Source organism: Streptomyces sp. NBC_00207 (genome assembly GCF_045160965.1).
Classification (GTDB): domain Bacteria; phylum Actinomycetota; class Actinomycetes; order Streptomycetales; family Streptomycetaceae; genus Streptomyces.
Genome location: NZ_CP130715.1, coordinates 9385912 through 9442846 on the forward strand (window position 1 = coordinate 9385912; position 56935 = coordinate 9442846).

The 56935-nt window shown below is 68.3% G+C and carries 53 protein-coding genes and 3 pseudogenes (1 of these 56 cut by a window edge); 30 read left to right on the forward strand and 26 right to left on the reverse strand.

Going from position 1 to position 56935, the window contains the following annotated elements; genetic code table 11:
- Window positions 1-59: 59 nt before the first annotated feature.
- On the reverse strand, window positions 60-488 hold the full coding sequence (locus OG472_RS43470; RefSeq protein ID WP_405826963.1) for a RacP protein: 429 nt from the start codon (window positions 486-488) through the stop codon (window positions 60-62).
- A gap of 4 nt (window positions 489-492) precedes the next feature.
- The gene (locus OG472_RS43475) at window positions 493-1611 is read right to left on the reverse strand and encodes a DUF6192 family protein (RefSeq protein ID WP_405940605.1); all 1119 of its coding nucleotides are present in this window, start codon (window positions 1609-1611) and stop codon (window positions 493-495) included.
- An 801-nt stretch (window positions 1612-2412) separates the two neighbouring features.
- Between OG472_RS43475 and OG472_RS43480 the strand changes: the two genes are divergently transcribed.
- Window positions 2413-3225, forward strand: a complete 813-nt coding sequence (locus OG472_RS43480; protein ID WP_405940604.1) for a helix-turn-helix domain-containing protein — start codon at window positions 2413-2415, stop codon at window positions 3223-3225.
- A gap of 37 nt (window positions 3226-3262) precedes the next feature.
- Complete coding sequence (locus OG472_RS43485; protein ID WP_405826960.1) at window positions 3263-3886, forward strand: LysE family transporter; 624 nt, start codon at window positions 3263-3265, stop codon at window positions 3884-3886.
- A 428-nt stretch (window positions 3887-4314) separates the two neighbouring features.
- On the opposite strand, the gene OG472_RS43490 is transcribed toward OG472_RS43485, so the two are convergent.
- Complete coding sequence (locus OG472_RS43490; protein WP_405826959.1) at window positions 4315-5205, reverse strand: hypothetical protein; 891 nt, start codon at window positions 5203-5205, stop codon at window positions 4315-4317.
- A gap of 148 nt (window positions 5206-5353) precedes the next feature.
- Entirely contained in the window at window positions 5354-6097 is a 744-nt protein-coding gene (locus OG472_RS43495; RefSeq protein WP_405834719.1) for a 2OG-Fe(II) oxygenase, read from the reverse strand.
- A 218-nt stretch (window positions 6098-6315) separates the two neighbouring features.
- Between OG472_RS43495 and OG472_RS43500 the strand changes: the two genes are divergently transcribed.
- The 9 genes from OG472_RS43500 to OG472_RS43540 all read left to right on the forward strand — a co-directional run bounded on the left by OG472_RS43500 (window position 6316) and on the right by OG472_RS43540 (window position 16400).
- Window positions 6316-6534, forward strand: coding sequence for a hypothetical protein (locus OG472_RS43500; RefSeq protein WP_405826958.1), 219 nt, complete (start codon window positions 6316-6318; stop codon window positions 6532-6534).
- Between the two features lie 170 nt (window positions 6535-6704).
- Window positions 6705-8081, forward strand: a complete 1377-nt coding sequence (locus OG472_RS43505) for a hypothetical protein (protein ID WP_405940603.1) — start codon at window positions 6705-6707, stop codon at window positions 8079-8081.
- Between the two features lie 944 nt (window positions 8082-9025).
- The gene (locus OG472_RS43510; RefSeq protein WP_405834718.1) at window positions 9026-9640 is read left to right on the forward strand and encodes a DUF402 domain-containing protein; all 615 of its coding nucleotides are present in this window, start codon (window positions 9026-9028) and stop codon (window positions 9638-9640) included.
- 253 nt (window positions 9641-9893) lie between these two features.
- Complete coding sequence (locus OG472_RS43515) at window positions 9894-10706, forward strand: pentapeptide repeat-containing protein (RefSeq protein ID WP_405940602.1); 813 nt, start codon at window positions 9894-9896, stop codon at window positions 10704-10706.
- A 231-nt stretch (window positions 10707-10937) separates the two neighbouring features.
- On the forward strand, window positions 10938-11507 hold the full coding sequence (locus tag OG472_RS43520; RefSeq protein WP_405940601.1) for a restriction endonuclease: 570 nt from the start codon (window positions 10938-10940) through the stop codon (window positions 11505-11507).
- Between the two features lie 148 nt (window positions 11508-11655).
- The gene (locus OG472_RS43525; RefSeq protein WP_405826954.1) at window positions 11656-12111 is read left to right on the forward strand and encodes a cysteine hydrolase family protein; all 456 of its coding nucleotides are present in this window, start codon (window positions 11656-11658) and stop codon (window positions 12109-12111) included.
- 237 nt (window positions 12112-12348) lie between these two features.
- Window positions 12349-14565, forward strand: coding sequence for a pentapeptide repeat-containing protein (locus OG472_RS43530; protein ID WP_405826953.1), 2217 nt, complete (start codon window positions 12349-12351; stop codon window positions 14563-14565).
- A 346-nt stretch (window positions 14566-14911) separates the two neighbouring features.
- On the forward strand, window positions 14912-15649 hold the full coding sequence (locus OG472_RS43535; RefSeq protein WP_405826952.1) for a dienelactone hydrolase family protein: 738 nt from the start codon (window positions 14912-14914) through the stop codon (window positions 15647-15649).
- Window positions 15650-16154: 505 nt separating this feature from the next.
- On the forward strand, window positions 16155-16400 hold the full coding sequence (locus OG472_RS43540) for a hypothetical protein (RefSeq protein WP_405826951.1): 246 nt from the start codon (window positions 16155-16157) through the stop codon (window positions 16398-16400).
- A gap of 80 nt (window positions 16401-16480) precedes the next feature.
- Here the strand turns inward: OG472_RS43540 and OG472_RS43545 are convergent, their stop codons facing one another.
- Together OG472_RS43545 and OG472_RS43550 are read right to left on the reverse strand one after the other, a co-directional pair.
- Window positions 16481-16870 (reverse strand): hypothetical protein, encoded by a 390-nt coding sequence (locus OG472_RS43545; protein WP_405940600.1) that lies wholly within the window; start codon window positions 16868-16870, stop codon window positions 16481-16483.
- A gap of 176 nt (window positions 16871-17046) precedes the next feature.
- Entirely contained in the window at window positions 17047-17649 is a 603-nt protein-coding gene (locus tag OG472_RS43550) for a hypothetical protein (RefSeq protein WP_405826949.1), read from the reverse strand.
- Window positions 17650-18129: 480 nt separating this feature from the next.
- Between OG472_RS43550 and OG472_RS43555 the strand changes: the two genes are divergently transcribed.
- Entirely contained in the window at window positions 18130-18558 is a 429-nt protein-coding gene (locus OG472_RS43555; RefSeq protein WP_331723264.1) for a hypothetical protein, read from the forward strand.
- Here OG472_RS43555 and OG472_RS43560 read toward each other — a convergent pair.
- Window positions 18555-19572 (reverse strand): annotated as a pseudogene (locus OG472_RS43560) (IS110 family transposase); the annotation flags it as partial. The gene OG472_RS43555 and the pseudogene OG472_RS43560 overlap by 4 nt on opposite strands.
- 615 nt (window positions 19573-20187) lie before the next feature.
- On the opposite strand from OG472_RS43560, the gene OG472_RS43565 reads away from it, so the two are divergent.
- The 3 genes from OG472_RS43565 to OG472_RS43575 all read left to right on the forward strand — a co-directional run bounded on the left by OG472_RS43565 (window position 20188) and on the right by OG472_RS43575 (window position 22410).
- On the forward strand, window positions 20188-20460 hold the full coding sequence (locus OG472_RS43565) for a hypothetical protein (protein WP_405826948.1): 273 nt from the start codon (window positions 20188-20190) through the stop codon (window positions 20458-20460).
- A 3-nt stretch (window positions 20461-20463) separates the two neighbouring features.
- Window positions 20464-21945, forward strand: coding sequence for a helix-turn-helix domain-containing protein (locus tag OG472_RS43570; protein WP_331723262.1), 1482 nt, complete (start codon window positions 20464-20466; stop codon window positions 21943-21945).
- 165 nt (window positions 21946-22110) lie between these two features.
- Window positions 22111-22410 carry a DUF6506 family protein gene (locus OG472_RS43575; RefSeq protein WP_033220913.1) on the forward strand — a complete coding sequence of 100 codons (300 nt, stop codon included), beginning with the start codon at window positions 22111-22113 and terminating at the stop codon, window positions 22408-22410.
- A 3-nt stretch (window positions 22411-22413) separates the two neighbouring features.
- On the opposite strand, the pseudogene OG472_RS43580 reads toward OG472_RS43575, so the two are convergent.
- Window positions 22414-22521 (reverse strand): annotated as a pseudogene (locus OG472_RS43580) (IS5/IS1182 family transposase); the annotation flags it as partial.
- A 386-nt stretch (window positions 22522-22907) separates the two neighbouring features.
- Between OG472_RS43580 and OG472_RS43585 the strand changes: the two are divergent.
- The 4 genes from OG472_RS43585 to OG472_RS43600 all read left to right on the forward strand — a co-directional run bounded on the left by OG472_RS43585 (window position 22908) and on the right by OG472_RS43600 (window position 28449).
- On the forward strand, window positions 22908-23342 hold the full coding sequence (locus tag OG472_RS43585) for a hypothetical protein (RefSeq protein ID WP_331723261.1): 435 nt from the start codon (window positions 22908-22910) through the stop codon (window positions 23340-23342).
- Between the two features lie 7 nt (window positions 23343-23349).
- A complete protein-coding gene (locus OG472_RS43590; RefSeq protein ID WP_405940599.1) occupies window positions 23350-26868 on the forward strand; it encodes a tetratricopeptide repeat protein in 3519 nt (1172 codons plus the stop codon).
- On the forward strand, window positions 26780-27622 hold the full coding sequence (locus OG472_RS43595) for a replication-relaxation family protein (RefSeq protein WP_405943126.1): 843 nt from the start codon (window positions 26780-26782) through the stop codon (window positions 27620-27622). Before OG472_RS43590 ends, OG472_RS43595 begins: the two co-directional genes overlap by 89 nt.
- A gap of 269 nt (window positions 27623-27891) precedes the next feature.
- Entirely contained in the window at window positions 27892-28449 is a 558-nt protein-coding gene (locus tag OG472_RS43600) for a hypothetical protein (RefSeq protein ID WP_331723259.1), read from the forward strand.
- On the opposite strand, the gene OG472_RS43605 is transcribed toward OG472_RS43600, so the two are convergent.
- The 3 genes and pseudogenes from OG472_RS43605 to OG472_RS43615 form a co-directional block, all read right to left on the reverse strand.
- Window positions 28446-28661 (reverse strand): DUF6207 family protein, encoded by a 216-nt coding sequence (locus OG472_RS43605; RefSeq protein WP_331723258.1) that lies wholly within the window; start codon window positions 28659-28661, stop codon window positions 28446-28448. The two genes, OG472_RS43600 and OG472_RS43605, sit on opposite strands and share 4 nt — an antisense overlap.
- 353 nt (window positions 28662-29014) lie before the next feature.
- A complete protein-coding gene (locus OG472_RS43610) occupies window positions 29015-29233 on the reverse strand; it encodes a DUF6368 family protein (RefSeq protein WP_405834716.1) in 219 nt (72 codons plus the stop codon).
- 61 nt (window positions 29234-29294) lie between these two features.
- Window positions 29295-30686, reverse strand: a pseudogene (locus OG472_RS43615) (PHP domain-containing protein); the annotation flags it as partial.
- Between the two features lie 647 nt (window positions 30687-31333).
- On the opposite strand from OG472_RS43615, the gene OG472_RS43620 reads away from it, so the two are divergent.
- The 5 genes from OG472_RS43620 (at window position 31334) to OG472_RS43640 (ending at window position 38046) form a co-directional block, all read left to right on the forward strand.
- Window positions 31334-31747 (forward strand): double zinc ribbon domain-containing protein, encoded by a 414-nt coding sequence (locus OG472_RS43620; RefSeq protein WP_405943123.1) that lies wholly within the window; start codon window positions 31334-31336, stop codon window positions 31745-31747.
- Complete coding sequence (locus OG472_RS43625; RefSeq protein ID WP_405835037.1) at window positions 31744-32136, forward strand: hypothetical protein; 393 nt, start codon at window positions 31744-31746, stop codon at window positions 32134-32136. The genes OG472_RS43620 and OG472_RS43625 overlap by 4 nt, the downstream gene beginning before the upstream one ends.
- A 36-nt stretch (window positions 32137-32172) precedes the next feature.
- Window positions 32173-35268 carry an ATP-binding protein gene (locus OG472_RS43630; protein WP_405940598.1) on the forward strand — a complete coding sequence of 1032 codons (3096 nt, stop codon included), beginning with the start codon at window positions 32173-32175 and terminating at the stop codon, window positions 35266-35268.
- 642 nt (window positions 35269-35910) lie between these two features.
- The gene (locus tag OG472_RS43635) at window positions 35911-37119 is read left to right on the forward strand and encodes a hypothetical protein (protein WP_331723255.1); all 1209 of its coding nucleotides are present in this window, start codon (window positions 35911-35913) and stop codon (window positions 37117-37119) included.
- Between the two features lie 204 nt (window positions 37120-37323).
- Entirely contained in the window at window positions 37324-38046 is a 723-nt protein-coding gene (locus OG472_RS43640) for a Ku protein (RefSeq protein ID WP_331723254.1), read from the forward strand.
- 155 nt (window positions 38047-38201) lie between these two features.
- Here OG472_RS43640 and OG472_RS43645 read toward each other — a convergent pair whose 3' ends face one another.
- From OG472_RS43645 to OG472_RS43675, 7 genes are read right to left on the reverse strand one after another with little or no spacing between them, the layout of a single operon-like run.
- Window positions 38202-38780 carry an ATP-binding protein gene (locus tag OG472_RS43645; protein ID WP_266608999.1) on the reverse strand — a complete coding sequence of 193 codons (579 nt, stop codon included), beginning with the start codon at window positions 38778-38780 and terminating at the stop codon, window positions 38202-38204.
- A gap of 23 nt (window positions 38781-38803) precedes the next feature.
- Window positions 38804-39529: a class I SAM-dependent methyltransferase gene (locus tag OG472_RS43650; RefSeq protein ID WP_331723253.1), complete on the reverse strand. Its 726-nt coding sequence runs from the start codon at window positions 39527-39529 to the stop codon at window positions 38804-38806.
- On the reverse strand, window positions 39516-40478 hold the full coding sequence (locus OG472_RS43655) for a glycosyltransferase family 2 protein (protein ID WP_405940597.1): 963 nt from the start codon (window positions 40476-40478) through the stop codon (window positions 39516-39518). Before OG472_RS43655 ends, OG472_RS43650 begins: the two co-directional genes overlap by 14 nt.
- Window positions 40475-41677, reverse strand: a complete 1203-nt coding sequence (locus tag OG472_RS43660; RefSeq protein WP_331723251.1) for an arylsulfotransferase family protein — start codon at window positions 41675-41677, stop codon at window positions 40475-40477. Before OG472_RS43660 ends, OG472_RS43655 begins: the two co-directional genes overlap by 4 nt.
- Window positions 41678-41733: 56 nt before the next feature.
- A complete protein-coding gene (locus tag OG472_RS43665) occupies window positions 41734-42495 on the reverse strand; it encodes a creatininase family protein (RefSeq protein ID WP_331723250.1) in 762 nt (253 codons plus the stop codon).
- Between the two features lie 34 nt (window positions 42496-42529).
- Window positions 42530-43483, reverse strand: coding sequence for a radical SAM protein (locus tag OG472_RS43670; RefSeq protein ID WP_331723249.1), 954 nt, complete (start codon window positions 43481-43483; stop codon window positions 42530-42532).
- A 16-nt stretch (window positions 43484-43499) separates the two neighbouring features.
- Entirely contained in the window at window positions 43500-44678 is a 1179-nt protein-coding gene (locus tag OG472_RS43675; RefSeq protein ID WP_331723248.1) for a radical SAM protein, read from the reverse strand.
- Window positions 44679-44937: 259 nt separating this feature from the next.
- Here OG472_RS43675 and OG472_RS43680 point away from each other — a divergent pair, with 259 nt between their 5' ends.
- Window positions 44938-46272 (forward strand): XRE family transcriptional regulator, encoded by a 1335-nt coding sequence (locus OG472_RS43680; RefSeq protein ID WP_327167127.1) that lies wholly within the window; start codon window positions 44938-44940, stop codon window positions 46270-46272.
- Window positions 46273-46525: 253 nt separating this feature from the next.
- Here OG472_RS43680 and OG472_RS43685 read toward each other — a convergent pair whose 3' ends face one another.
- Window positions 46526-47404: a hypothetical protein gene (locus OG472_RS43685; protein WP_405940596.1), complete on the reverse strand. Its 879-nt coding sequence runs from the start codon at window positions 47402-47404 to the stop codon at window positions 46526-46528.
- Window positions 47405-47424: 20 nt separating this feature from the next.
- Between OG472_RS43685 and OG472_RS43690 the strand changes: the two genes are divergently transcribed.
- Window positions 47425-47967 (forward strand): hypothetical protein, encoded by a 543-nt coding sequence (locus OG472_RS43690; RefSeq protein WP_266608984.1) that lies wholly within the window; start codon window positions 47425-47427, stop codon window positions 47965-47967.
- A 172-nt stretch (window positions 47968-48139) separates the two neighbouring features.
- On the opposite strand, the gene tpg is transcribed toward OG472_RS43690, so the two are convergent.
- Both tpg and tap read right to left on the reverse strand, forming a co-directional pair.
- Entirely contained in the window at window positions 48140-48694 is a 555-nt protein-coding gene (gene tpg, locus OG472_RS43695; protein WP_405940595.1) for a telomere-protecting terminal protein Tpg, read from the reverse strand.
- A gap of 7 nt (window positions 48695-48701) precedes the next feature.
- The gene (tap, locus tag OG472_RS43700; protein ID WP_405940594.1) at window positions 48702-50828 is read right to left on the reverse strand and encodes a telomere-associated protein Tap; all 2127 of its coding nucleotides are present in this window, start codon (window positions 50826-50828) and stop codon (window positions 48702-48704) included.
- Between the two features lie 238 nt (window positions 50829-51066).
- Between tap and OG472_RS43705 the strand changes: the two genes are divergently transcribed.
- Window positions 51067-51630, forward strand: a complete 564-nt coding sequence (locus tag OG472_RS43705; protein ID WP_405940593.1) for a hypothetical protein — start codon at window positions 51067-51069, stop codon at window positions 51628-51630.
- Between the two features lie 109 nt (window positions 51631-51739).
- On the opposite strand, the gene OG472_RS43710 is transcribed toward OG472_RS43705, so the two are convergent.
- Window positions 51740-52141, reverse strand: a complete 402-nt coding sequence (locus OG472_RS43710) for a hypothetical protein (protein WP_405940592.1) — start codon at window positions 52139-52141, stop codon at window positions 51740-51742.
- A gap of 49 nt (window positions 52142-52190) precedes the next feature.
- Between OG472_RS43710 and OG472_RS43715 the strand changes: the two genes are divergently transcribed.
- Entirely contained in the window at window positions 52191-53225 is a 1035-nt protein-coding gene (locus OG472_RS43715) for a nucleotide kinase domain-containing protein (RefSeq protein WP_405940591.1), read from the forward strand.
- A gap of 15 nt (window positions 53226-53240) precedes the next feature.
- Here OG472_RS43715 and OG472_RS43720 read toward each other — a convergent pair whose 3' ends face one another.
- The 4 genes from OG472_RS43720 to OG472_RS43735 form a co-directional block, all read right to left on the reverse strand.
- Entirely contained in the window at window positions 53241-54086 is an 846-nt protein-coding gene (locus OG472_RS43720; RefSeq protein ID WP_405940590.1) for a hypothetical protein, read from the reverse strand.
- A gap of 80 nt (window positions 54087-54166) precedes the next feature.
- Entirely contained in the window at window positions 54167-55078 is a 912-nt protein-coding gene (locus tag OG472_RS43725) for an ImmA/IrrE family metallo-endopeptidase (RefSeq protein ID WP_405940589.1), read from the reverse strand.
- Window positions 55075-55503 carry a helix-turn-helix domain-containing protein gene (locus OG472_RS43730; protein WP_405940588.1) on the reverse strand — a complete coding sequence of 143 codons (429 nt, stop codon included), beginning with the start codon at window positions 55501-55503 and terminating at the stop codon, window positions 55075-55077. Before OG472_RS43730 ends, OG472_RS43725 begins: the two co-directional genes overlap by 4 nt.
- A complete protein-coding gene (locus tag OG472_RS43735; protein ID WP_405940587.1) occupies window positions 55500-55742 on the reverse strand; it encodes an acyl carrier protein in 243 nt (80 codons plus the stop codon). Before OG472_RS43735 ends, OG472_RS43730 begins: the two co-directional genes overlap by 4 nt.
- A gap of 142 nt (window positions 55743-55884) precedes the next feature.
- Here OG472_RS43735 and OG472_RS43740 point away from each other — a divergent pair, with 142 nt between their 5' ends.
- Together OG472_RS43740 and OG472_RS43745 are read left to right on the forward strand one after the other, a co-directional pair.
- Window positions 55885-56760, forward strand: a complete 876-nt coding sequence (locus tag OG472_RS43740) for a nucleoside triphosphate pyrophosphohydrolase family protein (protein ID WP_405940586.1) — start codon at window positions 55885-55887, stop codon at window positions 56758-56760.
- 99 nt (window positions 56761-56859) lie between these two features.
- Window positions 56860-56935: the start of a DUF6308 family protein gene (locus OG472_RS43745; RefSeq protein ID WP_405940585.1), read on the forward strand. It continues 602 nt past the right edge of the window; the window shows 76 of its 678 coding nt (coding positions 1-76); the start codon lies at window positions 56860-56862; its stop codon lies off the right edge, out of view.

Here is a 56935-nt window from a genome sequence, read left to right on the forward strand (position 1 = left end):
CAACGTTCCCCTCCCTCCACGGGGGTGGGGCCAGCCGCGAAGCGGCCGGCCCCACCGCGTCACGCGTCGATGTAGTCGGCGATCACATCGAGCGTGGACTCGACGGAGTTGAGCTGGGTGTTCAGGTGCCGGATCCACCGGCCCTTGGGCTGCAGGACGGCGTGCGGGGCGACGACGCCGGTGATGAACCGGCGGATCTCGGTGAGCTTCTCGCGGATGACCGCAACCTCGTAGGCCTGGAGCTCGGTGGGGTCGGAACAGAACTTGTAGCCGTCCGCTCTCGTCCAGATCAGGGGCGGCCAGCCGTGTTCGGCGATGGTGTCCCGAAGACAGGCCAGGCCCGAGCGGGCCTGATGGGCGGAGAGCTCGCTCGACCTGACCAACTGGTTGAAGGCCAGGCCGGCGGGCCGTGCCTCGAAGAGGATGAAGCGGACGGTGTCGGCGTGCCGCTGGGCCGCCGGTGACCGGCGCTGCGACGCGCGCGGCATCCCACTACTCGCCTTGCAGCAGGCGGGTCAGCTCGCCGTCGACGTCGACCTTGCCGGTATCGACGGCCGTTTCGATCCAGTCGAGCGTCGCCCGTACTCGGGCGACGTTCTCGTGGATGATCAACTTCTCGTCGTCGCTGAGCTGGCGGTCCCGCATCCCGGGAACGACCCGTCCGGAGGCCGCGACGAACGCGTGGCAGGCGGTGATCAGGCCCAGGAACTCCACCGAGCGGTCGATCCGCTTCACCGCCGGCGCGACCGGACTCGTGCGCTCGAAGTCCTCGCGGGCCTGTCGGCCCCGCTCGACCTGAGCGTGGTTGACCTGGTGGCGGGCGGTGTCGTCCGACATCGCCCGGAAGGCGACGTCCGGCCGCCGCAGCAGGCGCGTGGTCACCGTCGCGGCGACACCCTCGTCGCGGGTCAGTTCCTCGACCGCCCGGACCCGGTCCTCCTGCCGGACCTGCGCGACGACCGTGGGCCGCTTGAGAAGGTCGCCAGTGACGACCGCGGCGATCTGCTCGTCCTCGACCAGCGCGTGGGCCGCGCTGATCCGGTCCTCCTGGCGGACCTGGGCGACCACGGACGGACGTCGCAGCAGGTCACCCGTGACGACCGCGGCGACTGCCTCGTCCCTCGCGAGGGTGTGGATCGCACTGACCTTCTCCTGCGGGGTGATCGGCCTCTCGACCTGACGGCCGACCCTCCGCGACGCGTCGTCGGGAGTCCACCGGGCCTTCCCGCCCGGTGGGGTGAGGATCGCGGTGAACCGCTCCTCCTCGTTCGAGATAGCCGCCAGGATTCGGTGCACCGTGAAGGACACGCGGGCCTGCCGGTGCTGTTTGGGCCACCGCGAAGCGACCCAACGGGCCCCGTTCACGGCTGAGTAGGACAAGCCGATGTCCTCGGCCAAGCGGAACAGCGAGTCCTTGACCGTGAACAACTCCTCGCCCCTGTCCTGCGGGCCCTGCTCTCGCATGGGCTCGATCTCCAAGGCGTAGTCCCCGATCGCGAACTGACCCCGGGTCTGGGCCTCCACGATCTTGCGCAGCTCCGCGACGATCTGCTCGTAACGGTGGGCGCTGACGCTGCCGACCTTGTCGGCACTCTCGATCTTCTCGGGCATGGTTCTCACCACCCTGAACGGGCCGGGGCACGCCCCCTCGGCCGTGACAAGACGCGGCCCGCTGTCGTAACCGAGAGTCGAACCCACCTGCCGAAGGTCACAACGGATGACTGGAAAAACCGGAATCCGACCGAAGGCCCAATTCGGATGCGTTCGTGGACAGGTCACTGTGACCGTTCTCCGAACGATTCGTTCCGCGACCGCCAAGCCCTCATCAGGCACCGCCGCGAGCAGAAAACGGCGTCTGAACGTCGATCCACCCCGGCCACCCAGGCTGTCCCGCACTCGGGACACTCCACCCGACCCGCCCTGTTCAACTCCGCCACCACCCGGCGCCGCAAGCGACGATCCCGCCGCCACGACCTGGCACGACACGCCGCCGAGCAGAACAGCGCGTCCGGCCGTGCGGCCGGCCTCAACCGGTCACCACAGCCTCCGCACACCTGCACCCCGAGCCGCCCGGAACCCTCGGACACCACTACAGGCTAGAGCTCCGGACACCTCGAAAACCGGGATATAGAACAGGTACCTATTCACGAGTAGTGCCGTCAGTTGCTCATGGGTTCGGGAGGCACCCGGATCCATGGTCGGGTGATGTGCACGAGATTTGACGGCACTGGGGTACTTGCCAGGGCAGTATCGGGGTGCTTCTGGTGAAGGGTCCTGGTCATGCCGCAGATGTCCAAGGTCGAGTTGTGGGGGTGACGTACCGGACGGTGCGGTGGGCGGCGAACTCCGTCTGGACGGAGCCGCGGACCGCCCCCGTCCGGCCATGTCCATGCCCTGCAGTAGTTTTTGGGCATGCGAGACACGGAATGGGGTGGAGGTCAGCTGGCGGTGGTGCGGCCCGCCTCGGGAGGGTTTCCGCGGCACAGCCACGATGAGTACGTGATCAGCGTCAACCTCTGTGGCCTGGAGCGGGTCCGGCTGGATCGCACCACGTTCGACGTGTGCCTGGACGAGGTCACCGTCTACAACCCCGGCCAGGTCCAGTCGTGCACCACGCAGGCCCCGCCCGATACCTGCTTCACGGCCGTGAGCTGGTACGTCCCGCCGGCGCTGGTGGAATCGCTGACCGGCGAGGACCTGGTCGACTTCGAACGCCCGGTCGTCCGCTCGCCCTACCTTCGCGGCGAGCTCCTTGCTGCCGCCAAGGCCTTCCGCGAGTTCACGGCTGACGGGCACTCCGCGCCGGCCGAATCCGCAGCTCTGCTCCAGGAGCAGCTGGAACTTGTGCTGTCGCGGCTGATCGACCTGGCCGCGGGACGGCGCGCGCGTGCTCCCGAGCCCGCCGACACCCGGATAGCAGCGGTCCTTGACCGCCTGCGTGACCTGTCCGACGTGCCCAGGTTGGCCGAGCTGGCCGCTGAAGCGGGGATGTCACGGGAGCACCTGATCCGGACGTTCACCCGTGCCACCGGTACCCCGCCCTACGCCTGGCACCTGTCGGCCCGGCTGGCCGAGGCGCGGCGCCGCTTGCGCAAGGGCGAGCCCGTCGCCGACGTCGCTCACCTGCTGGGCTTCGCCGACCAGGCGCATTTCCACCGCCACTTCACTGCGGCGTATGCCATCACACCCGGTCGGTTCCGTCGGCTGTCCCAGATCAACATCTGACAAGACCGCACGGAGAACCCCCGGCACAGTGGCCGCCATGATCGAGATCTTCATGGTGGCTCTGTGGTTGGGGCTGGTGTTCAACGCGGCACCGGGTGCGGTGTTCAGCGAGTCGCTACGGCGCGGGATCCGGGGCGGGTTCGGGCCGGCCTTCGCGGTCCAGGTCGGATCGCTGGTGGGCGATGCCGTCTGGGCGGCCCTCGGTCTGGCGGGGGCCGGGGCACTGTTCGCCGTGCCGGCCTTGCGTGTGCCGCTCACGGTTGCCGGGTGCTTGCTGCTGGCGTGGTTGGGGGTGGTAGGCCTGCGCGACGCATCCGCGCGAAAGGGACGACCAGACCCGATGACGGAACCGCAGGGAGGACAGGACCGCAAGGCCATGGCTGTGGGGGCGGGCATGTCGTTGGCGAACCCATGGAACGTTGTCTACTGGTCGGGCGCGGCCGGCGGGGTGGGCGCTGTACTGGGACCGGGCGGAGCGTCGGAGCTGGGCGTCTTCTTCGCCGGGTTCATGGCCTCCTCAGTGCTCTGGTGTCTGATCTCGGCGGGGCTCATCGTGGTGCTGCGCAGGGCGCTGCCGCCAGTGGCCGTACGCGTGCTGGAGGCATGCTGCGGTATCGCGCTCCTGGTCTTCGCCATCATCCAGCTGTGTCGGCTCATGTGACGTGCCCGGAATTGTGTCTGCCTGAGCGGCTGGAACGCCTCTGACGCCCTGACGCGATCGAATCGCGGCAACGCCGCGGCCTATGCGGTCGGCGAGTGCCGATCGGCCTGACCGCGTCAGCGACATGGCGCTGCCTTCCCTTCTCGTGAACATCTTCGAGCCGGCTGATGACCAACCGCTCCTGGAACTCATCGACAAACGCTGCTGCTGAAAGTGAACAAAGCCATGCGGGCGATGCGGTGGCGGATGCCGCGCTGGCGCAACCTCGCGGGCGCACCTTGTGGTGCTGCCGTACATCCTCGCCCGGGCCGCGACCGGCAGTCAGGCCGGAGGCGGACCGGGCCGCGGCCGGTACTCGGCAGCACCACAAGGTGCAGGGTGACTGCCGATGGCTCGCCACGGTGGTCATGGACGGAGCGCGGGCCCGGTCAGAACACGTCGGTGGTCCACAGGACGTGCATATCCCATGCGATGTCCAGGGATTCCTTCGCTCCCTGATACCACGCACGTTGCGCGGTGTCGTCCGGCACGGTGTGAAGGGCCGCGAGCACATCGGCCGGCATCCATGCTCCACCCCAGTGGCCCAGCCAGGTCCCCGGCGTCTCGGCGGGTTCGGGGGTTCGCGGTCGCGGTATGGAGTAGCCCTCGCTCCGGAGAATCTCCAGAGCGGTATCCCGTTGATTCCTCATCAGATGCTTTGGGGAGAAGATCCCGTAGGCATCTAGACTGATTCTGTTCCCGTTCAGGTAGGCCTCCCATGCCGCCTCCGCCGTGGGCTGATCGCGCCAATCGACCACGGGGATCTCCACGGAGGGCCGCGCCGCCCACGGGCCGCCGGTACTCGCGCGCACCTCCTGGGGTGCGGATCCCACCACGACGAATGCGAGCTCGTGGCGCGGGACAGGGAGCTCGATGCTCTGTCCCGTCCCGCCGTCCCAGCTGGTCGTCATTCCCGCCGCGATCCGGACGATGTACTCGCCATCGTCAAGCCCCTCATGCGCGTCGAACAGAGCGCCCTCGCGTATCTCGGCCGGCACGCCGTCACAGTTGAAGAACCTCTGGATCGCAGGGCCCCCCGTCGCGGAAACGATCTCGAAGTCGTAGTTGCCCGGGCTGCCCAGGTCGCGGCCGAGTGTGTAGGACGAAACCCGACAGGCAATACCGTCCTTCACCACGTACGTCTTCCGGGCCAGACCGCAGGTGATGAACTTGCGACCCTCAGACGTAGGAACTCTCACCTCCAAGCGCGTCTGCATCAGGTGCAGGCCGTCCTGAGACACCGTCTCCACCCAGTCGGTGCGGATCTTCCCGTTGATCATGCTGCTATCCCTGCCGTTCGGTGCGAGTGGATTCGATGCCCGGCCGCGGGCAGGGCCCGATGCCGCCCGGCCCGGAGGTGGGCGATCACGGCGTGCCGGACGTCGGTCTCCGGGGTGAGGGACAACGCGACGGTGGCCTTGCCGCTGCTCAAGGCACATCTACGGGCTCGTAGAGCACGTCGGTTCTGAGTATTGTTTTCGTACCCTCAAGAAGCGGGGCCGAGTCGTGAAGTGTCCGATGCCAGAAGAGGAGCGCATCGCCCGGTTCGGGGCGGTGGGCACTCAATATTTCCTCAGGCTTCGCGAGCCGCGGCCAGTCAGAGAAGTCACGTTGCGCAAAGGGAAGATCGTTCTGCTTATCGGCGATGAACCGCGTTTCTCCGCCCACGGCCTCATACGACAGGTAGACGACGACCGTCAGGAGAGTGCGCCTTCCGTCGGGGGCGAAATAGGGCGAATCGTAGTGCGGGACAATGAATCCGCCGTGTTCGTACGTGATGAAGCGCATACGCGGATTGACGGCCGTCGGCCTCCAGGGCCTTCCGTCCGAATCTGTCGGATCGCCCGATCCCACTTCAAGCGATAGAAGCGTCCGCAGCCTGCGGTAGAATTCAGCCGCCAGGACGGTGGATTCGGCCGTGGCGCGGAGATGAGCGACCGGATCTCCCTCTGCATAGTTGGCGGCAATGCCGTCTCGGCCCACCGGGGCAAAGCGCTGGGCAGCCAGTTCGGTCGCGAATGCCTCCACTTCGGCCGGAGTGAGGAAATGGCGAATCACCTTGGCGTTGGCCTTTGGGATCTCCGACTCGATCGGGGTCCATGAGTCATCGGCAGATATTCGGCTCAGCGCTTCTTCGGAGAGCTCAAAGGGGTTTACCGGCATTTCGAACATGATCACTTCTCCGTGCTGAGGCCGTCGTCGATCCCAACGTGGTCGTGGGCCCCACCGCCCGGAACGGCCGCGGGCAGCGCGTTGAGGTGGACGGCGGGACCGCGGGCCACGTACTTGTGCGCTTCAAGTCCGTGGAGGGACTCGAAGCCCCTGGAGTCAATGCCTGCAGGAAGGGGGCCACCGGGCGGTTATCGTCATGATGACGATATTAGGCCGGGGTGAGCCCACAAAGCAAGCAGGACGACCCAACGCGGCGGAAAGGGGTCCTCGACACCACCCTGGTCCGGCCCGAACTCGTCGCGGAGATCAGCGCCGACACCTCCGTCGACCGGGGCGGCGTCTACCGTCACCCGATCCGGTACGTGCGCCTGCGCCTGGACGCGGCTGTCGATGACGTGCCCCGGTTCGGCGGGGGCCCGGCCGCAACCGCGGGGTGACCACAACGGCCAGGCCAGCTGCCTCGGCTGTTGCAGCCGGTTGACGAGTCCGGCTCGGGTCGCCCGCGAGCACATCCTTTCGGGCTAATCAGCTCCGGTACGGCGCACCGACCGGTTCTGTCCCTGGCAGCATCCGGCCCGAACTCGTCGACCGGTAGAGGGCGCGCGGCATGAAGCAGACACTCAACGAACGGCAGCTGGCGGTGCTGGAGTGGGTCGGAAAAGGTTGCCCCGAGGGGACCTCCGCCACCTACAAGACCAGCTGTCAGGCTCTGCAGAACCGAGGGCTAGCCAAAGTAGCCAGGCGCGATGGGGTGTGGAATGCGGTGCTGACCGACGCAGGACGCCACTACCTGGCACATGGCACCTACCCGGCGCCGAAAGCCCCGGCGCGAGCGCTTCCCATCCCCCGGCTGCCCAAAGCCACTGCCCCACGTTCGTCGCCCGGTGTTCCGCCGCAGCCGCGTAAGACGTACACCGACCAGCTCCTGGAGGAGCTGGAGGCAGCCGGTGGCAGGATCCTGAAGTCGGGCCCCGACGCCGACGCCTGGTTGAGCCGTGCCGCCTCGGCGAGTCGATCTGGACGGATCCCGAAGGCCAAGGAGCTGCACTGGGGGCGGTGCCAGGGGGGCGTCGAGATCAAGCTTGTGGACATTCCCGCGTGGCGCCTGGCCGTTCTCGAACCGGTGGCGGTGCCGGCACGGCTGACCCATCCGCATGCTGTCGTCCGGGCTATGCAGAAGGCGACCCAGCCGCTCGGGCTGACACGGTCAGTCCAGCAACGCGCTCTACGGATCGTGCAGGCGCTGCTCACTGCCGCCGAACGTCACGGTCATACCTGTGCTGCTGGCACCGTTGGCGCGACAACGCTGCCTCACCGTCGCCTCCCTGCCTGTGCGCACTTCACGATCAAAGCCCAAGGGCAGACGATCGAATTCCGGCTGCTGCAGGAGAAGGAGCGAAGCGAACACATTCCGACGGACAAGGAGCTCGCAGAAGCCAAGAAGTCCTCATGGATCAGGATCCCGCGGTACGACTACAGGCCGTCTGAGCGGCTGCGCGTTGCCCTCAGTGGCGGCCAGTGGCATCACGGGTCCGAGTGGGTCGACAGCACGGAGCATCTCCTGGAGGAGCAGCTCCCAGAGATCGTCCACGAGATCGGACTGCGCGGTGAGGCGGCCGAGCGTAAGCGCCTGGCCGAGCTCGAGGAGGCGCGGCAGAGGCGCTTGCGCTGGGAAGCCGCGATGGCCGAGGCCCGCGACCAGTACGCCGGGGACTACCGAGTCCGACAGCTGGACTCGCAAGAGGCCGCTTGGCGCCGCGCGACGCGCCTGGGCGACTACTTGGAAGCCGCCCGTGCGCACGTGGCGACGCTTCGGCCTGGACCGGAAAGAACGGCGGCTGAAGAGTGGATGCTGTGGGCCACGGAACACGTGGCGCGTGCCCATCCGATATTTCAGCAGCTTCGGCTCCCGGAGATCCCCGAACCCCGCGCCGACGATCTGAAACCGTTCCTCCAGGGCTGGAGCCCGTACGGCGCCTACTGACTCGGATCAACGTCTTGAGGGTGCGGGAGGGCCTGGGGTCACCAGAAGCTGCGCGGTCGGTGCGGATCGCATCGCCATCCGGCTGCGTAGAAGCGGGCGGGCTGACCGCATGTAGCTGGCTGAGAGGTGGGTGATGGTCTGCGGGGGAGTGTCAGCGGTAGTTCACACTGACAGGCCATGACGCACTGGTGCTGACACGAGTGACGAATAGCCACGTCATTCTCACGCCGACCATCAGCGTCCTCGTACGAGTCGGACTCGGTGTCGATCGTGAACTTCAACGCCCACCCCCAAGCTCAGCGCATTGAGCCCGGAGGCTACCCGGCGCGCACTGCCGCAACGGGGTGTTCCGGGGGAGTGGGCAAGCCCAAGGGGACCCTGGGCAAGCCGCCTCGGCCGGTGGCTTGTCCACCCTGTTCGGAGTACGAGGGGCGTGGCGGCGTCGGTCGTGGCTCCGCTGCGGAGTCTCCCGGTGAGGCTGCGGCTGACCGAGGGCTGGTGACCGGTCGGCGGGGGAGTTGCATGGGTCGGTCACGGGCGCTGACGTGCGGTTTGACCGATGGACCGAGGCGATCGGTCATGCCTGCCCCGGTGACCGATCTGTCGGGTGGGCAAGCCGAAGGCTTGGCTGGGCAAGCCACCCCCGGACGGCGGCTTGCCCACCCCGGCCGGGGTGGGCTGAGGTGGGCAGGCCAGGCCGACAGCACGGTCCCGGACCGGAGGAGGGCGCGGTGCGCGGTTTCGAGACGGGCCAGACGGTCGTGCGGCGTGACGTGCACCGGTTGGGCCGGGTGTGGAGCGAGCAGGCGCTGCGGGTCGTGGCCGACACCGGGGAGGCGTTGGTGACCGCCTGCGTGCCCGGAGCGCAGGCCCGGTGGCCCGCCCTGTACGCGCAGGCCCGCGCGGAGGGGGACCGGTCGGTGCGCACGGAGGCGTTCGACGCGATGGCGACGGGGGAGTGGGAGCTCGCGGGCGCGGTGTGGCAGGAGACCGACCTGCTGCTGTGGAAGCCGCCCGCGGCCTGGTTCAGCGTCAACGCCTTCTTCGTGCCCGACGGGGACGGGCGCAGGGTGAGGAACTGGTACGTCAACTTCGAGCACCCCACCCGCCGCACCACGGACGGGTTCGACACCCTCGACCTCACCGTGGACCTGGTGGTCACGCCCGATCTCACCCGCTGGGAGCGGAGGACGAAGACGAGTACGCCCACGTGCGACGGCTCGGCATCGTCTCCGACACCGAGCACCAGGCCGTCGACGCCGCCCGCGGTGAGGTCCTGGCGATGCTCGCCGAACGCTCCGGGATCTTCGCGCAGGCCGAGCGGTGGGCGGCCTGGAGGTGGGAGCCGGCCTGGCCAACCCCTGCCTTCCCCGGCCCACAGCAGGCGCGGAGAGGGTTGCACCGGAAGGGGGCTGAACGGTTGCCTGGACGGTTGCTTTCAGCGGGGGACCGAAGGTGTGACCGGGAGTGGGAGCCCGGCAAATCGGACACCGCCCGTTGTGCCAGGTCAGCCCTACTGGGCAAGCCTGTCCGCGTCGACGACACCTCTAATTCGTTAGTAATTAGAGGTTCTGGATCTCTGAGGGGCCTGGGGCGGCGTTGTCCAGCCCAGGGCAGGACGTGTGTGGTCCGGTCGGTGCCGTGGTGACCCCTACGACACCTCCGACCGCGCGAGGTCTTTGAAAAGACTGGTGGCGCTGGGCGCCGGCCGGTCCTCGCGCGTTCTGCCCTCGGGGGCCCGTCGGGTTCGGGATCCTCGTTGGATGAGCTGCCGCACGGTGACGCGTTTCTGGGCACATCACCGATCGGTACATGGCCGCTGTCGAGCTCCTCGGTGACAGGGAATCCGAAGAGGTGCGTCTGGGCGGGCTCTATGGTCTCCAGCGGGTCATGCAGGACTCTCACCGCGATCAGCCCACCGTGATCAACGTCGTTTCCACCTTCGTCCGTGCGCACAACCCGAGACCGGAGCCAGGGGCCAAGCCGAGGCCCTTGCCCAAGCACATCAACGCACCACTCCCCAGTGACACCACCGCCGCACTCGCCGTCCTCACGCACAGGGACAGCCGTCACGACGGCGGAGTGCGCGTCACCCTGCACAACACCGCCCTCAGTTTCGCCCAGCTGCCAAAAGCGAATCTGACGTTCGCGGACCTGACCAACGCGGACCTGACCAACGCGCACCTGAGCGACGCGAATCTGACGGACGCCCGCCTCTTTGGCACGATCCTGGACCGTGCAAACCTGCACGAGGCGAACCTGACCCGCGCGTTTCTCCTCGATGCGCATCTGAACTTCGCGTACCTGAAGCACGCGAACCTGACCGGCGCGGTGCTGACCAGCGCGGAGCTGTACAACGTGAGCATGAAGCAGGCAATTGTGGACGGCGCGGACCTGGGCTTCGCAGACCTACGTACCGCGATCATGGACCACGTAAACCTGACCCGGGCGGACCTGACCTGCGCGAGGCTCAATGGCGCGTATCTCGAGACCGCGATCGTCAAGAAGAACCAGCTGATGCTTGCGGAGATTGACGCAACCACTGCCCTGCCTGCGCATTTGGCAAGTGACCCCGAGCTGAAGAAGAAGGCGGCTTCAGGGGCCAAGCCAGCTAGGTGTAGCTAGAGGGGGGCCCGGGGTCTCCCCTCCAGGCGGCTTGCCCGGGTGCCCGATCGGCGATGGGCTGGCCGCTTGCCCAGTGCGTCCTTGTCCTCCCACAGCGCCGACGCGGTACTGAAATCAATGACTTCAGGTGTTCCGAGCAGCACACCCGGATGGATCCGCGCGCGGCTGGGGAGCTGTAGAGCGCACGGACAGCCGGATCCACGGAGGGGACAGAGCACGGGAACGGGAACGGTGCTGCTGGTGGTCTTAGCGGTCCTGGCCGCAGGGGGTGTGACGGGGACGCTGGTGCGCGCCGGGCGCCGCGAGGCCGAGGCGGAGAAGATCCGGCTCGCGGAGCAGGCGCGGGTCCAGGCACTGCGGTCGATGGAGGCGATTTGGCTCCTGGGCGACCGCGAGTTCGAGGAGTATGTCGCGGAGCTGTGTCGCCGGGACGGGTGCACCGAGGTCCGCCGGGTGGGCGGCGCGAACGATCTGGGCGCCGACGTGATCGGCCGGCTGCCGGACGGCAGGAAGATCGTGGTGCAGTGCAAGCGGTATGCCAAGCACCGCACGGTCGGCAGCCCGGACCTCCAGAAGTTCAACGGCACCGTCCGCGACGAACACGGAGCGGACGTCCCGCTCTTCGTCGCCTCGTGCAAGTTCACCAAGCAGGCCCGCGCCTTCGCCGCCCGACGCAGCCTGGTGCTCTTCGACGTCGACCTGCTGGGCTTCTGGAACAGCGGTACGCCCCTGACAGCGCACCTGGACCTGGACATCGGACGGTCCGGCACCAACCGCAAGCTCCAGCCCGACCACGACTGACAGGAGCAGTTGTCATGCCTGACACCAAGGCCCTCCTCCACGCCTGGCACATCGATGAGCGGGAGTACCGGCGCCAGGAGGAACGACGGGGGCGCCGGTACGCGTACACGAACACGATCCCACCCGTACCGCTCTCGTGGTCATTGACATGGTGCCGTTCTTCGTCGGCGCCAACCCCTACGCCCGCGGCATCGTCCCGAACATCCAGCGCCTCGCCCAGCGCCTCCGGTCTGCCGGAGGAACGGTCGTCTGGGTCCTTCCTGCCCGCGTTGACCGCACCCCGGTCGGCGACGAATTCCACGGACCCGAAGCCGCCGAGATGTTCCGCAACGCCGGCGGCACTGGTCCTCTGCGAGACCGGCTGTGGCACGGTCTTGCCGTCGGTGCGGACGATCTCCTGGTGGAGAAGTCGGCGCCTAGCGCGTTCTTCCCTGGCCGCTGCCCGCTGCCCGAGCTGCTTCAAGAGCGCGGGATCCATACCGTGCTGAACTCCGACCCGGCGGCCCACACTCGCTATGCCCCGCCTCCTCGCAGGCAGCACCCAGAACCTCCTGACGACGCGACGCTTCTGAGCATCACCAGCCGGCCCCGGACCGAGCTTTGAAGGGATCGGGAGTACGAAGGGAACCACCCCTCACCGGGGCCTGCGCACGGCTGTGACCTGCGGTGGGGAGAAACCTGGTGACTACAGAAACCAAAATCTGCATGCTCCACGCACGCCCTCAGCAGAACCAGCCACATCACCAGCGAACTCCTCTCACGATGGCAGTGCCAACACACGGCCAGGCGCACGGCCTGCTCAATGCCCATCCATGAGAGATGCCCGCGGAGTCGCCACCACATGAGCACACCACCGTCACCGATACCGACAACACCGTCCTGGCGGCACTGCGCGTACGGCGCTGACCCAACCACGGACCCCGTCGGCTGCCCCGGCATCCATGTACCCGGCAACACCGCGTGCCTTGCCCATCTGACCGATCCAGACCGCACTACCTACCTCGCCACCCTCGCGCCGGGCGCTCGGATCGACCATCGCGGTACCCCCTTCACCGAATCACTCCTCCTAACGCTGCTAGAACCACTGCGCGACGCCACCACCCGAATACCTCACATTCACGACGCGCGCTTCGAGGGAGCGCAGTTCTCCGGGGACGCTGTCTTCCATGGCGTGCGGTTCACTGGAGATGCCGGATTCGACGGCGCCCAGTTCTTTGGAGAGGCCATATTTGGCGGGGCGGAATTCTCGGGCGACGTCAAGTTCGCCGGAACACGGTTCTCCGAGGAGGCCTCGTTCGACCAGAGTCACTTCTCCTCGCTCGCCGTATTCTCCGCTGCCCAGTTCGGTGCATGCGCGACCTTCAGAGGGGCACGTTTCTCTGATCCCGCCTTGTTCAGCGAAGTGCAATTCTCCGAGCGAGCGGAGTTCGATGCAGCACAGTTCTCAGGATCCGCCGTGTTCCAGATGGCGTACTTTGCCGACGGCTCAGACTTCTACATGGCACAGTTCTCCAAGGATGCCGAGTTCGGCGAGACCCGGTTCGGCAGCGGGGCCGGATTCGACGGGGCTCAGTTCGGCGGCGCAGCCAGCTTCAATAGGGCGCGGTTCGACGGCCACGTTAGTTTCGAAAGAGTACGGTTCAGCGGCTCAGCCGGGTTCGACAGGACGCACTTCGCCCTCGACACAACGTTCGACGGGGCCCAATTCGCCGGGGAGACGGTGTTCATGGGGGCCTCCTTCGGCGGCGAGGTCCGCTTCGACAGGGCACAGTTCTCCGGCGGAGTAGGATTCGGCTGGGCGCGATTTGCCGGGGAAGCCGCATTCGAAGAAACCCAGTTCGCCGGGGAGGCCGTCTTCAGCGGGGCGCTATTTGCCGACATGGCCAGGTTCGGCAACGCTAGATTCACAACCCTGTCGTGGTTCGGGCCCTTGGTGGCCGCGCACGGCGTCGGCCTATCGGGCGCGATATTCGAAGCGCCCGTGACATTGGAGATCGCTGCGCCCAGCGTGTCGTGCGTTCGAACACGGTGGGAATCGACCGCAACACTGCGCCTGCGATACGCCTCCGTGAACCTCACGGATGCCGTCCTGTCGGCCCCGGTCGCAGTCGCCGCCCACCCCACCCGCTTCAGCCTTTTCCGCGGGCCCGTAGACGAAGGCCTGCTCCCCGGCTCCCCTAGCGTCAGGGTTGCGTCGGTCCAGGGCGTGGACGCCGCGCACCTGCTCCTGACCGACATCGACCTGTCCGACTGCCTCTTCGCCGGCGCCTTCCACCTCGACCAGCTCCGTCTGGAAGGCCGCTGCACCTTCGCCACCACCCCCCGCGGCTGGCACCGTCGGGGCATCCTGCCAGCACGGTGGACCCGCAGGCGCACGCTGGCCGAGGAACACCACTGGCGGGCCCACTGCGCCGGCCAGCCCGCCATGGACCCGAACCGGCCGCCCGCACCGTACGCCTGGCGTACCGGCCCCGGACACCCCGACGCCGCCCTCACCCCCGACCCCGAGGACGTGGCCGCCACCTACCGGCAGCTACGCAAGGCCTTCGAAGACGGCAAGAACGAGCCCGGGGCATCCGACTTCTACTACGGCGAGATGGAGATGCGCCGCCACGACCGCCGCGACGACGGCACCGGCACCCCGCCCGGCGAACGCGGACTCCTGCACGCCTACTGGCTGCTCTCCGGCTACGGCCTGCGCGCCTCCCGCGCCCTGACCTGGCTGCTGGCCGCGATGTCCGTGACGATCCTGGTGCTGATGCTGTGGGGCCTGCCCGCCGAGGGGCCCAAGCAGAAGGCGACAGGCACCATTCCGGCTGGCGGCGGCAGGGTCAGCTTCGTCATCGACAAGGAGGACCTGAAGAACCCCACCGGGGACAGGCTCACCGTCAAGCGCTTCGACAAGGCCCTCAGCGTCACCCTCAACTCGGTCGTGTTCCGATCCAGCGGACAGGACCTCACCACCGCCGGCACCTACATCGAGATGGCCTCCCGCCTCCTCGAACCAGCACTTCTCGCCCTGGCCGTCCTCGCGGTACGCGGACGCGTCAAACGCTGAGCCAGGCTCAGCAACAGGATCTGGTGCTGCCGGGGGTGTCGGGTCTCCTCAGGCGCCGGCGGGGCAGTTCCTGGAGTGGGCGCCGTCCCTCGGCGGGTGGGTTTGCCCCCGGGTGCCCGCCCGGGCTGGGCGGTTCGGTCCCGGAGGCGTGTCGGCGAGGCTGTCGTGCCAGGTGTTCACGGGGATTCGGCATTTGGGGGTGTGACCGAGATACGTGCCAGAGGGGCAACGGGATGATCTTGAAGCCCTGAGCCCGGCCCCCCTATTTCAGAGGGACACGCGCGCTGTTCGGCCAGCGGCAGAACACCGGCCGGACCGGCCTCGATGATCACTACAGTCCAGTCTCATGACGACGATTTCGACGCGAACGATCGAATATCCGGCGGACGGTTTGACGATGATCGGGCACCTCGCGCTCCCGGCCGGTGTCGACCGCCGGCCCGCGGTGCTGCTCGGACCAGAGGGCATGGGGCTCAGCGACGTCGAGCGCCGCCGGGCCGACGCTCTCGCCGAGCTGGGTTATGTAGCGCTGGCCTTCGACCTTCATGGAGGGCGCTATTTGGGTGACCCCGAGGAGATGCTGGCCCGTTGCCTGCCGTTGCTCGCTGATCCCGACCGGATGCGGGGCATCGGCCATGCGGCGCTCGACGTGCTGTGCACCGAACCGCGGACCGACCCCGACCGGATCGCCGCCGTCGGCTACGGCACCGGGGGTGCCGTCGGGCTGGAACTCGGGCGCGGCGGCGTCAACCTGCGCGCGATCGGGACAGTCAACGCAACTACCACGGGCCGGCCGGGCGAGGCGGCGCGCATTCGCTGCCCGGTGTGGGCCGGGGTCGGGTCGGAAGACCCGATCATGCCGCCCGCGCAACGGAACGCGTTCACCGCTGAGATGCAGGCCGCGGGCGTCGACTGGCGCCTCACGGTCTACGGCGGCGCCTTGCACGCCTTCCACCACCCGCCGGTCGGCCACCCCACGGTCCCCGGCGTCGGCTACCACCCACAGCACGCACGGCGAGCCTGGCGCGACGTCGTCGACCTGCTCGCCGAGTGCCTGCCCGTGACGGAGGCTTTGGAGGCATGACCCAGGCAGACAGCCTGGCACCAGGCCTGGTCCGCGTCGGGCACTGACAGTTCCTTCCCGGACGCCTCAGCGATGGGCGGGGCCTTCGCCGAGTGTGCGGCGGCCGCGTGCGGGTTCGGGCGCAGGTACAGGTTCGGTTGGGGGAGCCGGCTCGGCCCCCTCGGCGGCGAGGCGGGTCCTGCGGGGTTCGGGGGAGAGGACGGAGGCTCGGGGGCCTGTGCCCAGGGCGCGGCGAATAGTCACCGGGACAGTGTCCTGCGCTGGTCGCAAGGGGAGTTGGCCGGGGCCCGCCTCGCGCGCGGCCGCACGTGGAAACGTCTGCGCGAAGGTCTGTTCCGGTCGGTCGACCGCCCTCGGCCGCGCAGAGGTGAGGTTGCGCCGCTATCCCATGGCTCCCGCACTGTGCTGTTTGCCCCTCACCGGAGTGCGCAGACTGCAACCCCCGGAGAGGTGTGCAGCACCATGTCCGTGGACCATCCGCGGAGACCTACCGGGAGGGAACCTCATGTCCACTGCTACCGACCCGCAGCCCCAGACCCTGCAGCAGCGGCCCCCGCGGCCGCCGCAGCAGCCGGCCACGGACCCGCTCCTGACGCTGTGCTTGGTCATCCTCGGCGTCCTGGTCCTCGCAACGGCCGGCTACATGTGCGTCGCCCACCCGTCGCTGACGGGGCCGATCGCGACGGTGGCGACGGTGGCCGGGGCTCTGGCCGCGGCGGTCGGCGTCGCGGTCGCCGCCCGCCGGCGATGACCCGCGGCCCTATGACGGGCCTGCTCGTGAACGACAAACGCCCCGCCCGGGTTTCCGGGCGGGGCGTACGAGTGTGCAGGTCAGGGCCTGTCCTCGGCGTCGAGGATGTCGAGTGCGCGCGGGACGCCGTCCCCGCTGCTCCAACTGGGGTGCGGGAAGGCGGGAGGCGATTCCTCCGTCCACGCGCCGACGCCGGGTACAGCTCCAGGGTCCTCGCCGGCTGCGAGCGCGTCGAGCTGCGCGGTGATGGCGTCCAGGTCCAGGAGGCCGGCGGCGTACGCCTCGAGGAACAGCCCGACGGCATGGGAGATCGAGACCTCGTCCTGACCAGCGCGTTTCTTCCCCGCATCCCACACGGTCCCGGCCACGTTCACCGTCCTGACGACCTTCTCGTCGGTGAGTTTCCGTTCGGTGGGCCGGCCGGTACCGGCGGGATACGTCTTGGGGACCTGGCGGGGTGCGGTGGCCATGCGGGCGTCGCCTCTCGTCTCGGGCGCGGACCGTATCAGGCCCGCGCCCCCGCCGTCACGGCCGGACCCGCACGCGGCGTGCTGCGCTGTCCTCTGACATCGAACCTGGACCAATTGCCACCGAAGTTGGACCGACTGCTATCCCTACGCGAACAACTGACGGGTGACGGGCCTGCTCATCCTCCTGCCCCCGGCCGATGCCTGAGCCATGGCCGGCGTGCCCGGGGGGCGGGTGCGGGAACCGGCGCCGGGACGGCACCCTCTTGGAGCACCTCCCGCGCGATGGCCACGAGGGCGACGACCCGTTCCCAGAAAGGGGCGTAGCACTCGTTAAACCGCTGGATCGCGTCCGCTTCGCCCCCGATCATGTCCTCCAGCGCCTGGTAGTTGTCAGACGTCGAGCGCCGCAGCCGGTCGGCGGCCGCCGCGGCCTCCTGAGGCCCCTCCAGCTCCACCACTCGTACGAGGTGGCGCAGCGTCGCGTACGCGTCGCGCAACCGTAGCCGCAGGTCTTTGAGCATGGCCGTGCGCGACTCGGGATCCGGTTCTGCGTGGGCGTCGTTGACCTTCCAGTACAGGTCGCCCATCCTCTGCGCCTGCTCGATGACGTCGGCGTAGGCGGTGCGCCGCGCGGTGCGCCGCTGATCCGCCCGCTGGACCGCCGCCGTCGTCTCAGCCTGAATCCGGGCGGCACGCGCCGTACCCTGGCTGGTCACCCAGCTCGCCACCACCGCGGTGCCCGCGGTCAGTACGCCTACCCACAGCGTGTTGTCGGCCATGGCGCCCATTCTCGGGCCGGGCCCGGATTTTGCGAAGGGCGCGACGGGGTCAGCAAGACTTCGGTCCAGGTTCGCTGTCACTGGACCAACGGCCGCACGCGGGCGGCGCGGTCGGGCACACTGCGGGCATGGCCGATGACGAGAAGGAACGCAGGGCACAGGCTGCACGGGCCGAGCGCTCGTGACCGCGGCAGCGACCCGCAGCCCCCAGCTGCGCCAAGTGCGCAGCCGCTCCATCCCGATTTCCACGGGCCGGAGCCGGGATTCGACCACTCCGTCGGTGTACAGCCGCAGTGTGCATCCGGGGAGCGCGTCCACCTCGATCGCCCCAAGCCGAATCCATCTACACCGATCGGCACGCCTGGCGGGACCGGCAGCAGGCGGGCGGTTCCGTCTGCCTGTGGAGAACCGGCCGGGGGCCCCTATCTCTTTGGTCAAGCTGGTCGGGTGTGATTCCGGGGCATCTGGAACGATGTGTCCGTGCATGCTGATGATCAGGTTGATGAGGGTGTCCCCACGGAGCTCGCGGGGTTCCTCCGGGGTGCGGTTGACGGACGCCCGGTGAAGATCGCTCCTTCCGTGTGTGGGTGCGGTGGCCGGGTGTTCTTCGTGCTGGTCAATGCGTTCGGAGCGGAACGGGAGTGCTCTGGCTGCGGCAGCCGCGCGTTCATCGCCGATAGCGAGGAGTACTGGAACGAGGAGTACTGGGAGGACGGCGAGCCCGGTGCGGCCGGCTGCCCCTGCGGGAGAGAGGAGTTCGAGGCCGCGGTCGCGTTCTCACTCGGCGACGACGGATCGGTCCGCTGGGTGACCGTGGGCCTGTGGTGCATCAAGGACGGATTCTGTGGGGTCTATGCCGACTGGAAGATCGACTACGGCCCCACGGATCACCTTCTGGCCATGGTCTAGGGCTGCGGAGCGACGGCCCGGACCGGCTGCGGTTCGTAGAAGGTGCCGTCGCGGAGCATCGCGAAGAGAACATCTGCCCGGCGCCGGGCGAGACAGAGCAGAGCTTAGGTGTGGTGCTTGCCCTGGGCGATCTTCCTGTCGTAGTAGGCCCGCGATGCCGGGCACCCAGGGCCGCGAACGCGGAGAGGAAGAAGGCCCGTTTGATCTGCTTGTTTCCCCTCCGGACGGCTGTTCGCCACGGATCGACGACCCCGAACTGCGGGTCGCCGGGGCGAGACCGGCATAGGCGGCGAGGTGGCCGGCGGTCGGGAAAGTGCTGCCGTCACCGACCTCGATCAGAATCCGGGCTCCGGTCCTGACGCCGACTCCAGGCATCGACGTCAGGACTTTGGAAAGAGGGCGGGCCTCCAGGAGTTCCTCTATCTGCCCGGCCAGCAGCTTGCGCTGGTCAAGGACCGCGGTCAGTGATCTGGCCAGGCTCGGGACGATCAGAGCGGCCGCCTCGGTGCCTGGAACGGTGACGGTCTGCTCGTCCAGGGCGGTGAAGATGTCGTCGACCAGCCGCTCGGCCATCCTCGGGGCCTTCGGCCGTAACAGCGTGACCAGTCGGCGCCTGCCGGCCTTACGGATTTGGGCCAGTGACCCGAACCGCTCCAGCAGCGATAGAACGGCAGGGTGCTGCAACTGCGGCCCCAGCACTCGTTCCAGCGACGGGTGGATCTGCGTTAGCAGGCCGTGCAGCCGGTTCGCGACGCGGGTCGCTTCGCCGGCCAGGTCGTCGTCGAAGCCCACGATCATCTCCAGCTCGGCGATCGTCTCGTCCTCGCCGTCGATCGCCCGCAGCGTGTGAGGGATTGCCCGGGCGGCGTCCGCGATGATGAACGCGTCCATCGCATCCGTCTTCGCCTCACCTGGGTAGAGGTCGGCGATCCGCCGCATCGTGAGGCCCGGAAGGTAGGCGATCGGGCAGCCCATGTCCCTCGCGACCGCCAGCGGCAGGGCACCGATCGAGGCTCTGAATGGTGTTGGGGGCGATGCTTGGCTGAGTCGTCCACACGCTGCCGCTTCATGAGGCCCGCACTGGCTATGAGGCGCGATCCGCGAAGAGTTAGGAAATGAGAGAGGCACCCACCGCGTCGGCGGAGGTGCCTGTCTCGTGCACTGCAGGTCATGCGCCAACATGGGCCTGCGATTGTCCCTGTTCACCGAGGCTGGAGCCAGTAGCAATCAGGGATGACGGGCGGGGTGCCGTGTGAGGCGCCTGCCACGTTAGAGACCGTCTCATCGGACCTTGGCGCAGGCAAGTGCAACTGGGACGCGCCCGAGCCAACGAGCGGGCCCAACCGGTCGCATCGGAGCGGTACTCGTTACGTCCTCCCTGGTTGCAGGGGGTGGTGTGCCAGAACCTGCCAGCGGGGAAAAGAGTCCGGGGCGGGACGCCCATGAGCCAACCGCCCGCGCCCTCTTCTGGTGCTATCCACGAACGGCTCAGTAGCTGGGATGCTCAGTTCCAGGCATCACATCCGGCGGCGCCAACCGCCCTGTGAAGCAACGCCTTTGGAGCCAGTAGCCCTCGTCCTGTCGGCATGCGATCCCTGTCGGCAGGACGCACGATCAGGAGATTGCGCCATGCCTCGTTCCCGCTCTTCCTCCCCTGCGAGCTCTTCCCCGCCCCCGTCGCCCCAGGCCGCGACCGGATTCGGTCCCGCTCATGCAGCCGTCATCATTGCCTTCCTCGTCACCGCCGCTCTGCTGGCCGTTCTCCACATGCCCGTCGCCGACGTGCTGTGGCTGATCGGTGGATCCGGAGCCATCGGCTCGAGCGTCGTCCTCCTTACCGTCACCGGAGGGGCCGGACGGTTCGGCGCCGCGCTGCGAGCCCTGCTGGGACCGGAGAAGTAGGCAGTGGCGCGCCCCGAAAAGCCCGTGGACCGGCGTGTCCCCGAGCACGCCGCCCTAGCCGATTTCCTGCGCGCCCTCAGGGCCGCCTCTCAGGTGACCTACGGCCAGCTCGCATCTGTGGCCCAGCTGTCACCATCCACCCTCAAGCGGGCTGCCTCGGGAGCTGGCGTGCCCAAACTCAGCACCGTTCTCGTCTACGTCATGGCCTCAACACCGCCCGGAGCGGCCTGCGACGCAGACGTGGCCCAGGCGCGGCTTCTGTGGAAGAAGGCGCGCTACGCCTCAATCCTGCCCCGCTACAGCTACCACGCACCCGATCCGAAACTCTGCGCCACGGCAGACGACCTGCGCAACAGCCTGCGTGACCTGCACCTGTGGGCAGGCCGCCCGACCATGCGCTCCATGGAAGGAGAGGCTGGCGGCATCGGCATTCTCCCGCGATCGACCGCGCATCGCATCAGCCTGGGAAGGACGCTGCCGATCTCCGAGCGTCAGATGCGCAGCTACCTGACCGCATGCGAGGTCCCCACCCACCGCCATGAGGACTGGACGCAAGCCCTCCGACGCATTCGCCCGGCCATCGAGCAGCCCGGCGCACACAGTGCCCCACTCGAGCGCAAACACGTGGGCCACAGGGGCCGACCGCGCCGCCCCATCCGGGCGGCCACCCGCGAGGCGCACGATCTCGCGGCGTTTCTGCGCCACCTGGTGGACGAGGCTGGCATCAGAACCTTCGAGTTGAGCCGAAGGCTGCGTATGTCCAAACCTCGGATCTCTGACTACCTCGCTGGCAGGATCCCTCCCCACGAATTCGTCGTCGCCCTGGTGAGGGCAGTCGCCCCTCCCGCAGTCGCCGAACGCCGACTCGCCCACGCCATGTCCCTGTGGGACCGAGCCATGAAGCCGAGCTCAAGGGGGCCTGCGGTTTCGCGCGGCGCAGTCGTTCGAACCGGCTCACGTGAGATGGAGGTGTACGAGCGGCTCACGGCGTCGCTGGAACAGCAGCAGGCTCTGCGTGAATCGATGGAGAACGCACAGAAGCTGGCCATCATTCTCATGGCCATGATCGGCAAGCTCCAAGTGGACATCGCCACCTTCGAAGAAATGCGATTCCGCCTGCGCGACACATCACCCTCCTACGTCGACCTTGCAGACCGCCTGCGTCGGGCCCAAGAGCAAACCGAGCGAGCCAAGGAAGAGCTCAAGCGCGCACAGCAAGCCAGGATCAGGGCCGAAGAACTTTCGTTGCGACTCCAAGAGCAGATCGCAGTTCTCCGCTCCGAGCTCGAGCACGCCAGCGGGCCGCAGGAGCGCCTTGAGCCCTTCGAACTCTTGACGGGGACCGGCCAGGTTCCCGCCGCGCCCGACCACGACGACATCGACATCGCGCTTTCCAGAGCCCGGCAGATCCTCAACCAAAGCGAAGCAGGGCTCGACCACATTGCTGACGATCTGGGGCCGCACCGCTCGGGCAGAGCTGCTTAGGAGCTGTCCGGCGGATCATGCGCTAGCGGGCCGTGTTGCTGTACTTGGACGGTGCGGGCATCCGGAGTGCGGCGTAGATCACTCACGGCTTGTCTCCGTTCCAGGCCATTCCCGCCCTGGCTCTGCTTGGCTGGTGGCTCTGACGATCACAGGAGGTCGATACGTATGGCGCTCACACACTGGGGGTTCATCTACACGGCGGACGGCAGCGCGGCAGGTGGCGATGTCAGCGTCGTGGACACGGGTACGTGCCGCAGTGTGTTCGTCGGGGTGGAGAAGCCCGAGGAGGGCATCGAGGCCGCGCGCCGCCTGGTGGGCGAGGGCGTGCAGCTGATTGAACTGTGCGGGGGATTCGGGCCGGTATGGGCTGGGCGTGTGATCGAGGCGATCAACGGCGCCGTCCCCGTGGGCGCGGTTGGCTACGGACCCGAAGCGGTCGATCAGGTGCACGCGATTTTCTCGTGACGGGTGGATCACCCTGCGATGACTCTCCCAACGCCCGCCCCGCTGCCCGCACTTCGGCAGATGCTGCTTCAGCCGCAACCATTCCTCATTCGTGAGATCTCCCCGCCCCATGGACATGCCAACGACTTGAACCCGGGACAGGTCACATGATCCGTCGGACAGGCCCTAACCCCCTGCCTGACTGCTGATCAGTGCCGGTGGCCTGACGACGACCGAGGCGGGATCACGGGTTGCCTGCTCACGGAGCCTGTGCACGGTCCGTCGGACTCAGGGCGCAGCGCCGGTACGTGCCGGTCTCGCGGTTCGCGAGCAGGCGCACGGCGGCCCCAACAAGTAGTTCGTGTGATGTCGTGGGACATCGGGTAGAGAGCCTGCACAAGGCGGTGGATGAGACAGTGGCTGAAACGCCCGCGCTGTGCATGTGTCACTACCGCTCGGCGCCTGTGGGCCTGCTGCATCCGTGGGAGGGGTGTCAGCGGGCTGTGGGGGGATTGGTGATGGATCCGATCACAGTGCAGATCTTGCTCGCGCTGGCTGGCGGGGCTGGCGGTGCCGTTGCAGCCCAGGGCTGGGTCGCCCTCACGGAACTCGTTCATCGCCCTTTCCAGCGACGGAACGCAGAAGGCGGCGTTGAGTCCGTGCAGCCGGCGCCCGGGGTGAACGAGCTGCAGGCACTGCAGAACAGCCCCACCGATGGTGCTCGCGCACAGGACCTGGCTGCCGCACTTCAACTGCGCGCCGATGAGGATCCCGAGTTCCGGCAGAGTCTCCTGGCGTGGCAGCAACGGCACAGTCGTGGCAGCAGCGAGGGCCAGACTCACAACACCGTCCGCGGCAGCAATTACGGCAACCTGCTCATGGCAGATGACGTGCATGGGCCGATCAGCTTCACCACGCCGCCTCCCTCTCCTCCTGGCGACCCTGAGGGGTGAACCGCCAGTGACCGAAGCCCCGCGTGATCCTGTGGATGAGCCGGCCGCCAGCGACGTCGTGGAAGGGAACGCCAACACGATCGTCGGCCCCAATCGGGGCAACGTGGTGATGGCCGGAACGATCAGTGGGCCGATCACTGTGACCGCTTCAGGGGTGACGGTGCCCCGCTACCTTCAGAATCCGGACCGCTGGCCCCAGGCCGACCGGTGGGACCCGCTGCAAGCTGGCACTCACCGTTCCGAATCCGACAGTGAGGGGAGCGTGGTTCCCCCATACGTACGCCGTGACTTCGACCATTCGCTGGCCAAGCAGCTGCGCCGTGCTGGGGAAGACGGCGGTGTAGTGCTGTTGATCGGTGACTCCACCGCTGGCAAGACACGAAGCGCCTACGAGGCGGTACGGACAACCTTTTCGAACCGTAGAGTTGCGCGGCCCCGCAGCGGCAAGGATCTGCCGGTCATCGTGGAAGTGATCGAACACGCCGGTGTGCCCTGCGTCCTGTGGCTGGACGACCTCGAGCGTTTCCTGGGACCAGAGGGACTCGATCTCTCGCTGCTCGATGAACTGATCCGCCTACACATTCCCGTGGTCGCCACTATGCGACTGCAGCAGTACGACATATTCAGCCCTCGCGTCCGCGACCTTGCTGCCTCCGACCCGGTAAGAGCTGAGAGTGCTCTGATTGGCGCCCAGGTCCTGAACACAGTCACCCCTGTCACAGTCAGCCGGATCTGGTCAGTCGACGAAGTAGACCGCGCTGGGGCTTTCGAGGACTCCCGCATCTCGGAGGCCGTAGCCCGCCACGGCCCCTACGGCATTGCTGAGTACCTCGCAGCAGGACCTCGTCTCCTGAGCGAGCTCACTCAAGCGCGGGATGTTGCCGCGTTTCATGCCCGCGGAGCTGCCCTGGTCTCAGCAGCGATCGACCTAGCGCGTACGGGGATCCCGCCGCCCCACCCCTTGCTCCTCATCATTGCGCTCCACTTCCAGCATCTCTCCGCTGCGGGAGGCGCGCCTCTGCGTCCGGAGTCACTGGAAGAAGCAGTGGCATGGGCAGCCGAGATTCGCTGCGGAGTTACCAGCCTCCTCCTTCCCACTAGCCGTGCCGACTACTGGCATGTCTTTGACTACCTCATCGACCACACCGCCACCCCCGTCAGCCGGCTCACATGGCTGACGGCTCTCAAGCACGCTACGGATGAAGGGCTCGTCCGTATCGGCCGCACCGCGCAAAGCGCGGATGAACTCGACATCGCCGAGATGGCATGGAGATCGCTTGCCGCCACCTATCCCGAAGCCATGGTGGATCTTGGCTTCCTGCTGACTCAGCAGGAAGGACGGGAGGCCGAGGCCGAGGACATTCTGCGTACCTGCGTCGGCCGTGGAGATGTCAGAGCCTGCAATATTTTGGGTATTTTCCTGGCACGGTTGGGCGGCAGGGAAGCGGAGGCCGAGGAGCTGTACCGCCGCGCCATTCGGGCCGGCAATCTCCCAGTGGCGAACAACCTTGCTCTGCTCATCGCTGGCCAGGATGGCCGGGAGGCAGAGGCCGTGGAGCTCTATCGCACTGCGATAGAGGCTGGCGACGTCAACGCGGCCCACAATCTTGCTGGCTTCCTGGAAGGTCAGGAGGGGCGAGAGGCGGAGGTGGAAGCGCTCTACCGCAGCGCGATAGCGGTGGGGAACGTCGACGCCATGTATGCCCTCGCCGGGATCCTGGCCCGCAGGGAAGGCGGAGGGCAGGAAGCTGAGGAGCTCTACCGGCGTGTCCTTCGCAAGGGTCGTAAGGATGCCCTCATAGGCCTCGGCACCCTCCTTGCCGGCGAGGAAGGACGGGAGGCCGAGGCCGAAAACATTCTGCGTACCTGCGTCGGCCGTGGAGATGTCAGAGCCTGCAACACTTTGGGCATCCTCCTGGCACGGTTGGGCGGCAGGGAAGCGGAGGCCGAGGAGCTGTACCGCCGCGCCATTCGGGCCGGCAATGTCCCAGCGGCGAACAACCTTGCTCTGCTCATCGCTGGCCAGGATGGCCGGGAGGCAGAGGCCGTGGAGCTCTATCGCACTGCGATAGAGGCTGGCGACGTCAACGCGGCCCACAATCTTGCTGGCTTCCTGGAAGGTCAGGAGGGGCGAGAGGCGGAGGTGGAAGCGCTCTACCGCAGCGCGATAGCGGTGGGGAACGTCTACGCCCTCAACAACCTGGCCGTAGTTCTGTCCAAGCAGCCGGGCCGGGAAGCCGAGGCCGAACGGCTCTTCCACGAGGCCATCGCTGCCCGAGATCCCGATGCCCGTTTCAACCTCGCCACGTTCCTGCAGGAAAAGCCCGGGCGTGAGGAGGAAGCCCAGGCTCTGTACCGCCAAGGAGTCGCCGAGGGGAGTCCGAGATGTGCCTACAACCTCGCCGCAAGCCTGGCGTCGCATCCAGGCAAGCAAGCCGAAGCCGAAGGCCTCTACCGAACCGCCATGGGCGCCGGAATGGCCGAGGCTGCCCACAATCTTGCCAAGCTGATCAGCTCGCAGCCAGAGCGTCAGACGGAAGCCGAGCACCTCTACCGCCACGCCTTGGAAGCCGGGTACACACCCGCTGGCTTCAATCTTGCTCTGCTTCTGAGCACCCAGGCAGGACGTCGAGAAGAAGCCGAACGGCTATACCGCGACGCCATCGCTGCGGGCCACACCTACGCTGTCTTGAACCTGGCCACCCTGTTGTCCACGCAGGAAGCGCGTCTTGCCGAAGCCGAGGATCTCTACCGCACTGACATCGAGGCGGGCGGTACAGACGCAATCCTCAACCTCGCCATACTCCTGTGCAAGCAGGAAGGGCGGGAGCCTGAAGCCGAGAACTTCTTCCGCGCTGCCATCGCGGCAGGCGACGACCATGCTCGTTCCCAGTTGGCTCTGTTCCTGTCGAAGCAAGAGGGCCGCGAAGGCGAAGCCGAAGAGCTCTATCGCCAGGAGGTGGCAGATGGAAACGACGATGCGCGCCACAACCTAGCCGTCCTGTTGGTCTGGCAGGGCGGACAGCAGGCGGAACCCGAAGCCGAAGTCCTGCTCCGCTCTGTCGCGGAGGACGGAGACGAACAGGCGCTCTACAACCTCGGCCTCCTGCTCTTCAGACAAGGAGGCCGTGAAGCCGAGGCCGAGAGCTTCTTCCGCGCAGCCATGGAGGCCGGGCACCCAGATGCCTTCCACGACCTCGGCCTCCTCCTGTGGCAACAGGGACGGCAGGCGGATGCCGAGGCCGTGTACACACACGCGATCGCTGCGGGAGACGGCAGCGCCGCCAACACGCTCGCAGCGCTGTTGTCTGAACAAGGCCGCGATGACGAGGCAGAGGAGCTGTTCCGCGTCGCCATGAGCTCAGGAGACGCTTTGGCTGCGGGCAACCTCGCTTTCCTACTCTCGCACCAGCCGGGTAGGGAGGCGGAAGCCGAAGATCTTTACCGAACCGCCGTCGAGGCCGGGCACCCCCACGCCGCGGAGGCACTCACAGAGCTTCAGAACCGACGTCGAGGATCACAGTGACCAACTCCGGCCGAAGGCTGGCACCGGAGCGAAGGCCGTCCGAGCCGGGTTCGGCCCGCACGCCGTCGCGGTGACCGACACCGACACCGACACCGACACCGACACCGACACCGACACCGTCCTCGGCCGCCGCGAGTACCTGACCGACTGGCAGGTGGAGGTGAACCACGCCATCAAGGAGACCGGCCTGAGCTTCAACACCGACGCCGTCCTCGCCGTGCCGACCAGGACCAGCGAGGTGCGCCTCTTCGAGCTCGACAACGGCAGCATGCCCCAGGCCCGCCTCGCCAAGGAGGTCTGGGACTACGAGCGCTACGCCGGGCCCCGCGTCTGGGAGGGAGCCCGCGGCACCATCGGCGGGACGTACCCGTTCTGGCAGCGCCACCGCTACACCCGCTCGAAGACCTTCCCGCGGCTGCACGTCGTCCTGGCGGGCAAGGCGGAGCATCTGCTCGACAACCGCCTGCAGGCGCTCACCGCCGACGTGCAGGGCATCACCATCGAGGTGTGGGTGAACACCCTGCCTCGGCCTCCAGCGCGGCGAGCCCTCGCACGAGATCGGCGTCGACGACCCGGACCGGCGCCGCGCCCGCTACCCCGAAGCGGTCGGCCGCTGACCGGCGCTGGGCAAGCCCAAGGGGAGCCTGGGCAAGCCACCCCGAACCGAGCTTGCCCACCCGGCCGGGGCTCGCCGGCAGGGCGGCGTCGGTCACGGTCCGCCCGGGGTCCCAGCGAGGCTGTGGCTGACCGATGACAGGTGACCGATGACCGGTCACCGGCTCGGTCGGGAGTTGCACGGGTCGGTCACGACGCTGACGTGCTGTTTGACGGATCGCGGGATGCGGATCGGTCACGCTCGGACCGCCGACCGGTCACGGGCCAGGTGGGCAAGCCGTACCGAACGGAGGGCTTGCCCGGCGCCGGGCCGCAGGGCGGGACGCCCCCCGAAGCCGCCGCGTCACCCTCTGGGAGGTGGCAGCTTCGAGCCGGCCGACACCACCTCGTCGGCCGTACACCGGAGTCATGAGACGAAAGAAGCAAGACAAGAGCGAGGACTTCGACCCCGCGGCTGCAGCGGCTTGGCCGTACGGGCCGGGCGACTACCTGTGGCACGCGATGGCCCGGCTCACAGGCACACATCGCGACCCGGTCGTCACCAGCGGGCCGTTCGCCCGGCCCGCAGGCATCCTGTCCTTCGCCCAGGCATCGGACGTCATTCTCGCGTCGCGAGTCCAGCTGACCGGGGCGCGGACCGCGAGTGAAATACACGACATGATCGCCACTGCCACCCACGGCATCAGCTGGGACTCCCGGACTCTCGGCCCGGACATCGCCTTGGACGTCATGGTCGGCAAGCGCCAGGACCTGGCCCTGCACAAGGACCACCTGAGGGGGCTGACCAGGCTCCTGCTCGACGCCGACGAACCATCGGCGCGCCCGGCATCGCACGCTCGGGACGCTGCGCCCACTGCGGTGGGAGTGGCCAGGGCCGGCCGCTGTGGGCGCGCTCAGCACTGGGCAAGCCTTAGGAGAGTCTGGGCAAGCCCTTCCGACGCAGGGCTTGCCCAGACTGCCAACTAGGGGCCCTCCCGCCCCGGGCGCAGGACGTCGGCGTAGACCCGGGCGCGCACCCCGGGTTCGCCGGGATCCCGACGCACTGGGCCGATGCCCGAAGTCGCCCAGCGCTCCTGCAGCGCAGCCATGACGGCCTGGACGGTGTCCTCGTCCCCGCCGGTGATGTCCAGCACCACCAGGCCGGGCTCCGCGATGTGCTGCTCGTTGATTGGCTTCATGACCGCTGCGACGGCGCTGGAAGTGGGGCGGTTTGCCGGCGACCTCTGCTCCACCCACACGAGGTATTGGAATGGCGGGCACTGCTGGCAGGACGCTCTCGCGATGTCGGGGTGCGACCCCCGTCGCGGCCTTGGTGGCCAGGGCCGCACCCCGTACTTCCGAACGTACCCCGCCGCCGAAGCCACCGGGGCGGCTGTCCGTGAGAGGCCGCGATCCGCTTCAAGGGGCGGGCGTCTGTCCGCGTACTCATGAGAGTGCTCAGTGAGGTACGGATGAACGTGCCCAGTTGGAGGCCGGTGTGAGTGTCAACCTGGAGGGAGTCATGCCGAAGTGCGGTGCGGCATGGGCGGGCTTACTTGATGAGGTGGAAGTCTGGGTGCTGCAGCCAGGCAGTGAGGAATTCCCGGTCGCCGACATGTCGGATCCAGCGGTCGCCACCGCCAGTGTCGTAGGAGACTTCCCTGAGGGTGCCCGGGAGCGACGCCACCAGCGCCCGCGCTCGGGCCAGGTCTGCGGCTTCGTGCATCCGATCGCCCGGGATGAATCCGAGGACGCCGTCGAAATCGATCACCGCGTTGAGCCGTCGGGCGAACGCGAGCGAGGTGACCGAGCAGGATGTGGTTAACCTGCCCGGCCCGGTAGGTCTCCGGCATGCCCGTTACCGCGACCCGGTCGGTGCCGAACCGCTCGATGATCCGGTTGTAGACCTCCAGCCGGCGCGCGGACTCCACATCCACGTCGATGTCCGGCAGCGAGCGGCGCCGCACCGACAGGAACCGCTCGAAGAGCAGGTCGTGGTCGAGCGGATTGGCCGTCGCCACGAACAGGCTGTGGTTGACCATCGACCCGGCCCCCGACCCCCGGGCCGCGACCCGGATGCCCATCGCGCGAACATCCGCGACGACCTGGGCAACGGCCAGGAAGTACGCCTCGTACTCCAGCTTCCCGATCACCCCCAGCTCGTACTCCAGCTGCCCGACCGCACGCCGGTCCCGGTCCAGACCGCGGGCGAACATGCCCGCCTCGCACCGCTGGCGCAGCAGCCGCATCGCCCCGCCGGGCCCCGGCTCGGCGCCGACGACCTCGGGCTCGGGGAAGTGCGGCCGCCCCAGCCCCAGATCAGCGACCGCATCGAGGACGCACTCCTCCCCGGCACGCACTGTCTCCGCCAGCAGCGCGGCAGCGCGCCCCGGACCGGCGTCGGAGGCGTCCGCGATCCGCTCCGCGTCGACCCGCATCGTGGCGGGGTCCTTCAGCCAGCGCTCACCGCAGTCCAGCTTTCGGCGGTCGATGGGCCGCAGCAGCCGGCCCGCATCCAGCACGTCCGCGATCCGGTGCTGGCTGGAGTCGGCGTACCGCACCGCGTTCGTCAGCACCGCGGGGACGCCAAGCTGGTCGGCGAGACCGAGCGTGCGCGCGGCCAGCCGCAGCGAACCCGGCCCCGTACCGGGAACACCCCAGCACACCGTCTCCAACCGCAGGTTCGCACCGACCAGCTCCCGCCACGGCGCAATCAGTCGCTCGGCGAGGTCCGGCCGACCCGCCGACAGGGCGCGCACCGGCTCGGAGACCGGCCCCAACAGGACCAGCAGCTCCTCATCGGCGTACTGCCCGAGCGTCTCCCAGGACACCACCGGCGGCCCGTCCCCGGCGCCCGCATGCGCGGCCGACACCAGCCGGCACAACCGCGCCCACCCCGAGGCGCTCCGCGCCAGCAGCGTGACCCGCAGCGGCGGCTCCACCACGTGCGCGCCACCGCGCACCGGCGTACGGGACCTTCCTGTGGAGCCGGTGCGGGGCGGGGAGTGGGGGGCGACGGCGACGTCGACGCCGAAGACGGGCCGGATCCCGGCGGCGGTGGCCGCCTTCGCGAAACGCACCGCGCCGGTCACGGTGTCCCGGTCGGTCAGCGCCAGCACGCCGATCCCGCGTTCGGCGGCCCGTCGCACCAGGTCGCGGGGGTGGGAGGCGCCGTAGCGGGCCGAGTAGCCACTCGCCACGTGGAGGTGAACGCCATAACGCATGCCCACCTCCACGAACGAACAGTTTCAGCCGATATGGCCGGAACTTCTCCCTCCACGGTATCGAACTAAAATCGAACAGCGCGAATCCGTTACTCCGAAGTAGGGATGCGATCACCGGTGAGACTGAGCGGGATAGTTGGCCCTTGAGGACGCTGGTTGGCCCCTGAGCGTGATATTTGGCCCGCAGGGTAGCGGGTGGATCATCCTGATCAGGCTGTCTTCTAGGTTCTGCCGGATTCGCGGTGTTCCGTTCGGTTGTCCTGTTGGCATGCCTGGTGATGGTTCGGGGTGCGTGTGGTCTCACTGCTTGGCTTCGATGAGAGGTCCTGGCGGCTCCCGCATACCTTCATCTGCCTGCGGCACAACCGGTACCACGACTGGCGGTAGCCGGCGTGTGGGGCACCCGCCTTCTCCAACGGCTACCGGGGCAGCGGAAGGTGGCGCCTGTCCCAGCTGGTCCCGGCGCCGGGCGTCCGCGTGCACCCGGCGCAATGCCGCTACCGGCCGGGCGGAGGCTGGGACGCGGCCTGCGCCGCCCCCTTCGACCGGCTCCGCCTCTGCCGTCATCCAGCGCTGAGGGGGCCCCAGGGCCTTCGACACGCGTGTCCGCGCCTGCGGGATTAGCGTGGAGCTGAGGGATCAATGCCATGCGTTGCAGTGTGTGCGAGTACGAGAATCCCCCTGGTACCGCCTATTGCCAGCGGTGCCAGGGGCCGCTGACCAGGCCCTGCGCGACATGCGGCGAGCCAGTACCAGCAGGTTCCCAGATCTGTCCGGCTTGCGGTGCGACGACCGGCCCGACACCGCACACGGCCGCGCTCCCACCTCCCGCTGACCCGCCGCCCTTCGACGGCGGCAGCACCCCGCCCCGCAGCGACCCCCGCGATGGAACAGCAGCAGAACACGAGATGGGCAACCCGAGACAGGCCCCCGTCGAGAGAACCCAGGCCCGGACAGCCACACCCCACCTCACCCTGGCAACCCGCCGCGATGGAGCACCGGCGGAACCCAGCAGCAGGCACCCCAAAGAGGTACTCGTGGGGAGTACACCGGGGTGGTGAACGACTTCCGCACGCAACGGGAGCAGTGGGGCAACGGCGGGAGCGAGGAAGTCTGGCACTTCCGCCTCACCCGCCACGACGCAGACGGTAACGCGCTCCAGCCGATCCCGGTGGAGATGCGGGCGCTGTCCTTCTCGGGCTCGGTGAGCAATGGAGACGAAGTGCAGCTTGCCGGCCGATGGCGCGATGGGACGTTGCGTGTTGATGAGCTCAGCAACCTGACCACTCATGCCCGGGTACACAACAAGGCCTACCGGGGCCAGCTGATAGCGGCTCGGGTGATCATCGTCCTCATCGCGCTGGCTGTCGTGATCGGCATCGTAACCCTTGTGATCAGCGGCCTTTCCGATACCGGAGGACCGCCCGCGGACTGGCCGCCGGAGCCCTGATCCCAGTTGGAGGCCGTCTCGATGAGTAGCGACCCGGTGAGCACCGAGGCAGTCGACTACCTTCAGCGCCTCGCGATCACCCCTCCCTTGCTAAGCACCGGCACCGCGGTTCCCTTCGCCGCCCGGCGCGCTGTACGGGTGACGAGGATCGGGCAGCCGGTGCAGGCCCCCATCCCCCAAGCCATTCGTGGGGAGGGGGAGGGGCGCGACGAGACGACGAAGTTCGAGCCACCCACGCTCCCGCTACTTGTAGCGCTCGCAGGTGCGCGCACGCCTATCGCGTTGCTGCTCGACGGTACCCGGCAAGGCGTCTCCGTCCGCCTGGGCACCTGGGCCGGCCCACACGAGGACGACACGCTCGCGGACGCTCGACAAGTGACGCTCCTGTCCGTACTCGGCGGCTGCTACCCGGCGGTGGACGTATCGGCCGCCGGTGTGGCCACGCCGGCACTGGCGTGCAGTGCGATTGCCCTGGGCGTGCCTGGGGGGCCATCGGTTGATCCTCGTGACGGCGGGTTGCCCGTGGACCGGCTCCTGAGGTCGGTAGAGGGGCAGACCTGGGCAGCGCTCGTGCTCGCGCAGCCCTTGGGCGCGGCAGAGCTGAGCGCTGACCGTAACCGGGTTCTCAACGAGATGCGGATGGTCTCCAGTGCCGTGGAGGCCGTCGGTGTGAGCAGTCCCCTGGCCGAGCACTACCTGAGGTTGCTCAAGGCGCGTCTGAATGCCCTCGCCGATGCCCAGGCCCGCGGGGGGTGGCGCACGGGCGTCTATCTGTTCGGAGAGCATCCTGATGACCTGGCGGCGGTCAGCGGTGCCTGGCGGGCGGTGTTCTCGGGCGCCACGTCGGTCCCCGAACCGGTGCGGACCATCGAGCATCCCGCTGTCGTGGACCTGGGGGTCCATTGGGCGCTTCCGGATGATCCCGAGCGGCCTGGCCCCAATGCCTACCAGCACCCCTTCGCGGCTCAGACCCTGCTGAGCTCGGCGCAGCTGGCGGCGTACGTGCACCTACCCAATATCGAGACGCTGGGCTTCGCCATCACTCCGGTGCCGCGGTTCGACATCGTGGCGCCGGCCGTGAGCACACAGGAACCCCACTTGCTCGTCGGACAGGTCCTCAACCACCACCGGACGACGCCCGGGCGCTATCAGGTCCCGCTACGGTCCCTCACCCGTCACGTCTTCGTTCCCGGGACGACCGGATCGGGAAAAACGAACACGATCATGGGGCTGCTGCTGGAGATCAGCACTCACGGTGTGCCGTTCATGGTCATTGAACCCGCCAAGGCCGAGTACCGGTCGCTGCTCGCCCATCCCGTCCTCGGGCCGCACCTGCAGATCTTCACCGCAGGTAAGGCGACTGTGGGCCCGTTCGTGCTGAACCCCTTCGAGGTGCCGGTCGGCACAACGGTCAGCGAGCACCTCGATCTCCTGCGGGCGGTATTCACTGCATCCTTCGGCATGTGGGCGCCCTTGCCTCAGATCCTCGAGCACTGCCTGCACGAGGTGTACGTCGATCGTGGATGGGACCTGCGGGCCAACACAAACAGCCGGCTGGACACGGCGGCCGATCCCTCGGACGCATTCCCGACCCTCTCCGATCTGATCGCCAAGGTCAGCGAAGTCATTCCTACGCTCGGATACGAGGAACGCATCGCAGGCGACATGCGGGCCGCCCTGGTCACACGGCTGGAGTCCCTGCGCAGAGGTGCCAAAGGCGCGATGCTCGACGTCTCGCGCTCGCTGCCCGTCGCTGTTCTCTTCCAGCGCCCCACGGTCGTGGAACTCGAAGCTCTCGGCGACGAGGGGGACAAGGCATTCTTCACCGGCCTGCTTCTGATCCGCCTGGCCGAGTACCGGCGCGTTCAGGGACAGTCGCGCGACCTCGTGCACCTGCTGGTGGTGGAGGAGGCCCACCGGCTGCTGGCCAACGTGCCCTCGCCCTCGTCCGAGGAGTCCGCCAACCCCCGCGGGCAGGCAGTGGAAACCTTCTCGAACCTGCTGTCGGAGATCCGCGCCTACGGACAAGGAGTCGTCATCGCCGACCAGGTGCCCGTTCGTCTCGCCCCCGACGTCATCAAGAACACCAACCTGAAGATCGCCCACCGGATCATCTCGGCGGACGACCGTGCGGTCCTGGCCGGCGCCATGGCCATGGACGAGGTGCAGGCGAAGGCACTCACCACCCTGGGAGTCGGCGAAGCCGCAGTCTTCAGCGGCGGCGACGACGCCCCCCTCCTCGTCCAGGTCCCGGCCGTGAAGGACCCGCTCGCCCCGCACCCGCCCCCGGACGATGACGTCCAGGCCCACATGGACAACTGGAGGCAGGCGGGCTCTTACACCGACTTCTACAGGTCACGCACGTTCTGCGCCGAGACCTGCCCCTCCCAGGTCGCATGCGCAGCGGCCAGAGCACTCGCCGACGACGAATACGTCCAACGCACCTTGTCGCGCATCATGACCACGACGGCCGACGAGCCCGAAGCCCTGGCCCGGCTGTGGGAGGACCTCACCACGGCCATCGGCGCCAGACGCCCACCCGCCGTCCCGCTGGATGACCTCCTGCACGCCTACGCAGGCCACGGAACCGACTGGCTGGCCACCCGACGAGGAGCACAACGCTCCTGGACCTACACCGACACCGAGGAATTCCGCGCCCGGATGCGCGCCATGCTCCTCGACCGGCTCGACACCGGGGGGCTGAACGCCCCCGCCCTGACAGCCGCATTCAAGGCCACCGTCCACCGCCTCCACGCCCGCCAGTTCGAGCCGTACCCGGCATGCCACCTGGTATGCACCCAGGACCCGCCACTGTGCCTCTACCGGTCCGCCGTGGCCGACCTCGTCGCCGGCCGCCGCTACCACCCACTGTGGAGCGAAGCGGACCAAAACGACGGCGCTTCCGAAGACAAGCGGCGCGTTCGCACCTGGGAGGTCTGCCAGGACGCAGCGTACGAACTCGTCGAGTTCCCGACCGAAGACGCACCGGAGGAAGCAAGGAAGAAACTGGACACCACAGCCCGACGGGTCTGCCTCTGCTTCGAACAGCAGATGCTCGCCGACGACCGCCGCAAGGTGCCCCGAACAACACGACGGATCCTGGCACGTGTGTTGAAGGAAGCGGGTCTGTGATGGGAAGTCTCGACAGACTTCGCGCTGAGAACGATAGAGCCATATCCGAGACCAAACAACGCAACGAAGAACAAACCGAAGCAATGAACCGCGCTGCCGGCCTAGGTCCTCCGAAAGACGGGGGCAAACATTGGAGCGGAAGCTTTTTGGCGGACTCCGCCCAATCTGGCACCTCGCTGCCAACATGGGGATCGACGGAGTCGCGGTCAAGTGAGGGATACCTGACAAAGGGAGTTGACCTCACATCACCCGACATCTCTGGAGCACCACACGAGGGCGAGGCGGCACGGCTAGGCGGTTACGATAATCCCACACTGTCCCATCAGTTCAACCCGCGTGCCGGCCGGGAACCAGGGAATTCAACAGAGCTGCCAGATAAAAGGCTTGAAGATGCCCGGCTCCACGCGGCGGGGTCGGATCCTGTCTCGCTCCCTTCTCAACCACTGGCACCGCAGGCGATGGCGCCGTCCGATCTGTCTCAGTTGACATCCTTCATGACCAAGTTCCTCCGCGGCTGATCAGAGGCAACCAACCATGTCCGAAGGTCAAACGGAGCGCTCGACCACAACCGAGCAATCGCAACAGACGTCCGATGTCTCCTCCCGCTCCGAGCGGCCCGAGTTGGCCGGCTCCACCTCGGACATGAAGCCGGACGCGGCGGACCGTACGCCAACGGGAAGCGACTCAGGAAGCGGAACTCACCAAAGCGAACGACCGGAACTCGGCACCAACCAGCCGGACGCGACGAAACCCGAACGCGCTGGCGAATCGAGCGAGCATACGCCGGAAGGGCCCCCGGCGCCCGATAGACAGAGTGCTACGCCGGACGGGCCTAATACGGGAGATACGCACCCCGGAATCGAGGGCACAGGTCCTTACCCCGGTGATAGCGACCCCGGATCCTCCACCACCTATCCGGACACCGGCATAGACGCCGGATCCTCCACCACCTATCCGGACACCGGCATAGACGCCGGATCCTCATCAAGTGGGCCCCAGCAAACGCCGGGTGCCGAGAACCCGACGGACAAGGCCACCGACCCCGCGCCGGAAGCCTCGTGGGACGGGGGTGCCCACCAGGGTGAGCGCCCGGAGCTCGGTGCGTCCTCAGATGTGAAAGGTGGCGGCGCTCCGGAAGCGACCCCTGAACCGGACCAGGAGCCCACCGCGAAACCTGAAGGCGGAGGGAATGGCGACGTCACAGTGGGCGGGGTCCCCGAAGCCCTCGTGGGCGCCGGTGCTCGGTCCGTGGAGGGGCCCGCGGTTCAGGCCGCCGGCACAGTGGCGATGGGCGAGATGAGGGACTGGACGCAGAAGACGGATAACCGGCAGTCGGAATCAACCCGCCCGGTTGGTTCGGACCGCGGCGACGGGTACCGGGGAGACAGTCAGGCCAAGAGCGGGCGCGGCGGCACCGAGAGATGGACAGACGACAGGGGAAACGAACATCAGAGGTCCCAGGACCACGGCCAAACCAAGGAGACCGTGACGTCGAAGAGCGAGGACGGCTCGAAGACCAGCACAACTACCTGGACGGATAAGAACGGGAACACTACGCGTATCGCAACGGACGATTTTTGGAGGAGCGCGGACGGCAAACTCAATTACAGCATCAGCGACACAAAGACCGGCATCTCGGAGAAGGGTAGCGCCTGGGTATCGGATGGGCACGTCCACACCGATACCACCACAAAGACGCCGGAAGGCACCACCAACGTCAAGACGGACAGTTACAAGGACACGAAAGGAAACGAGCACACCCACACCACGACGACCCACACGGACCTCATAGGAAAAACAACGACGAAGGAGACCGATACGACGACCCCGAAGGGCGCGAAGCATCCGTGACCTTCGCGTCCGCCGGTAGGGGAGGCCGGCGGCGTACCTTGCGGCGCGAGGAAGGCGCCGATGGCGTGGCCGGGCGTCATCGACTGAGCAGTCATGGTGCTCTGAGCGCACAGTTGGCCAGAGGGGCCATCTACGCTGCTCAGTCACACCACCCGGAGGCGGTGAGCTGGAAGTCCAGGACGGGAGCGGAAGGCGGTGACGGCCATGGCACGACCGGTATGGGCCGGAAACCTGTCATTCGGGCTGGTCAGCCTGCCCGTGGGCCTCTACACGGCCACCGACGGCCACACGATCCACTTCCACCAGCTCCAGCGCGGCACCTCCGACCGGATCCGCAACCGACGGGTCAACGAACGCACCGGCAAAGAGGTCGACCTCGGCGACATCGTCAAGGGCTACGACACCGGCGCGGAATACGTCCTCGTCGAGCCGAAGGAACTCGACGAGATCGCCCCAGGCCGCTCCCAGGCCCTGGAGATCACCGGCTTCGTCGACCTGGAAGAGGTCGAGCCGATCTTCTTCGACAAGACCTACTACCTCGGCCCGCGCGGCAAGGAGTACGAGAAGGTCTACAGCCTCCTCGAACAGGCCCTCGCCAAGACCGGCCGAGCAGGGATCGCGACGTTCGTGATGCGACAGCACGAGTACCTGGTCGCGGTGAAGGCCGAGGACGGCCTTCTGACCCTGCACACCCTCCACTGGGCCGACGAGATCCGAAACCCCAAGGACGAGATAGCAGGCCTGCCCGGCAAGTCCAAGGGCACCGCCAAAGAAGTACAGATGGCCGAGCAGCTCATCGAGGCCATGCCCTCGCCGTTCACCGCACGGAACGCGAACCCGGACAGCACCATCGGTAGCGCCCGCACTGTTGGGGGCTCCCTGAACTTCCCTACCGTGCTTGCCTGCACCCAGAGCTGCTCGCCCTGATTCCCCGCTTGTCGCGGCGCGGCCAGGGAACCTCCCCAAGCCCTGTGTGGGTTGCCGATCGAGGGGAGGTCAGGCACACGGGTCGCACGGATCTCCAGCTTTCAGGTGCGTCGGGGCCGTCGGCGTAGCCCGTACGGACTCATCCTGGCGAGGGTCTATCGCCGAGGGTTGAGTGACGGTTGTGGTGTTCGCAGGAATGCCTGAATCTCGGAGGTTCCGGGCGTGTAGCCGTCCGATGTGTCCACGACCAAGGTCGGGACGTCGAGGCTGATGGCCTTGAACTGCTCGGGGTCGTAAGTGCCGGCTTCCATGTCGGCGAGCAGGGCCTCATCGCCGTGGGCCGCCCGGTGGCTGTCGGTGCGGGCGCGCTCGGTGATGCGTTCGGTGATGGTCGAGGTGGGTGTGGTGCACCGGATGATGCGCAGGTCGGCGAGGCCCAGGAGGGGCTCCAGGCCTGGTCGCCAGAGCCGGTCCTGGAAGGCCGCCTCCGCGACGAGGGTGACCCCTGCCTGAAGGAGAACGGTGATGGTCTTGAAGAAGACGTCCAGCGTGGGGATGTTGAGAGGGTCGTCGCCAGCGGTCTGGTGATTTGGGGTGCTCATGACCATGCCCTGTTTGATCTCGTCGCGGATGACCGCCGGGCAGCCCAGCTGCTGGGCGAGGGCGCGGGCGAGCGTGGTCTTCCCAGTGGCGGGAGGGCCGCTGACTACGACGAGGGTCGGGCGGTTTTGCATGGGCGGCACTCCGATGCAGGCAATCACGACTGGTCAGGACGGAGATCAGGGGCACCTGGCGGCTTGTGGAGCTGGAAGGCGATGAACCCGGGCTGGTGGGCCAGTTTCTCGTACACGGTCGGGTGGTGGCGGACCATCGAGTGGGCGGGTCGGTTTTCGACTAGACGGTCGACGGCGAGGCCTGCGGCGGTGAACTCGTCGAACCATGCCTGGAGGGGCTGACGCCAGTAGCGGTGGGTCATGCCGTCGGACCAGGATTCCTCGACGTGGCGGGCGTCGAAGTAGCTGCCGCCGTCTGCAAGCCAGTCCGCGGTGGGGTGGCTGGTGGAGATGATGATCCTCCCGTCGGGCCGTAGGACGCGTGTGAGCTCGGTCAGGGTGCGGACGCGGTCGTGGGCGTAGTGGAGGACCAGGGCGAGCAGGACGATGTCGAAGCTGGCGTCGGCTGCCCAGGTGAGGGGCGCGTCGAGGTCATGCTGGCGGATCTGGGCGAGCGAACCGAGGCGCTCGCGGGCGAGGCGGACCATGTCCGCGCTCTGGTCGATGCCGACGGTGTCGGCTCCGCGCGCGGCGAGCTCGGAGAGGTACAGGCCCGGGCCGCAGCCGCCGTCCAGGATGCGCAGGCCGTTCACGTCGCCGAGGAGACCGAGGACGGTGGGGCGGTCGTAGTGCGCGTTGTAAGGGCTGACGGCGGCCTCGCGGGCAAAGGTGTCGGCGAAGCCGTCGTACGGTGCGTCAGCGGGATCCATGCACAGCCCCCTTCAGCGAGATGTCGGCCTCGGCACTCTGCCTCGGCCAGGAGGCGAGGCTGTGGGGGAGTAGACCCTCGAGGAGGGCAGGGTCGGGCGGGCGGTGCGCGGTGAACGTGGCATGCAGGCCGCGGACGGCGTGTTCGTAGACGTGGGCCGAGGCGGGCAAACCCAGGGCGATGCGGGCATCGAGTCGCTGGTCGAAGTCGCGGAACCACTGCCGGTACTCCTCCGCGAGGCCTCCGACGGCCGGCCAGCGTCGGTAGAGGGTGTCACGGGCGAGGGTGAAGGGGGTGGGGCTCGTCCGGTAGGCGGAGGCGACCGCGCCGGGGCGGGGGACCTGGTGGTAGACGCTGGTGATGCTGTCGAGGCGGGCGAAGCGATGGCCGGCGGTGTGGTGGAGGGCGAGGAGGAAGTCCCAGTCCTCGCAGTGCTGCAGCGTCTCGTCGAAGCGAACCGGGTCGGCGGCAGGATTGCGGGCGACGATCGACCCGGTGTGAATGGTGTTCGCGACCCCGAGGAAGGTGGCGTCGAAGGGGTAGTCCTTGCGTGGCAGGCCGTGGGCGCCGCGGGGCAGGTCCTCGATCCAGGTGGGGCTGACGAGGGCCTGGCCGTAGACGGTATCGGCCCGGCCGGTGCGCAGGGCGTCGTCGGCGGCGAGGAGGTGGTGGGGCAGGAACACGTCGTCGTCGTCCAGGAGCGCGACGTTCTCGCCCTGGGCCACGGCCAGAGCGCGGTTGCGAGCATGGGAGACCCCATGCGGGGTGTCGCCGTCGAGGAGGGTGATGGGCATCTCGCGCTGCCAGCGGGCGATGACCTGCTCGACGGGCATGCCGCCGTCGCGGGCGACGATGACCTCGAAGCGGCGGTAGGTCTGGCGGGCGAGGCTGCGCAGGGCGCGGTGCAGCGGCCCGGGGCGGTCCCGCGTCGGGACGATCACGCTGATCACAGGGCACCCTGGACGCTCTGGCGGACGTGGCAGCTGACCTGGGACTCGGCCAGGGTGCGGGCCGGCCGGTCACCGGCACCCAAGAAGCGGGCGGCGCGGCGGGGTATCGCGGAGAGGCGGTAGAACTCCGCGCGGGAACGTCCGGCGGACGTGGCGCGGGTGGAGACATGAATCGTCCACCGCTCGCGGCCGTCGCGGTCGACGATCAGGGCGCGGCCGGCCTGAGCGTCACTGATGAGGACAGTTCCGTCGTCCAGACGCTCGCAGCCGCCGGCCATCTCGCAGAACAGGCCCAGCTCGTACTGCCAGGTGATGCCCTGGGCGAGCGGGTCGATCTCCAGGACGCGGGATCGGCCGAGGCCCCGGCCATTGTCGAAGACCAGGATCGTGCCGTCGGGCTGCACGGAGGGCTGGTGCTGGCCGGACAGTTCGCCGGGCCCCCACCACCAGCGCACCGCGCGGGCGCCGAGGTCCAGAACGGCGATCAGGTTCAGGTTGCGCAGCGAGACCAAGACGTTCCCGGCCGCCCACAGCCCGGCGGGGTGGCCGGTGGTGAGGATCTCGACGGTGTTGGTGTGGAGGATGTCGCTGGGCGATCCGGGCCGGGCCCGCAGCAGGCGGGAGATATCGCGGCCGCGCCTCCAGCCGTTCGCTCCTTCCAGCCGCGGGGCGAGGGCGGCAGGGTCCGCGGTCCGTCCAGCCGCGCGATGCTCGTCGATCACGCCGGTGATCAGAGCCTCCAACCGGGGGTCGGTGGTCAGGATCTCGTACAGGGAATGCGCGGCCCGCAGCTGCCCGTCCGGACCGAGGACGGTGACGGAATTGTCCAGCAGGACGTGGGAGCCGCCGGTGCAGGGCACAGGACGGGGTTCCTCGGTCAGGACGTAGATCTCACCGGCGGGGCTGAGGGCGAGGTCGTGATGGGCGGGGAGATCGGCCCGCCAGGTGAGGGCGGAGTCCGGGGCGAGCTTGAGCAGGGCGTGCAGCGGCACCATCGCGTACAGGCTGCCGTCGGGCCCGACCTCGACGTGGTTCCAGCCCCGCAGGTAGGACGGCGGGCTGGTCTCGATGTCGGGCTGGCCGATGGGGCTGGACCAGGCGTGGACGAGCCGCGCCCGGTCGTCGATGACGCACGCGAACGGGCGGGGATAGGAAGCTGATGGGGAGAACACGTACAGCTGGTCGCTGGAAGACGGCATCGAAGTGGCTCTCCTTTTGTGAGACGTTCCCGGGCGGGCCCGGGCGGTGTCCGGGGTCATGACGGAAGGGGTGCGGCGAACTCGCGGCGCACGGCGTCGGCGAGCTGCCGGGCGACCTGGTAGGCCACCCGATCGCCGAGCTCGGCGCCCGCCCCGGCTGCGGAGTAGACGATGCCGCTGCTGGTCGCGGTGTCGGCTGGCTGCGGGTAGAGGTGGTAGCTGATCCGGCGGGGCTGCTCCATGCCGCCGTCGACGGGCAGCCGGCCGGTGCGGACGGTGCGCGGGTTGATGTGCATGACGAGGCTGGACTCGACCATCCCGGCATGGTGGTCATCCCGGCGGGCAGTGCCGCTCTCGCGGGCGAGGGCGTCACGGAAGTCCTCGCCGACGACGTCCCACCAGTTCACGACCATCACCCGCACGCCGGGGGTCCGTTCGGTCAGGTCGCGGGCGGCCTCGCACAGGAAGCTGATGTTGTCGATGGCCGAGTTGACCAGGACCATGCGGCGGTAGCCGTGACGCGCCAGAGAGGCCAGGACCTCGGTGACCACCGCCGTGAAGGTGGCGCCGCTGATGCTGATGACGCCGGGGAACGTGCCGCCGAGCCGCTGGGAGGGTGTGGCCACGCCGTAGCCGAGGGTGGGGGCGACGTGACCGCCGATGTCGTGGGCGAGCTGGTGGGCGAAGTGGTCGCTGATCATGGTGTCGGAGCCGAGCGGCAGGTGCGGGCCGTGCGGTTCAAGGGCGCCGATGGGCACGATGACGTGGTCTTCGGGTCCGGGTTGCAGGTCGGGCCAGACCAGGTCGCTGATGAGCACGAGAGCGGATTCCCTTCCAGAGCAGTGCGGTGGATCAGGCGTCGGTCCAGCCGAGGCTGGGGACCGTCTCGGGGCGCAGCGGGGCGGCGATCTGGAGGTTGAGGAAGTCCTCCTTATTGCCGCAGCCGCCGGCGGCCGCGCACGGAGCCCAGGGGTCGGGACGCAGCGGCAGCTCGAAGCCGTCGGTCAGGACGCTGCCCAGCGGCGGGCGTTGCTGGGCTGAATAGTTGGAGCAGCGGTAGGCCTGGCCATGGATGTCGATGAACACCGCGTCGTGGCCGGCCCTGCAGGGCATGCCCTGGCAGGACGTCAGTGCGATCAGGGCGGTCTCGGCGAGCGCCCGGTTTCCGCCGAGGCGGGCCAGGGTTTCCAGGGCACTGCCGGCCTTGAGGGCGGGAACCGCATGGGACGGATCTTGCGGGTCGGTGGGGGCGGTCGGGTCGTAGCCGAGGTCGACGTTGAACCGCAGCCCGGCTGCGCGGGCGGCCTCCTCGGCGCGGGCCACAGCGTCCACGTTGTCCTCGAACAGCAGGGCGTTGACGACGACGAAGCAGCCGAAGGTCTCCTGTGCGAAGGACGCGGCGGCGATGAACCGGCCAAGGTCGGCTTGGCCATCGTGCCAGGTCAGCCACAGAGAGAGCTTGCCCAAGTTGGCCGCTGCCTCCAGCCTGGGCAGCCGACGGGGCAGCAGGACCGCGTTGGAGACCAGCTCGACATGCTCGACGCCGCTCTGCCGGGTCAGCCAGGCTGCCTTCTCCAGAAAGAGGGGGCTCGCGAACGGCTCGCCGAGGGTGCCGAGCCGGACCTTCACCGGGTAGGGGCGCGTCCCGATCCAGGTCACCACCCTGTCGTAGACCTCGCGGTCCTCAGGGTTCTTCCAGTCGTGGCGACGGCTCTTGGCCCAGTCGCCGATGGACACGCAGTAGTCGCAGGCCAGATTGCACAGCCGCTGGCCGGCCACGTACCAGATCCGCACCGGATTATGCATAGGAGCCTCCCCCTTCCTATCCGAAGGTCGCGATCGGCCTGAAGTCCCTGCCGGGGAAGTCGCGCAGCTGGTTGTGGCAGCGCCGACACAGGAAGTCCTCCGGGGCCTCGTCGACGCCGAACACCTTGCGGCGCAGCGCGACCGCCCGCTCGCCGGACATCAGCTCGTCGATCGAACCGTCCCCGACGTGCCCGAACACCTCCCGCTGGTAGTAGTCGTTGCAGCACAGGAACAGGGCCCCGGTCACGGAGATGTTCACGTGCTGCACCGGCCAGCCGCAGCCGGTCAGCCGCCCTTCCACCTGGACGTCCTGGGCGTACTCGCCGCCCAGCTCACCGGCCCGGTCACACGTCAGGCTCGGGTACACCTGCGCGCCAAGCGGAACGAAGTGCCGCTCGACCCCTTCGAGGTTGCGCTCCCCACGCGCGCCGACCCCGTTGACGACGACCTGCACCGGCAGCCCGGCGCGCAGGGCAGCCTCGGTGTTGCCCACCGTGTGCTGGTAGCTCCGTGACCCGGTGAGCCCGGCGAACTCGGCCTCGTCGACCGAGGGGATGTTCACGATCAGATCCTTCAGCACCCCGCTTTGCTTCAGATCCTCGATCTTCGCCGTGGTCAGCGCGGAGGCGTTCGAGTACAGAGCCAACGGCATCCCGTGACGGGACAGGACCTCCAAGCGGCGGGAGAAGTACCGGTCCAGGGTCGGCTCGTTGAAGAACTGGAACGTCACGTACGAGGCGTCGGCCGCGGCGAGCTTGCCGACGATCTCCTCGAACAGGCCCATCGGCATGGTCCGGCGAGGCTTGGGGTCGGCCGCCACCGGGCAGGAGACGCACCCCCAGTTGCAGTGGGCCGTCACCTCGATCTCCCCGGACTCGACCCGGTACGACCGGCACAGCTCGACAGGATCCTGCAGCCACCCTCGCGCCACCGCCGCCTCCACGCGGCCGGCCCCGAACCGGGCCGAGAGCTCACCGCTGTCGTGGGGACGTTCGGAGGCGTACCGCAGCAGCTCAAGGACCACGGCATCGTCCTGCCACACGATCACCCGGTCCAGCCCTACAACCCCGAACACGGTGCTCCCCAGGGGCGGGGCGCCGACGGGGGCCTGGGGCCCGCTGCTGTCCGACAGGTACACCAGGTCCGGGCCGGTGCCCGGACGGACGCTGGAGAGGTACGGCGAGGTTTGCAGCATCACGGCCGCCGCAATCCCGGACCGACAACCTCCGTAGGTGCGCGGCAAGCCGTCTGGGCGGGCAACGGTGGAAAACGGCATGAGATGTCCCTTCAATGGCGAGGGGGACAGGCGCCAATACCAGGCACCGGCCGAGCCGACTGGTCCGATCGCTCGGAAGATCGAGCTTCGGTCAGCTGTACGTCCAACGCGATGGTCCGGCGGGGGTCCCGCGGGGGTCCCGCCTCGGGAACCACACCCTGTGGAAGACAGAGAGTGCTTGACTGACTACGTGACCGAGCACTCGCATCCGCTGGCCTACCGGCGCGCGCTCAAGAATCTGACCCGGGTCGACTTGGCGAACCTCATCGGCGCGGCGGCGCAGCGGCGAGGCCTGCGCTCGGGCACAGACAAGCACCGGGTACGCAAATGGGAGGTCCTGGCGGTCACCCCAGAAGCCGAAACGCAGGTCTACATCGCGGAAGCGCTGGGGCTGCCCGTCGAGCTGGTCGACCCCGACAACTGGCCGAACTGGCTGCCCGGAAGCGACGGAGGCGTCGTCCCCCTCGGCCCGTCCAGCACCGTCACAGCCCTGCGAGAGGCCCTCAACACAGCCATGGAACGCCTGGAACGCCGCACCTTCCTCACCATCTCCGGCACCGCCCTCACCACCCTGGCCGCCGCCTGGGCCACCAGCGGAGGGATCGCGCTCGCCGCGCAGTCGGAGGGCGGCAGACTCGTCGGCCAGGACACGGTCACCCTGCTGGAGAACACCAGCCGTCAGCTCAACAGCCTGGTCACCGAACAACGCCAACACGTATCAGCCCTGTTGGATGCCCACCTCGTCACCGTCACAGAACTGATCGCCCACAGTCGCTACGACCGCACCACCGGCCTGCGCCTCCACACTCTGGCCGCGACCCTCGCCCAGACCGTCGCCTGGCACCGCTTCGACCACGGCCACCACGCCGCCGCCAGCAAACTCTGGATCGCCGGACTCCACAGCGCCCACGCCACCGACGACCCCGACCTCGGCGCCGCCATGCTCGGTGACCTCGCGTACCAGGCCGCATGGCGCAAGGACCACGCCACCGCCGCCGGAATCCTCCAGCACGCGCTCAAACGCACCCAGCACCCCGCTGCCCGGTCCCTCCTCCACCTCCGCCTCGCCCGCACCCTCGCTGCCCAGCAGGAGAAGCAGCCCGCCCTGCGCGCCCTGGCGGCAGCTGAGCACCACCTCGGAGCATCGTCCGGCCGGCCTCTGCCAGCATGGTGCGCGTGGATGTCCGAAGCCGACCTCGCGGTCGACTCCGGCCAGGCCCTCCTCGACCTCGGCGACGCCGCCCGCGCTCACCAACTCATCGGAGAAGGCCAAGTTCTCCTGCCGGCTGCCCGTGACAAGACCCGAGGCATCTTCCTTGCCTACCAGGCGGCCAGCCACCTGAAGCTCAAGCAACCTGAACTGGCAGCCCACGCCGCCGGAGAGGCCCTCGGGCTCTCCCGCCGAATCGGTGCCCCGCGCTGCGAACGACTCGTCCAAGAACTCGTGCCCGAGTTCCGGCCCTACCGCACCGCGGCCGGTGTCCCGGAACTCCTGGCCCTTGCCGCTGCCTGACGACGCGCCCGGCCGCGAACACAGGCCATCAGCCGGAACAGCCTGCTCCTGGCACTGGGGTGTCGGGGCTTCGCAGGTGTCCAACGAAAGCTGCCACAGGCGTGACGCGAAGACCTCGCGACGCGCTCACGAGGGGCCCGCCATGTCCTCTTCTGATACGGCCGGGACCGGAGGAGGCGGCCCCTGGGTCGGCGGTCGGTGGTGACACTCGGGGCGGGGCCAGTGCAGCGGCTCGGCCCGGATCTCGCACATGTCAGCTGGGCTGGTCTGGGGCGGGCTGCAGTTTCCGGCGGCGCCGGTGTTCGCGCTGGGCTTGGGCGCGGGCGCATTCGCGTGTGCAGTACTTGACGCCGGTGGTGCGGTTCTGTCCGTACTCGGCACGGCCGCGCTGCCGGACGAAGGGCCGCCGGCAGTTCTCGTTGGCGCATTCGCGGATGGTGGCGTTCTCGGCGAGGTGGTTGTAGAGCTGGAGGAACGCCACGGCGAGGAGTGTGGGGTAGCGGTCTTCGAGGCCGCCGATGCCGATACTGAAGGGCTCCAGAGCCGCGTTGAGGGTGCTGGCCAGGTCGCTGACCTTCAGCGCCAGCAGCTCCTCGCGCATGTGGTTGAGGTCGCGCGGCCACGTCTCCGCCTTGTCGCTGTTGGCGGCCTGCCACCGGGCGAGCTCTTCTTCGGTGGCCTCGGCTTCGACGAGTGCGTCCAGTCCGCCCTCGTGACGCAGAGCCAGCCAGGTGGCGATGGCGTCCTGAGCCTCGGAGACGAACAGCGTCGCCAGCTCGCCGTGAAGGGCGAACGGGCCGCGCTCGGGGTGGAGGCTGTCCGTCAGCGCGGTGAAGTGATCGTGTTCCTCGACGTCGAGGCTCAACGACCCGACGCGGCCTCCCAGATGCCCGTAGGCGCGCATCATGGCGGCGACCGCCTCGAGGTCGGCGGGGTCGAGCTCCATGAATTCGCGCAGGTAGAAGTCCTCGGGCAGCGACACCGTGCCATCGCCGGGGGAGCGGAGCCGGGGGCTCCAGACGATCCACTCGCCCTCTGCCCGCGCGTCGGTGAGGGGGCTCAACTGCGGTGCGGGAACGGGTGTTCCGGGCCACAGCGTGGGACGAAAGCGTGGGTCAACGTATGCCTCCATGTGCGGCATCATAGCCAGAGATGAGGGAATACGAAAAGAAGGCAGTTCGTATCACGCATGCAGAACTCGTCGAAGGGGGAACCACCGTGACGCAGTGGCAGCACCGCAAGGCTGTCGGGGACCTGCACGAACAGCGAGTCGCCGCCGCCTTGCGCGCCAGAGGCTGGACCGTCCACCCCTGCGGACAGGGCACCTACCCCCATGCTGTCCGCGAAGCCCTGCGCTGTACCCGCTCCGCCCTGAGGCAGTTCCCCGACCTGATTGCCGCCCGCGGTGCCGACGTCGTCACCATCGACGCGAAAGACCGCATGCCCAGCACCGACACGAGCCGCTACTCGATCAGTGCCACGACCATCAACGCCGGCCTCCACTTCACCGCCATCCATGCCCCCACCCCGCTCTACTACGTCTTCGGCGACCTCAAAGTCCTCACCCCCGCCGAAGTCCTCCACTACACCGACCACGCCCTGCGCCACTCAAGCGGCGCCTACCACCTCGTCAGCACACACCGCGCCCACCCCTTCGACGACGTCTTCGGCTCAGCCGCTGCCCAAGCTGCTTGAACGGGCAGGTTCCGGCAGGGCCGCGGTCACGTAGAGACGGCGTCAAGGAGGGCGCCGTGCGCGGCGCGCTTCGGGGCGCATCAAGCGCGCGGCGGTGGCTGCGGTGGCGGCGCCGGCCGCTCCCACCGCCACGGCGGCCCCGGCTTACAAGTGCGCCGGCCACCCCTTCCTCTCAGAACGACACGTCGATGTAGTCGATGTCGGTGAATTCGACTTCGAGCTGGTCGGCGCGGGTTCCGCCGTCCTTGAAGTAGATGTCCTGGAGTCCTTCGGCGACGATCGCGCGCAGTTCCGGATCCTGGGCGCCCTGCTGCTGGGCGTCGAACAGGCGCTGCGCGTACGCGGGCGGGAGGTGGACGGTGAGGCGTCGCATCCGGCCGTCGTCGGTGGTGCCGATGGGCGCGGTGTATCCAAATCGGGCGCGGGTCTCGACGGTGATCCCGGTGCGGGTGGCGGCTTCCTTGCGGCGGCGGTCGCGGACCTTGGGCTGCCATCGGGCGCGTACGGCGGTGTCGATCCGGTCGGTGATCGCCTTGGGCGGGGTCTTGCGTTCGCCGGTGCGGTAGCGCTCGATGGACCGCTGGCTGACGCCGAGCTCGGCGGCCACGGCCCTGGTGGTCTTCAGCTTGCCCATCAGAAAGTTGATGCGGCCCTTCAGCGTCTTGGGCGGCTCCCGCGTGAACGTCTCCCGGCCCGCGCGCTCCAGGGCGTCATCGATGTCCCCCACGGTCTACCTACTCTCCTTCGTCCAGGACGGCGTCGCCGCCCTTGATGTGCCGGGCCGGGTTGAGGCCCTTCTCCATGAGGTCGACGGCCCACGCCATCTCCTGGAGGCCTTCGAGCTTCGCGAGGCCTGGCGTCGTCCCGAGGCGGAAGGAGCCGGGGAGGGGCTTGCCGGAGGTGGTGTACGGCAGGAAGTCGAGCGGGGAGGATCCGGGGCTGGCGTAGACGACGCAGTCGGAGAGCACGCCGAGCGGGTACTGGCCGGTCGCCTTCGCGGTGTTGGCCATCTTGCGGTGCATGTTGACCCGTGCCTTGGAGATGACCGCGGCGCGGATGTCGGGGCGCCAGGTCGGCCGCTCCAGCGCCGGCCACCGCTCCCCGTCCCGGTAGTGCCGTCCCTGGGGGCGCTCGCGGAGCTTGCCGACGCCGCCCTTGACAGTGGCCTTGATCGCGGCGAGTACGGCCGCCATCCCGGGATCCACCTGCTTGTGCTGCTCCATCGCGGCGAGGAACTGCCGGTCGTCCAGCTCGGCAGTCACACCCAGATCGGCGAGCGTGTCGACGTACGCGGTCTTGAGGCGGTCGTGCCACGGATCCAGGTACGCACCCGTCTCCCGGCGCAGGAACGCCTCGATCGGCGCGACGTCGTGGCCGAGCTCCTGGGCGTAAGCGAGGGTGTGGGTCTGGTACCAGGCCGGCCCGGTCGGCCGCTGCCCGGAGGGGGTAAACGGCGAGGGCAGGCGCGGGTCCAGCTCGATGTGTGAGAGGTCGACCATCCAGGAGCCGGGGATCTTCTTGTTGAAGGTCGGGCGGTGGAAGTGGTCGGGTGCGGACAGGCCGACGACCAGGCGAGCGGCCGCGGCGAGGAACGCGGTGTTCAGGTCCAGGCCGACCGCGTACGGCAGCAGGCACTCCTCGTCGGTGAGCAGTTGAGGGTCCCGCACCCACTGGTAGGCCTCCTCGTCGAGGAAGCCGCCGGTCCATCCCTGCGCGACGGGGTGCTCCTGCGGGGCTTCCGGCGGGGCGGGGTCCATCGGCTCGGTGCCGAGCGAGCCCGGGTTGTAGGCGGACTCCCACGCGCCGGTGGTCTCGTTCTTCAGGGCGCGGGTCGGCGGCCGCAACGCGGTCATGAGCTCGAGCCCGGAGGTGGCGGTGGAGCCGCGCGGGGTGATCACCCGGGCCGCGTACGTGCCCAGCACCCGGGCGACCTCGGCCGGCTCCATGCCTGCGACCCCCGGCCAGGACCGGGCATCGAGCGCCTCCCACGACAGGATCGCGAGCTGCACGCACTGGCGCTGCCCGGCCTGCGCCGGCCGGTAGATCCGCGCCCACGGGCCGAAGCCGCGCTGCGTCAGCTTCCACTTCGCCTTCGCGAGCTGCTTGACGACCGGGTGGTCGTCGGGCAGCCGCAGCGAACGGCGGGCCTCCGGGCCCTCTAGCCGCTCGGGCAGCCCCAGCTTCACGGCGGCCGCCGCGGTGAGGACGACCAGGGGGTCGGAGTCCTTGCCGTTGCGGTTCAACCGCGGCGTGCCGAGCCCGGACTCCTGCAGCGTCCACTCCACCAGCTGCGGAATGGTGGTGGCCGGGCAGTCCAGGACGATCCCGTCCACGCCGTAGGCAGAGCTGTCGCCGTCCAGGACCGCGAGCGGGCCGTGCAGGAACCGCGGGTCGACGGCCGGCTGCGCAGCGGCTTTCCCCGCCGGGCGGCGCGACGGAGCCGAGGGCTTGGCCGCCTCCACGGGTGCCTTCACGACCGGACCCGGTGCAGCGGGGCTGGCGGCCGCGGCGTGTCCGGCCGGCTCGGTGGGTTGCTCCACGGGGCTGGTGAACGCCTCCGGAACCGGAGCGGGCACGGGAACCGGAGCGGACGCGGACTTGGTCGCGGCCGGCGCGGGGTACCGCTCGGCCCAGCCGTCCAGCAGTCGCAGGTAGGCCTGAAGCCGCGGTGGCCGCGGCTCGGAGCGGCCGTTCTCCCAGTTCTTCACCGTCTGCGGTGTCGACTTCAGAGCGGCCGCGAGCCGGGCCTGCGTGACACCCGCGGCTTCACGCAGTCGCGCCCGCTCCGCCGGAGACGGCAACTGCGGCTCGCCCTCCAGCAGCGCGTCCACCGCGTCGAACAGTTCTTCCTGGCTCGGCATGGCCCACCTCCACCCCGAACCCTAGCAAAATTAACCCCACCAGGATATTGGATTTAACCCTATCGGGGTGTCGTGTTTTCGGGATGTGTGGCGGGGCCCGGTACCCAACCGCCCCGGTTGTTGGGACTGCCCAGGTGTGGGCGCGTGCGCGGACGGGGCAAGGTCGCAGACGGGATCCGGCCGGCCTGTCGGCAGGAACGTAGGAGAGGATGGTGCGCTGGATTGGGACTGGTGGACGGTGGATTTCGGGGACGCGCACGCGGGCGCGGCGGGTGTACTCGTCGGCGGCAGCGAGCCAGGCCCGGTGTACTTCGACGTCGGGAGCGGGCCGAACGTGCCGTCGAGTACGCACTGGTCGGCCTACGACGGCCGGGCCCGCCGCCCGCGCGCCGAGACCCTCCGGGCCGTGTGCGCGTGCGGATGGCGCAGCGCCGCCCAGTACCCCCTCGACTGGGACACGATCGGCGACCAGCCCCTGTACGAAGCGGACATCGACCTCTCGGGACCGCTTGCGGACTGGACCGCGCACCTGTCTGTCGTCCGCGACGTGGCGGTGCCGCTGCCCGACCCGCTGGTCGCGCTCCTGGTCGAGATGGCCGGGCAGCTGACCGTGACGGCCGCGGACACGCCGTTGGCCGCGCTGCGCGCTGCCGGTGTGCTGGAGCGGATCGCGGCCCGGGTGGGCCGGGAGGCTGCCGGCGTGCTGTGCGACGAGGGTATGTCTGCCGAAGCGGTGGCCACCGCGCTCGGGACAACCCGTTCCAAGGCCCTGGTCCTGCTCCTGACCGCGCAGGACAGGTAACGGCACGCACCACAGCGGCGTTCCAGGAGTGGGCGGGTCAGCGGTGCCCCAGTTTGTTCCGCTTGGCTCTCATGCCTCACGTGGGCCATGCGGTGAGTTCACCATCCTTCTAAGCGTGAACCTCGGGATTAGGCGTGTCGGGGCCGCGGGGTGCGTCGTTGATGGTGAAGGAGTCCTCGCTGCGCCCTGTGCTTTGGCCGTTGCCCCGGGCGGGAGGGCGGCGCGTCTCGCGGCGTGGTCCGGTGCGGCGGACTTGCGGCCACTGCTCGGCAGCGGAGCGGTTGGCCGCGTCGAGGGCGTCTGTGCTCAGGCTGCGGTAAGACTGCAGGACCTCGGAGACGAACGCGGGGGAGAGTTCAGCTTGAACCACGAGGGCTGCGAGCAGTTGGGAGCGGTTGGCATTCTCGCCGGCTGCAAGCCCTGCAGCCACCAACTGGTCCAAGCGCTCGTTGACGGCGTCAGGCCAGGTGACGAGAGCGTTGCTGCGTTGGGTGCGCCATAGCAGTTCCATGCCTCGTCCCCTCTGGCGGTTGAATCTATATTCAATATATATTGACCTCATGGTGACCATGCTGCAAGCCCGAGCGAGCCGCCCGGCGGAAGACTTCGATCCTCCCGCCAAGGTGCGGATTGCGGGGCGGGTGCTGCAGCCCACGCCGGTGTTCGACACCTACTGGCGGTTCGCGGCTGCCCGGCAGCAGGTGTACCTGTCGCGGCTGGGGGAGGCGCCGAAGCCGGCGGTTCCTGACCCTGTGCTCGCGCAGCACCGGTTCACCAACTGCTTCCGGGCGGCCGACCGGGTCAGCCAATATCTGATCGGCCATGTGTCCTATCGCGGAGACCAGGAATGGCAGGAGGTGTTCTTCCGTACCTTGCTGTTCAAGTTCTTCAACAAGATTCAGACCTGGCAATTGCTGGAGGAGCACCTGGGTGAAGTCGCCTGGCACCGCTACGACTACCGGTCTCTGGACCGAGTGTTGTCGCGGGCGTTCACGGCCGGGGAGCGGTTGTACTCGGCCGCCTACATCACTCCGCCGCCGCAACTGGGTGAGCAGCGTAAGCACCGTAATCACCTGCGTCTGGTCGAACTGATGATGGGCCAGGGGGCGCCGGAGCGGGTTCGGAAGGCTGCCTCCATGCGTGAGGCGTACCAGGTGCTGCTCAGCTTTCCGGCACTCGGCCCATTCCTGGCCTACCAATACCTGATCGACCTGAACTACGCGGCCGGGCTGTCGTTCTCCGAAATGGACTTCGTCGTTCCCGGGCCAGGCGCCCGTGACGGCATCCGCAAGTGCTTCGGCGCCGCCGCAGGCGGCATCGAAGCCGAAGCGATCCGCTATATGTCCGACACGCAGCAGGAGCACTTCGCCCGCCTCGGGCTCACCTTCACGGGGCTACGGGGGCGCCCGCTGCAGCTGATCGATTGCCAGAACCTCTTCTGCGAGGTCGACAAGTACGCACGTGTGGTCCACCCGGACATCGTCGGAATCAGTGGCCGAAGCCGTATCAAGCAGCTGTACCGCGCCGATGGTGCCCAGCTGACGGCCTGGTTCCCGCCCAAGTGGGGCATCAACTCTCAGGCCCCCCAGGCTTGACAGCCTTCGCGTGGTTCAGGCCAGCTGGAGGCGGCCCTGGCCTTGGAGTACAGGCCGCAACGCCTTGATGTCCCCTTCTATCTGAGCGTGCCCGGCGACCACGGTCAGGCTGCCGGGGTGCACCCCGGCGTGCTGGGCCAGGTAGGCCAGCAGCCGGCCCAGCCCCAGGTAGTTACCGTAAGCACGAGCGACCATGTAGTGGCTGCGGTACAGAGCCACCGCGTGCAGGACCCGGCCGCGCTGCAACTGGAACGAGCAGTGGCTCAGGCAGGGGAACCCCCGTATCCCGTTGTCCTTCCCGGCGGCATGTATCGACGTGGACCAGGCGCTCGCGCCGGTCGCCGCCCCGCCGTTGCCGTCCGTGCCGTTTGTGCTGTCCTGGTCCACATCGTCGGGATGGGCGATGTCCATCTCGTATGCGGCGCTCATCGGCCCCTTGCCTGCCGCCTGTCGGCGGATCCGATCGATCAGTGTGGTCAGTTGATCGACGGGGCCGTCCTGTCCGGGGTAGGCCACGACGCGCCCGAAGTAGGTGCCGGTCGCGTTGGCCCGGTCGATGCGCCGTATCCGCGGGTAGATCTCCTGGTACCGGCGCACCAGATCCGCAGGGGTGTGGGAGACGGCTGCGAGCTGTGCGGGGAAAAGGGTGTTGGCCACTGTCTCGATCGGCGCATAGCCCGTCTCCTCCCGCATCCTGTCGAACTCGGCGCGTAGCTGCGGGTCCTCCGTGGCGGCGTCTTCGATCCGGACTACGGTGTGGAAGGCGTCCCGCTTCGGGTTCCCGGGCCTATCCAGCTCCAGGCAGGCGGCCTTCCAGGCCAGTGAGGTATTCGTTCCCTGGACAACGAAAGTTGACAGCATCGATGCTCCTCATGTGCGCGTCGATCAGCAGGGGAGTCTCATAGGTGGAGCGGTGTCGGGAAGTGCGCCGGACGAAGTCGTCAGGTGGGCCAGAGGTTCTGGACGCCAACGCGCGGGGCCTGGCGTTCCAGTGTGAATCCCAGCAGTTCGGCGGCCCCGGGAACGCGCACCGTGACCGAGGCTGCCCCGGTGAACGCGCCGGTTACCTCCGCGGCCACCACGGTGGCCGGGTCTTCGCGCACGGGGAGCTGTCCGGCCACATCTTGGGGCGCCTGGAGCTCGTGGGGCAGCCAATCGAAGCGGGCCCCGGTATCGCCAAGAACGATCAGGTCCCCTGCGTCGACACGCACGGTGGCACCGTGGGCGCCCGTATCGATGACGTGGACGTGGGCTTTGCCAGGTGCCGCACCGCCTGCCAGGTTTGCTTTGATGGCCGCGGGCTTGACCCGCAGCCATTCGGCCTTCTGCGCCCGCGTCACCAGCCGCAGCCGGTGCAGATGATTCACGGTCCCCGCATAGGAGGTGCCCAGCCAGCGGGCCACCCTGTAGGCGTGCTCTGGAACCCGGGGGTGGCCTATCCCGATTCGCGTCAATGCGGCCTGAACTGCCGGCAGCGGCATCAGAAACCACGCCGCGAACGCCTCCGCCAGCTTTTCCTCGTCCGGCCAGGATCCGTCCCCCCACCTACGGGCACGGTCCAGCTCCTCGTCCAGTGCCGTACCGTGCCCGGACAAGTGATGCCCAAGCTCGTGCGCCGCGGTGTGCCGCTGCGCCACGATGTCCAGGCTCGCGTTCAGCAGCACCGCCGGCCCGTTGTCTTGTGGCGAGGCATACACCCCGAACAGCCGAGGCATGGGCCGTGCCATCCCGACGACCCCGGCACGGAATAGCGCGGCGTACACGTCGATGTACGCGTTGCGATCCGCACCAAGGTCGCGGTGCGCCTTGACCGCTGACATCGCGGCAATTTGGTGTGCCACGTCCCAGTTCACTCGAGGCGCTCCTGCTCCTGCGATGGACTGGCTGCCCCCTGCTCCGCTGCCTGCTCCTGTTCACCAGCGCGCCGGAACTTCAGGAACTCGGCGAAGCTGAGCACTTCCTCCCAGTCGCCGTCGGTCAGTCCGACCAGGGCGCGGGGCAGTCCGGCGAGCGCGTGCGCCCCGAGGTCTACGTCCTCCTCCTTGTCGAGGAAGTAGGACACCGGCCGCATGTACAGGCGTGCGAGCTTTTTCAGTTCCAGACTGTCCACGCGGCGGGCGCCTCGTTCGATGTCGCTGACCGCCGAGCGGGGGATGCCGGTCATGTCGGAGACGTGCTGCTGCGACATGCCCAGGTAGTCGCGGGTGTTGCGCAGACGCTCCCCGAGCAGTTCCAGTTCCGGGTCGCGGCTGCGGGGTTCGGCGGGCTGGGGGTTCATGACTTCTGCCTCTCGTTGATCACGTTCAGGACGGTGGCCGCGAAGGTGCGTACCGACCGGGTGGAGCGGGCGGCCTCCTCGTCCGCGGGGACGCTGATCCCGTATCGCTCCTCGATGCGGGTCAGGATCTCGACGACGAGGATGGAATCGACCGGCAGCTCCTCGCCCGCCTCCTCCAGCTCCATCCGCAGCTCATCGGGATCTCGATCCTGCAGTTCGGCCAGGAACTCCACGACCACGGTGACGATGTCCTCGAAGGACGGCTCGATCGCGTTCAGGAGACTCTCCCGTTCGTCGGATTTTCCAGCAGCGCTGCTCTAGCATACGACACGGGTCGGGATTTTCCGACCTCGATGCCGGATTTTCCGACAGGAGGAAGTTGTGGACTTCAACCGCTACCAGCAAGCTGCCATCAAGACCCTCCAAGAGTCCGCCCCTGGCACAGATCCCGTCACGGTGCCGCTGCTCGGCCTTGTCGGCGAGGTTGGCTCCCTCGCCACCGCCTACAAGAAGCGCTTGCGCGACGGACCCGGCCTCGCCTCAGGCAAGCAGCACCTGCGCGAAGAACTCGGCGACGTCCTCTGGTACATCGCCGCGCTAGCCCACCGATTCGACCTCGACCTCGAGGATGTCGCGGCCGCCAATCTCGTCAAGATCGGCGATCGGTGGCACCCCACCCCCCAGCGCGACCGCATCGTCTTCGACACCGGCTTCCCCGAGACCGAGCAGCTCCCGCGGCAGGCCACCCTCACCTTCACCCTCCAGCAACGCGAGAGCGACGGCCGCACTGTTGCCGTGCTTACCCGCGACGGCGTGCGCTGCGGAGACCCCCTAACCGACGCCTCCCACATCGACGACGACTACCGCTTCCATGATGTCTTCCACCTGGCTCATGCTGCCGTCCTCGGATGGTCCCCTGTCTCCCGCTTTCTCATGGGTTGCAAGCGCAAGAGCGACCCCAAGACCGACGAGGCCGAAGACGGCGGACGTGCGATGGCGATTGAGGAGGGCATCTCCGCCCTCGTGTTCTCCTACGCAGCTCGCCATGGCTACTTCGAGAACGTTCGCCACATCGACCACGAGTTCCTCAAAACCATCGCATCCATGACCTCGCACCTTGAAGTCAGTGTCCTGCGCGCCGCAGACTGGGAGCTGGCGATCACGACCGGGTACGCCGCCTGGCGTCAACTGCGCACCCAAGGCGGCGGGACCTTGAAACTTGATCTGGACCGGCAGACCTTGACGGTCGAGCAGTAACCCGCACGCGCCCTGCCGAGGTGATCAGAGGCCTCCTGGTCGGCGGTCACCTCGAGAAGGCCACGCGACGGCACATCGCTGCTTGGAATTGAGTCGCTAATGCCCAGCTCCACCCTTCCGCCGCCGTGCGCGGAACGGATACACGGCTACATCACCGCTCGTCAGGCGGTCGTGG

Excerpts from the sequence above, each read along its gene's own strand:
- OG472_RS43470 (WP_405826963.1), bottom strand. The coding sequence starts at position 488 with ATGCCGCGCGCGTCGCAGCGCCGGTCACCGGCGGCCCAGCGGCACGCC.
- OG472_RS43475 (WP_405940605.1), bottom strand. The coding sequence starts at position 1,611 with ATGCCCGAGAAGATCGAGAGTGCCGACAAGGTCGGCAGCGTCAGCGCC.
- OG472_RS43480 (WP_405940604.1), top strand. The coding sequence starts at position 2,413 with ATGCGAGACACGGAATGGGGTGGAGGTCAGCTGGCGGTGGTGCGGCCC.
- OG472_RS43485 (WP_405826960.1), top strand. The coding sequence starts at position 3,263 with ATGATCGAGATCTTCATGGTGGCTCTGTGGTTGGGGCTGGTGTTCAAC.
- OG472_RS43490 (WP_405826959.1), bottom strand. The coding sequence starts at position 5,205 with ATGATCAACGGGAAGATCCGCACCGACTGGGTGGAGACGGTGTCTCAG.
- OG472_RS43495 (WP_405834719.1), bottom strand. The coding sequence starts at position 6,097 with ATGTTCGAAATGCCGGTAAACCCCTTTGAGCTCTCCGAAGAAGCGCTG.
- OG472_RS43505 (WP_405940603.1), top strand. The coding sequence starts at position 6,705 with ATGAAGCAGACACTCAACGAACGGCAGCTGGCGGTGCTGGAGTGGGTC.
- OG472_RS43510 (WP_405834718.1), top strand. The coding sequence starts at position 9,026 with ATGGCGACGGGGGAGTGGGAGCTCGCGGGCGCGGTGTGGCAGGAGACC.
- OG472_RS43515 (WP_405940602.1), top strand. The coding sequence starts at position 9,894 with ATGGCCGCTGTCGAGCTCCTCGGTGACAGGGAATCCGAAGAGGTGCGT.
- OG472_RS43525 (WP_405826954.1), top strand. The coding sequence starts at position 11,656 with ATGGTGCCGTTCTTCGTCGGCGCCAACCCCTACGCCCGCGGCATCGTC.
- OG472_RS43530 (WP_405826953.1), top strand. The coding sequence starts at position 12,349 with ATGAGCACACCACCGTCACCGATACCGACAACACCGTCCTGGCGGCAC.
- OG472_RS43535 (WP_405826952.1), top strand. The coding sequence starts at position 14,912 with ATGACGACGATTTCGACGCGAACGATCGAATATCCGGCGGACGGTTTG.
- OG472_RS43540 (WP_405826951.1), top strand. The coding sequence starts at position 16,155 with ATGTCCACTGCTACCGACCCGCAGCCCCAGACCCTGCAGCAGCGGCCC.
- OG472_RS43545 (WP_405940600.1), bottom strand. The coding sequence starts at position 16,870 with ATGGCCACCGCACCCCGCCAGGTCCCCAAGACGTATCCCGCCGGTACC.
- OG472_RS43550 (WP_405826949.1), bottom strand. The coding sequence starts at position 17,649 with ATGGCCGACAACACGCTGTGGGTAGGCGTACTGACCGCGGGCACCGCG.
- OG472_RS43565 (WP_405826948.1), top strand. The coding sequence starts at position 20,188 with ATGCCTCGTTCCCGCTCTTCCTCCCCTGCGAGCTCTTCCCCGCCCCCG.
- OG472_RS43575 (WP_033220913.1), top strand. The coding sequence starts at position 22,111 with ATGGCGCTCACACACTGGGGGTTCATCTACACGGCGGACGGCAGCGCG.
- OG472_RS43585 (WP_331723261.1), top strand. The coding sequence starts at position 22,908 with ATGGATCCGATCACAGTGCAGATCTTGCTCGCGCTGGCTGGCGGGGCT.
- OG472_RS43600 (WP_331723259.1), top strand. The coding sequence starts at position 27,892 with ATGAGACGAAAGAAGCAAGACAAGAGCGAGGACTTCGACCCCGCGGCT.
- OG472_RS43605 (WP_331723258.1), bottom strand. The coding sequence starts at position 28,661 with ATGAAGCCAATCAACGAGCAGCACATCGCGGAGCCCGGCCTGGTGGTG.
- OG472_RS43620 (WP_405943123.1), top strand. The coding sequence starts at position 31,334 with ATGCGTTGCAGTGTGTGCGAGTACGAGAATCCCCCTGGTACCGCCTAT.
- OG472_RS43635 (WP_331723255.1), top strand. The coding sequence starts at position 35,911 with ATGAAGCCGGACGCGGCGGACCGTACGCCAACGGGAAGCGACTCAGGA.
- OG472_RS43640 (WP_331723254.1), top strand. The coding sequence starts at position 37,324 with ATGGCACGACCGGTATGGGCCGGAAACCTGTCATTCGGGCTGGTCAGC.
- OG472_RS43645 (WP_266608999.1), bottom strand. The coding sequence starts at position 38,780 with ATGCAAAACCGCCCGACCCTCGTCGTAGTCAGCGGCCCTCCCGCCACT.
- OG472_RS43650 (WP_331723253.1), bottom strand. The coding sequence starts at position 39,529 with ATGGATCCCGCTGACGCACCGTACGACGGCTTCGCCGACACCTTTGCC.
- OG472_RS43660 (WP_331723251.1), bottom strand. The coding sequence starts at position 41,677 with ATGCCGTCTTCCAGCGACCAGCTGTACGTGTTCTCCCCATCAGCTTCC.
- OG472_RS43670 (WP_331723249.1), bottom strand. The coding sequence starts at position 43,483 with ATGCATAATCCGGTGCGGATCTGGTACGTGGCCGGCCAGCGGCTGTGC.
- OG472_RS43675 (WP_331723248.1), bottom strand. The coding sequence starts at position 44,678 with ATGCTGCAAACCTCGCCGTACCTCTCCAGCGTCCGTCCGGGCACCGGC.
- OG472_RS43685 (WP_405940596.1), bottom strand. The coding sequence starts at position 47,404 with ATGGAGGCATACGTTGACCCACGCTTTCGTCCCACGCTGTGGCCCGGA.
- OG472_RS43690 (WP_266608984.1), top strand. The coding sequence starts at position 47,425 with ATGAGGGAATACGAAAAGAAGGCAGTTCGTATCACGCATGCAGAACTC.
- tap (WP_405940594.1), bottom strand. The coding sequence starts at position 50,828 with ATGCCGAGCCAGGAAGAACTGTTCGACGCGGTGGACGCGCTGCTGGAG.
- OG472_RS43710 (WP_405940592.1), bottom strand. The coding sequence starts at position 52,141 with ATGGAACTGCTATGGCGCACCCAACGCAGCAACGCTCTCGTCACCTGG.
- OG472_RS43715 (WP_405940591.1), top strand. The coding sequence starts at position 52,191 with ATGGTGACCATGCTGCAAGCCCGAGCGAGCCGCCCGGCGGAAGACTTC.
- OG472_RS43720 (WP_405940590.1), bottom strand. The coding sequence starts at position 54,086 with ATGCTGTCAACTTTCGTTGTCCAGGGAACGAATACCTCACTGGCCTGG.
- OG472_RS43730 (WP_405940588.1), bottom strand. The coding sequence starts at position 55,503 with ATGAACCCCCAGCCCGCCGAACCCCGCAGCCGCGACCCGGAACTGGAA.